Consider the following 54,938-nt stretch of genomic DNA (forward strand, 5'->3'; position numbering starts at 1 on the left):
CCAGACCCACTTTCAACGCCACCCACCGGACCAACCGGGATGCTCATGCAACCCCAGGACACCGGACTGATCAAGTACCGGAGTTCCTTACATGACTCAGTCGGCGGCCCAGCGCTGATGCGATTCCCACGCGGCCTGTTTGGTGGTGCCGAGAGCGGCGCCGATCCGGGTCCAGGAGGCGCCGGCGGCACGAGCGGAGCGGATCATGGTCTGCCGCCCGTACCCGGCTTTCCGGATGATCACCTCACTGAGCGCGAGCATCTCGAGCATCTCGTCGGCGGAGAGCGCTGGTTCCTCGTCCGGGTCCATGGCGGCCAGGGCGTCGCGCATCCGGAGGATGTCGTAACGGTTCGTCGCCGTGGTGAGCGTGTGCCGCTGCTCCAACTCGTCCGGAGTGCTCATGTCGAGCAGCATTCCGTCAGGCTTTCCTGACGTCAACACGCCTTGACGACGGGCCGTAAATTTGTCTCACTTTGCCGCCTAAATCACCCGCAAAGCCGCTAATTCTTCAGGAGCGTGCCTGATGCGACGCTCAACCGTTCGGCCAGGATTTGCCCGAGCGTCGACACGACCCGCCGATGAACGCTCCCTGTCGCACAACTGGTGTGGCACCATCATGTGACCCCCACCTGATGCAGTCTTCGATAACGAGGAGCGAGCTATGTCCGCAAGGAAGCTGGGTCGCCTAGCCGGCTTGGTTTTCGTGCTAGTGGTGGCCTTCGGCGGGGCGAGTGTTGGGGCATTCACCGCAGACGAGGCCGCAGCTGCCGCGGTGCTGAACACGACGAACTTCGAGTGGAATTGATTTTCACTTCGTACTGAATCGTCGTCCTGAAGCGCTGGGCTGCCCGCACCGGCCGGAGAGGGGGGCTTGATGGCCACGCGCCCTCCGGCCAGACGGGCCAGTTCGCAGCGCGCGTGGTTGATCACCTACCCGCTCGCCCTGTTCGCCATGGTTTGCCTGGCCGTCTTCTGGATCGCCGAGCCCGACTGGTACCAGGAATGGCCCAAGGGCCTGCTCTTCTTCGTGGCCTATCTCGTCGCCTATCGCGACGTCTTCAACATCGTCATCTGGCGTAGCGCGTTCACCGTCGCGGTGACCGATGTCCCGCTGGTCCTCGCCCTGTTCTATCTGCCGCCGGTGATGGTGATCCTGGTGGTCGGCGGCGCCATTCTGGTCCAGCAGCTCTGGTCCCACGCACAGCCGGCCAAGATGGCGTTCAACACCGCCAAGTCGGCGGCCGGTAACTCGGCCGCGCTGCTGTTGATCGCGGCTCTGCCGGCGATCCGGGGCGCCGGGCCGGGCACGTGGGCCATCCTGGCGGTCGCCGCGGTCACCGTCGGACTGGTCGAGCTACTCAGCCTGGCCGGCGTGCTGAGCCTGGTCCAGGGCCTGCGAACCGGCCGGGACGCGTTGCGGGCCGGCCTGTCGGCGCTGATCGTGACCGGCATCAACGTCGTGGTCGGCCTGGTCTTCCTGGTGACCCTGGAGGCCGAGCCGTGGACTGCGATCCTGCTGGCCATCCTGGTCGCGGCCCTGGTAATGGTCCTCCGGTCGTATGCGGAGTTCTTCCGCCGCCACAAGACCCTCGCTGACGTCTACGAACTCACCCAGGCGGTGCGCGACGAGAGCGGCCGCAGCGGCCTGCCGGACGTGCTGCTCGGCCGGGTGCGCTCGCTCATGCAGTCGGAGTACGCGACGCTCTGGCTGGCCCCGCTGGACAGGCATCCCGAGGTGCTGCTCACCGCACGGGTCGAGCACAAGGGTCTCCTCGACATCTCGCCGATCCCGGAGGAGGTCCGCGACCACGCTGTGCAGACGCAGGCCGCCACCGCGGTGGGCAGCCGCTTCGCCGGGTCCGAGGATCTGCGTTCCGGCCTGCGGGCGGTCAAGGTCAAGGACGTGATCGTCGTCCCGTTGCGCTCCGGCCAGACGACGATCGGCACCCTGGAGGTGGCCAACCGCCTCGGCGACAACCGCACCTTCCGCGAGGCCGACGTGCAGGTGCTGGAGACGATCGCCGCGCACGCCGCGGTCGCGGTGGAGAATTCGCGGCTGGTCGACCGGCTGCGCTACGACGCGTACCACGACCGGCTGACCGGCCTGCCGAACCGCCGCCGGGTGATCGACGCGCTCGCCGAGGCGATCACGGTCCGGGCCGAGGACGAGGTCGTCGCGATCATGCTGTTCGACGTCGACGGCCAGCGGAACGTCAACGAGTCGATGGGCCACGCGGCAGGCGACAAGCTGCTGGTCGAGACGGCCGACCGGATCCGCGGCATAGCCGACCCGGGCGCGCTGGTCGGCCGGATCGGCGGTGACGAGTTCGTGGTCACTCTGCGGGCGCCGAGCATCGACGCGACGATCGAGATAGCCACCCGGATGCGGGAGCGGCTGCGCGGCCCGATGGCGGTCGGCTCGCTCACCCTGGATGTGAACACGGCGGTCGGCGTCTCGGTCTACCCCGACCACGGCAGCGATCCGGAGTCCCTGCTCCAGCGGGCCGAGCTGGCCGCCAACGCCGCCAAGGTCCTGCCGTACGGCGTGCAGCCCTTCCATCCGGCCCTGGAGTCCCGTGCGGTCCGCCGGCTGGGCATCGCCGCCGACCTGCGCCGGGCTCTCGACAACGACCAGCTGGAGGTCTACTTCCAGCCGAAGGTGACGCTCGCCGACCGGCACGTGGTGGGCGTCGAGTGCCTGGCCCGCTGGGTGCACCCGGCGCACGGCGAGGTCGCCCCGGAGGACTTCGTGGCGGTCGCCGAGCACACCGGCCAACTGGCCCGGCTCACCGAGTCGGTGCTGGTGGCCGGGTTGCGCCGGTGCCGGGCGTGGGCCGACGCGGAGCGCCCGTTCGCGATCGCGGTGAACCTGTCGGCCCGCATCCTGCTCGACTCCCGGTTCCCGGAGCTGGTCCGGGAGCTGCTGGAGGAGCACGGGGTGGACCCGGGGCTGGTCACCTTCGAGATCTCCGAGCCGGGCATGCTCAGCGACATCGAGCGGGTCCTGCCGTCCCTCTACCGGTTGCGCGATCTGGGTGTCCGGCTGAGTGTCGACGACTTCGGCACCGGCGCCTCCTCGCTGGCCTATCTGCGGCAGTGGCCGGTGCACGAGGTGAAGATCGACGACAGTTTCGTGCAGGGGATGGCGACCGACTCCGGTGATCTCGCGATCGTCCGGGCGGTGATCGGGCTCTCCCGCGAGTTCGGTCTCACCGTGGTGGCCGAGGGCGTGGAGAGCGAGCTCACCCTGGAGTTGCTGGAGGAAATGGGCTGCGAGATCGGCCAGGGATATCTGTTCAGCCGACCGTTGCCATTCGAGCGACTGGAGGCCTGGCTGAATGCCCAGACCGAGCCCGAGTCCACTCCCACCGGAGAGGTCAGAAGGCTCCGAGCCGTGATCTGACCAGGTATTTCATGGGAAGGGGGGTACTGATTTCACCCCCACTCCCAGGCCGTGTAGTCTTACCCATGCAGCAAGCGAGAGATCGCGAGCGGCAAGCCCCCTTAGCTCAGTCGGCAGAGCGTCTCCATGGTAAGGAGAAGGTCTACGGTTCGATTCCGTAAGGGGGCTCTACCGGGTTCGTTCCGCCTTGCCTGGCGCTGGACATGTGAGCCTGGCTCGGCGGTGTAGCTCAGATGGCAGAGCAAGCGGCTCATAATCGCTGTGTCGCCGGTTCAAGTCCGGCCACCGCTACTTTCCTGTGGAACCCCAACCTGGGGCACCACTTTGCGAAGCGGCGGACCGAGCGTCTACGCTGGTTCGTCGTCAGTAAGTAAACCGTTAGCAGGAAGGCACCCCGCCGTGGCCAAGGCGACCGACGTCCGTCCGAAGATCACCCTGGCGTGCACGGAGTGCAAGGACCGGAACTACATCACCAAGAAGAACCGGCGCAACGACCCCGACCGGGTTGAGCTGAAGAAGTTCTGCCCCCGCGACGGGAAGCACACCCTGCACCGCGAGACTCGCTGAGCACTCGCAGCCAACAGCTTCTCTCTACGCCGTTCAGACCAAGGTCTGGGCGGCGTAGAGCTGTTTCTGCACCCCGGACGATATTTCTGCACTCATAGTGCTATTTCTCGGCCGGGTGGGGCGGGTAGTTTGTGGACATGCCTCTGGACCAATCCTTCGTGGGCCGCAGCTGGCCGCCCACCGAGCCCTATCTGGTCGGCCGCGAGAAGATCCGGGAGTTCGCGCGCGCGATCGGCGCCACCGACGCGGAGTATCACGATCCCGAGGCGGCCCGTGCGCTCGGCTACGCCGATGTGGTGGCCCCGCCCACCTTCCCGGTCGCGATCACGATGCCGGCCAGCCGTGAGGTCGTCGCCGACCCCGCGCTGGGCGTCGACTACAGCCGGGTCGTCCACGGCGACCAGCGGTTCCTGTACACCCGTCCGGTCGTCGCCGGTGACGCCCTGGTCTGCGTCAACACGGTCGAGGAGATCCTCAGCCGGGGTGGGCACGAGTTCCTCACCACCCGCACCGACGTGACAACCGAGGCCGGCGAGCCGGTCGTGACCGTCTGGTCGAAACTCGTGGTGCGGGGAGAGGACTGATGACCACAGGAGAGCTGGCGCCGCAGACCTTCCGGATCACCCGGGCCGATCTGATCCGCTACGCGGGCGCCTCGGGCGACTTCAACACCATCCACTGGAGTGACCGGATCGCCACCGGAGTGGGACTGCCCGGCGTCATCGCGCACGGCATGTTCACGATGGCTCTGGTGGGTCGCGCGGTCACCACGTGGGCCGGCGCCGCGGACGCGGTTGTCGAGTTCAGCGTGCGTTTCAGCCGGCCCGTTCCGGTGCCCGACACCGACGAGGGGACCGAGGTCGTCGTGTCCGCTGCGGTGAAGGAGGTCACCGAGGAGGGACACACTCGGCTGAGCCTGACTGCGACGTGCAACGGGGACAAGGTACTGTCCATGGCACAGGCGCTCATCAGGAAGCGGTAGCCCGGGTTTCGATTAAGCCGGGCGTACCCGTACACTGGTGCGCCGTGGGGTTCTGAAGTCGCAAGACGACAGGTCCCGCAAAGGGGTGTAGCTCAATTGGCAGAGCAGCGGTCTCCAAAACCGCAGGCTGCAGGTTCAAGTCCTGTCACCCCTGCGCAATCCTCCTGACGTGCCCGCCCGGTGCGCGGTCCGCACTGCTTCCGCGTCCGGTCGGGTTCTGAAGGATCATCCAGAACCACCGACGACGGAAGTAGGGCGAAGTGGCCGAGAAGGACCGCCCCGGTGACGACGTCCCCGGCGACGACGAGGTTTTCGCCGACGCCGTCGACGGTGACGTGCCGGATGACGACGCGCTGGTGACCAGTGGCGCCGGCGGTACCGCTGTCGCCGAGCGTACGAAGGACGAGAGCCCCAAGGCCAAGAGGTCCGGCCGTGGCCCGCTCGGCCGGGTCGGTGGTTTCTTCCGCGAGGTCACGAGCGAGCTCCGTAAGGTCATCTGGCCGACTCGCAAGGAGCTTCTGACCTACACCGGCGTGGTGATCGTCTTCGTGGTGATCATGACCGCCCTGGTGGCCGGTCTGGACTACGGGTTCGGTAAGGCGATCCTCTGGGCGCTGGGCTGATCCGCGACAGCGGAGCCCGGCCCCGAACCGTAGAGACTTATCTGGAAGTGAGCGAGCGTGCCTGAGTACGACGACGAGACCACTGACGAGCAGTCGTCGCTGGACATCGACGAGTCGGTGGAGACGGCCGACGAGTCTGCCGTGGCCCAGGCGCCCGAGGTCGACGAGGACTACGACCCGGTCAAGGAGCTGCGGCAGAAGCTGCGGTACGCCCCCGGCGACTGGTACGTGGTGCACTCCTACGCCGGTTACGAGAACAAGGTCAAGACCAACCTCGAGACCCGGATCACGAGCCTCGACATGGAGGACTTCATCTTCCAGGTCGAGGTGCCGACCCGCGAAGAGGTCGAGGTCAAGAACGGCAAGCGCAACCAGGTGCAGGCCAAGGTCTTCCCCGGCTACATCCTGGTCCGGATGGACCTGACGCCGGAGTCGTACTCCTGCGTGCGCAACACCCCTGGCGTGACCGGCTTCGTGGGCGCCACCGACCGGGTCGACCGGCCGGCGCCGCTCTCCCTCGACGAGGTGCTGAAGTGGCTGGCCCCGGCCGTCCAGGCCGAGGAGAAGAAGGCGAAGCCCGAGGTCAAGGTGCTCGACTTCGAGGTGGGCGACTCGGTCACCGTCACCGACGGCGCGTTCGCGTCGCTGCCGGCCTCGATCAGCGAGATCAACGCCGACCAGCAGAAGCTCAAGGTCCTGGTGTCGATCTTCGGCCGGGAGACCCCGGTCGAGCTGAACTTCAACCAGGTCACCAAGATCTGATCGCCGGATCCCCGGCGATGTCAGTGGGAGGGGCCACCGTCGCGTGGCCCCGCCAACAACCACAGGAGTAATCAGTAATGGCACAGCGCAGCAAGGCCTACCGGGCCGCCGCGGAGAAGATCGACTCCAACAAGCTCTACGAGCCGAAGGACGCGATCGCCCTCGCCAAGGAGACCAGCCCGAGCAAGTTCGACGCCACCGTCGAGGTCGCCATGCGCCTCGGTGTCGACCCGCGTAAGGCCGACCAGATGGTCCGTGGCACCGTCAACCTGCCGCACGGCACCGGCAAGACCGCCCGCGTCATCGTGTTCGCCCAGGGCGCGAAGGCCGAGGAGGCCGTCGCGGCCGGCGCCGACGAGGTCGGCACCGACGAGCTCGTCGCCCGGATCCAGGGTGGCTGGCTGGACTTCGACGCCGCGATCGCGACGCCGGACCAGATGGCCAAGATCGGCCGGATCGCCCGCATCCTCGGCCCGCGTGGCCTGATGCCGAACCCGAAGACCGGCACCGTCACCGTCGACGTGACCAAGGCCGTCAACGAGATCAAGGGCGGCAAGATCACCTTCCGGGTGGACAAGCACTCGAACCTGCACCTGATCATCGGCAAGGCGTCCTTCTCGCCGGAGCAGCTGATCGACAACTACGCCGCGGTCCTCGACGAGGTCCTGCGTTCGAAGCCGTCCGCGGCCAAGGGCAAGTACCTGAAGAAGGTCACCATCGCCACCACGATGGGCCCCGGCGTCCAGGTCGACCCGAACGTGCAGAAGAACCTGCAGGGCGACCCCAACGCCTGACATACCGCTTCACGCCGAGCCCCCGGGATTCCCCGGGGGCTCGGCGCTTTTCCGGGCCTGCGTCCGGGGCACGGTCTGTGGCAGGCTGTCGGCCGTGCGTTTCGACGATGTCTGGTTCCGGTACGCCCGCCGCGCCCCGTGGACACTGCACGAGGTCGGCGCCACCATCGACCCGGGCCGGACGATCGTGGTCCTCGGCCGCAACGGAGCCGGCAAGTCCACGCTGCTCCAGCTGGCGGCCGGTGTGCTGCGCCCGACCCGCGGCGTGGTCCGCGACCGGCCGGCCGTCGTCGGCTGGGTCCCGGAGCGTTTCCCGGCCACCCAGCCGTTCACCACGTTCGGCTACCTGAGCGCGATGGCCGAGATCCGGGGCCTGCCGTCGGCCACCGCCGACCCCTGGATCGAGCGCCTGGGGCTCACCCCGCACGCCGACACCCCGCTCGCCGAACTGTCCAAGGGCACCGCGCAGAAGGTCGGCCTCGCCCAGGCGCTGCTCACCCCACCCGGCCTGCTGGTCCTGGACGAGCCCTGGGAAGGCCTGGACGCGCCCTCCCGCGAGCTGATCCCGCAGATCGTCGCCGAGGTCACCGCGGCCGGCGGCACGGTCCTGGTCAGCGATCACCGCGGCGAGATCGCCAACCTGCCGGACGCCCTGCACTGGACGATCGCCGACGGCACGCTGCACGTCGAACCGGCCCCGCCCGCGGCCGACGAGGTGGTGATCGAGGTCGCGGTTCCGCGACCGGACGCGGCCGCCGCGGTGGACCGGCTTCGTGCGGCCGGTCACCGTGTCCTGGGGGTCCGGGAGATCTCTCCAGCAGCGGTACGCCCAGAGCACCCCACAATCGTGTCGGAGCAGACGGGGGAGCAGTGGTGATCGCGCTCACCCGGATGCGGCTGAACGGGTTCGTGCACGGCGGCCGGGCCACCGCACCCCTGATCACCGTGCTGGCCGTCCTGTTCATCCTGTACAGCGGCGGCCCGTCGTCGGCCTCGGCTGCCTACAGCTACTCCGCCGCCTGCCTGTTCCCGATCCTGGCCTGGCTCGCCAAGCTGGTGCTGGACACCGAGCCGGACGCCCAGCGCCGACTGGCCCGCCTGGCTGTCGGCCCGGTCCGGGAGGCCACTGCCGGCCTGCTCGCCGCCGTGATCCTGTGCGCCGGCGTGTGCGTGCTGGGGATGTTGGCGCCGCTGCCGTTCCGTGCTGTCCGGGGCCCTGAGCCGGGCTCGCTGGAGCCGAGCCTGCCCGCGGGTGTGCTGCTCGGTGTTCTCGCGCACGTCCTGGCCGTGGCCGCCGCGGTGACGCTGGGCGCGCTGGCCAGCCGCGCGGTCACCCGCCGGATCCTGCCGGGCGTGGCGATCCTGGTGAGCGGCTCGATCCTGACCGTCGTGCTCGGTCTGAGCGACTCGATCGCCCCGTGGCTGGCGCCACCCGTGATGGCGACGTCACGAGCGCTGAGCGGGCGTGTCGCCCCGTCCGCGGTGGACCTGACCGTCCTGATCGCCTGGGCGGCACTGTGGTGCACCGTGGTCCTGTCCCTCTACGCCCGCTTGCGCCGCGACCGCTCCTGACCGACGCGAACGGGCGGGACGGGGTCGATTTGGTTTTCGGCGGCGGGTCCGCGTACTCTCACATCTTGAAGTTCCACCCATAGACCGCTGGTCGCCGCAACGACCGTCATCACGACGGACGTCGCGGCCGAAGGTCCCGCTGAAAGCGGGCGACCCGTGCAGGGGAGAACGGTTCGTGATCGTCGGCCGCGCCCGTGCGCGTGTGTTCGAGTCCGCCCCGTGCCCTTGCGCCGGGGCGTTTGCTTTTTCTTGCGGACCCTCTCGACCAGTGGCTGAAGCACTGAGAGAGGAGGGACATGGCGGACAAGCCGGTCCGGGCCGACAAGGCTTCGGCCGTCCTGGAGCTCACGGATCACTTCCGTGAGTCGGCGGCCACCGTGTTGACCGAATACCGCGGTCTCACCGTGAAGGAGCTCACCGAGCTCCGTCGCTCGCTGGGCAGCGAGGCCAAGTACGCGGTCGCGAAGAACACGCTCGCGAAGCGTGCGGCGGCTGACGCGGGCATCGAGGGCCTCGATGACGCTCTGTTCACCGGTCCTACCGCGCTCGCCTTCGTGCGGGGCGACGTGGTCGAGGCGGCCAAGGGCCTTCGTGCCTTCGCCAAGGCCCACCCCGTTCTGGTCATCAAGGGCGGTGTCTTCGAGGGCAAGGCTCTCACGGCGGAGGAGGTCAACAAGCTTGCTGACCTCGAGTCCCGTGAGGTGCTGCTGGCCAAGCTGGCCGGCGCCATGAAGGCGAACCTCAGCAAGGCCGCTGCCACGTTCCAGGCGCCCCTCACCAAGACGGTGCGCACGGTCGAGGCTCTGCGGGCGCAGCGCGAGCAGGCCGGTTCTGCCGAGGCCTGAGGCCTCGCACGAACCGTTAAACGTCAAAGTACTTAGGAAAGGTTGCCTCACATGGCGAAGATCAGCACCGAAGACCTGCTCGAGGCCTTCAAGGAGATGACCCTCATCGAGCTCTCCGAGTTCGTGAAGCAGTTCGAGGACGTCTTCGACGTCAAGGCTGCCGCCCCGGTCGCCATCGCCGGCCCGGCCGGCCCGGCCGCGACCGAAGAGGTCGTCGAGAAGGACTCGTTCGACGTCGTGCTCGAGGGCGACGGTGGCAAGAAGATCCAGGTCATCAAGGTCGTGCGTGAGCTGACCGGCCTGGGCCTCAAGGAGGCCAAGGACGCCGTCGAGTCCGCCCCCAAGGCGATCCTCGAGGGTGTCAACAAGGAGAAGGCCGAGGCCGCCAAGGCCAAGCTCGAGGGCGAGGGCGCGAAGGTCACCCTCAAGTGATCTAACGCTCCACAGCGTTCTGCTTCGATGGCGGGGATCCGTAACGGATCCCCGCCGTTGTCGTTCCCACTGTGATTCGGGCTGCTCAGAGCCGCCCTTCGGCGGCGCCGTCGACCCCGGCGGCAAAGACTGCCAAAGCTCGCAAATCATGCGCTAAGGTCCGTTTGGTGTGCCGGGCGGATGACCGCGACCGTCCGACCCGCGGCACAGCCCTTGACTGTGTGTCGGCGGGCAGGCACGCTGACATCAGCAAGTTTCCGCGCTTGCGACAGCCGCCCTATGGGTAACGGGGGTTTACCACCGATACCCGTCGGACCGGCACCAGAGGAGATTGCCGCGTTTCTTGAGCGGCCCCGTCACGGCACTGACCGCGGATGCGCAGGTCAGCGGCGATGGGGACACGTTCCGCAGGCAACCTCGGGTGTGGGGCTGGACAGCGGTTAGCCGAGCGGCTACACTGCTAGTTTGCGCTGCCTTCTGCCTTGCCTTCGACTGAGATATCCATGTGGATAACTCTCTTGGGGGCTCATTGGAGTGCACGCAGACCAGTTGCACCAGCAACTCAGCCGCATAGCAGCACCGGTCCTCGGAAGGACGCATCTTGGCAGCTTCCCGCCCTGCGAAGACCAGCCGTACGTCGAGCGCTTACGCACCCCGCCGGGTCTCTTTCGGCCGGATCACCGAGCAGCTAGAGGTCCCCAACCTCCTCGCCCTCCAGACGGAGTCGTTCGACTGGCTGGTCGGCAACGAGGCTTGGCAGGCCCGGACGACGGACGACCCGCACGCCCACTCGGGCCTCGCAGAGATCCTCGAAGAGATCAGTCCCATTGAGGACTTCTCCGGCACCATGTCGCTGTCCTTCTCATCTCCGCGCTTCGACGAGGTCAAGGCCTCGATCGAGGAGTGCAAGGAGAAGGACCTGACCTACTGTGCCCCGCTGTTCGTGACCGCGGAGTTCACCAACAACACCACTGGCGAGATCAAGAGCCAGACCGTGTTCATGGGTGACTTCCCGATGATGACCCCCAAGGGGACGTTCGTCATCAACGGCACCGAGCGGGTCGTGGTGAGTCAGCTCGTCCGTTCGCCGGGCGTGTACTTCACCAAGGAGCCGGACAAGACCTCCGACCGCGACCTCACCAGCGTCAAGGTCATCCCGAGCCGGGGTGCCTGGCTGGAGTTCGACATCGACAAGCGCGACACCGTCGGTGTCCGCATCGACCGTAAGCGCCGGCAGGCCGTCACCGTCCTGCTGAAGGCGATCGGCTGGTCCGCCGACCAGATCCGTGAGCGGTTCGGCTGGTCCGAGCTCCTCATGACGACGCTGGAGAAGGACCACATCGCGGGGCAGGACGAGGCCCTGTTGGACATCTACCGCAAGCTGCGTCCTGGCGAGCCGCCGACGCGCGAGAACGCCCAGACCCTGCTCGACAACCTCTTCTTCAACCCGAAGAGGTACGACGTCGCCAAGGTCGGCCGTTACAAGTTCAACAAGAAGCTCGAGATCGACGTCCCGATCGTCCGGGGCACGCTCTCCGAGGAAGACATCGTCAAGACCGTGGAATACCTCTGCCGGCTGCACGCCGGTGAGGACGGTTACGAAGCGGACGACATCGACCACTTCGGCAACCGGCGTCTGCGTACGGTCGGCGAGCTCATCCAGAACCAGGTCCGCGTGGGCCTCTCCCGGATGGAGCGCGTCGTCCGCGAGCGGATGACCACCCAGGACGTCGAGGCGATCACCCCGCAGACCCTGATCAACATCCGGCCCGTCGTGGCCGCGATCAAGGAGTTCTTCGGCACCTCGCAGCTGTCGCAGTTCATGGACCAGACCAACCCGCTCGCGGGTCTGACCCACCGCCGCCGTCTGTCGGCGCTGGGTCCCGGTGGTCTGAGCCGTGAGCGGGCCGGCTTCGAGGTTCGCGACGTGCACCCGTCCCACTACGGCCGGATGTGCCCGATCGAGACGCCCGAAGGCCCGAACATCGGTCTGATCGGTGCTCTCTCGACGTTCGCGCGGGTCAACCCGTTCGGCTTCATCGAGACGCCGTACCGGAAGGTCGACGACGGCGTCGTCAGCGACGAGGTGCACTACCTCACCGCTGACGAGGAGGACCGTTTCATCAAGGCCCAGGCGAACGCCGTGCTGTCCAGCGACGGCACCTTCGCCGAGGACCGCGTCCTGGTCCGCCGTAAGGGCGGTGAGGTCGACTACGTGCCCGGCACCGAGGTCGACTACATGGACGTCTCGCCGCGACAGATGACCTCGGTCGCGACCGCGATGATCCCCTTCCTCGAGCACGACGACGCCAACCGTGCCCTCATGGGCGCGAACATGCAGCGTCAGGCCGTTCCGCTGGTCAAGGCCGAGTCGCCGCTCGTCGGCACCGGCATGGAGTACCGCGCCGCGGTCGACGCCGGTGACGTGGTCGTCGCCGAGGTCGGTGGCGTGGTCGAGGACCTGTGCGCCGACTACGTGACGGTGCACCAGGACGACGGTCACCGCCGTACCTACCTGCTGCACAAGTTCCGCCGCTCGAACGCCGGCTCCTGCGTCAACCAGAAGCCGATCGTGTTCGAGGGTGACCGGGTCGAGGCCGGCCAGGTCATCGCCGACGGTCCCTGCACCGACGAGGGCGAGATGGCCCTCGGCCGCAACCTCCTGGTCGCGTTCATGTGCTGGGAAGGCCACAACTACGAGGACGCGATCATCCTGTCGCAGCGCCTCGTGCAGCAGGACGTCCTCACCTCGATCCACATCGAGGAGCACGAGGTCGACGCCCGTGACACCAAGCTCGGCCCGGAAGAGATCACCCGCGACATCCCGAACGTCAGCGAAGAGATGCTGGCCGACCTGGACGAGCGCGGCATCATCCGGATCGGCGCCGAGGTCGTCCCCGGCGACATCCTGGTCGGCAAGGTCACGCCCAAGGGCGAGACCGAGCTGACCCCGGAGGAGCGCCTGCTCCGCGCGATCTTCGGTGAGAAGGCCCGGGAGGTCCGGGACACCTCGCTGAAGGTTCCGCACGGCGAGACCGGCACCGTCATCGGTGTCCGGACGTTCTCCCGCGAGGACGGCGACGAGCTGCCCCCCGGCGTGAACGAGCTGGTCCGGGTCTACGTCGCCCAGAAGCGGAAGATCCAGGACGGTGACAAGCTCGCCGGCCGCCACGGCAACAAGGGCGTCATCTCCAAGATCCTGCCGGTCGAGGACATGCCGTTCCTGGAGGACGGCACCCCGGTCGACATCGTGCTCAACCCGCTCGGTGTGCCCTCGCGTATGAACATCGGCCAGGTTCTGGAGACCCACCTCGGGTGGATCGCCAAGACCGGCTGGGAGGTCGAGGGCGAGGACGAGGACTGGAAGCGCCAGCTCCGGTCGATCGAGGCCCACGAGTCCCCCGCCGACAGCAACGTCGCGACCCCGGTCTTCGACGGCGCCCAGGAGGAGGAGATCAAGGGTCTGCTCGAGTCGACGCTGGTCAACCGCGACGGTAAGCGGCTGGTCAACGGCGACGGCAAGGCGCAGCTGTTCGACGGTCGCTCCGGTGAGCCGCTGCCGGACCCGATCTCGGTCGGCTACGTCTACATCCTCAAGCTGAACCACCTGGTCGACGACAAGATCCACGCTCGGTCGACCGGCCCGTACTCGATGATCACGCAGCAGCCGCTGGGTGGTAAGGCGCAGTTCGGTGGCCAGCGGTTCGGCGAGATGGAGTGCTGGGCCATGCAGGCCTACGGGGCGGCTTATGCCCTGCAGGAGCTGCTCACCATCAAGTCCGACGACGTCCTCGGCCGAGTGAAGGTCTACGAGGCCATCGTCAAGGGCGAGAACATCCCGGAGCCGGGAATCCCGGAGTCGTTCAAGGTGCTTCTCAAGGAGCTCCAGTCGCTGTGCCTGAACGTCGAGGTGCTGTCCAGCGACGGTGTGGCGCTCGAGATGCGTGAGACCGACGACGAGGTCTTCCGGGCCGCGGAGGAACTCGGTATCGACCTGTCGCGTCGCCCGAACGAGGGCGTCAGCAGCGTCGAGGAGATCTGACGGAAGGCGGCCCCGGGTTCGTATGAGCCAGGGGCCGCCACCCGCCGGCCTTGAATTCACCCGAGCAACGAAACACGAGGGATAGTCCAAGTGCTCGACGTCAACTTCTTCGACGAGTTGCGCATCGGCCTTGCTACCGCTGACGACATCCGGCAGTGGTCGCACGGCGAGGTCAAGAAGCCCGAGACGATCAACTACCGCACCCTCAAGCCCGAGAAGGACGGACTCTTCTGCGAGAAGATCTTCGGTCCGCAGCGGGACTGGGAGTGCTACTGCGGTAAGTACAAGCGGGTCCGGTTCAAGGGCATCATCTGTGAGCGCTGCGGCGTCGAGGTGACCCGTTCCAAGGTCCGCCGTGAGCGCATGGGTCACATCGAGCTGGCCGCCTCGGTGACCCACATCTGGTACTTCAAGGGTGTCCCGAGTCGTCTCGGCTACCTGCTGGACCTGGCGCCCAAGGACCTCGAGAAGATCATTTACTTCGCCTCGTACGTGGTCACGAGCGTTGACGCCGAGTCGCGTCACCGTGACATGTCCACCATCGAGAACGAGATCTTCGCCGAGAAGCGCCAGTCCGAGAACGGCCGTGACTCGGAGATCGAGAAGCGGGCCGCCAAGCTGGAGCAGGACCTGGCCGAGCTCGAGGCCGAGGGTGCCAAGGCCGACGTGCGCCGCAAGGTCAAGGAAGCCGGCGAGCGCGAGATGCGCCAGATCCGGGACAAGGCCCAGCGCGAGATCGACCGCCTCGACGAGGTGCTCGACACCTTCCGCAAGCTCGACTCCAAGCAGCTGGTCACCGACGAGCTGCTCTACCGCGAGCTGCGCGACCGCTTCGGTGAGTACTTCACCGGTGGCATGGGCGCCGAGGCCATCAAGGCCCTGCTCGAGAACATGGACCTGGACGCCGAGGCGGAGAACCTCCGGGAGATCATCCGCACCGGTAAGGGTCAGCGGAAGATCCGGGCGCTCAAGCGGCTCAAGGTCGTCGCGGCGTTCCTGAACACCCGCAACTCGCCGCTCGGCATGGTCCTGGACTGCGTTCCGGTCATCCCGCCGGACCTGCGCCCGATGGTGCAGCTCGACGGTGGCCGTTTCGCGACCTCCGACCTGAACGACCTGTACCGCCGGGTCATCAACCGGAACAACCGCCTCAAGCGACTGATCGACCTCGGCGCGCCCGAGATCATCGTCAACAACGAGAAGCGGATGCTCCAGGAGGCCGTCGACGCGCTGTTCGACAACGGCCGTCGTGGCCGGCCGGTCACCGGTCCGGGTAACCGCCCGCTGAAGTCGCTCTCCGACATGCTCAAGGGCAAGCAGGGCCGGTTCCGTCAGAACCTGCTCGGCAAGCGGGTCGACTACTCCGGTCGTTCCGTCATCGTCGTCGGCCCCCGGCTCAAGCTGCACCAGTGCGGCCTGCCGAAGCAGATGGCGCTGGAGCTGTTCAAGCCGTTCGTGATGAAGCGCCTGGTCGACCTGAACCACGCGCAGAACATCAAGTCCGCCAAGCGGATGGTCGAGCGGCAGCGCCCGGTCGTGTGGGACGTCCTCGAAGAGGTCATCTCCGAGCACCCGGTTCTGCTGAACCGTGCGCCGACCCTGCACCGCCTCGGCATCCAGGCCTTCGAGCCGCAGCTGGTCGAGGGCAAGGCCATCCAGATCCACCCGCTCGTCTGCACCGCGTTCAACGCGGACTTCGACGGTGACCAGATGGCGGTCCACGTGCCGCTGTCGGCCGAGGCTCAGGCCGAGGCCCGGATCCTGATGCTGTCGTCGAACAACATCCTCAAGCCGGCCGACGGCAAGCCGGTCACCATGCCCACCCAGGACATGGTCATCGGTCTGTACCACCTGACCCACCAGACGGCGGGCGCCAAGGGCGAAGGCCGGGTGTTCAGCTCGGACGCCGAGGCCCGGATGGCGTTCGACAACGGTGAGCTGCACCTCCAGGCGTCCATCAAGGTTCGCCTCCGTGAGGTCATCGGCGTGGACAACGGCGCCAAGGGCGAGACCTGGGTCGCGCCCGAGGACTGGGTGGAGGGCGACCAGGTTCTGGTCGAGACCACCCTGGGCCGGGTCATCTTCAACGAGACGCTGCCCCCGGGGTACCGGTTCGTCAACTACGAGATCCGTAAGGGTCAGCTGTCGGCGATCGTCAACGACCTCGCCGAGCGCTTCCCCAAGGTCGCCCTGGCCGCGACCCTGGACGCGCTCAAGGAGGCCGGCTTCCACTGGGCCACCTGGTCCGGTGTGACGATCGGCATGGGCGACGTCATCGGTCCTCCGCGCAAGCCGGAGATCCTCCAGCGTTACCAGGGGGAGGCGGACCAGATCGACAAGCAGTACCAGCGCGGTCTGATCACCTCCGAGGAGCGCCGTAGCGAGCTCATCGACATCTGGACCAAGGCGACCAACGAGATCTCCAAGGAGATGGAGACCGCGCTGCCGCAGGAGAACCCGCTCTGGGTCATGATCAACTCCGGCGCCCGCGGTAACCTCCTCCAGCTCCGGCAGATCGCCGCGATCCGTGGTCTGGTGGCCAACCCCAAGGGCGAGATCATCCCGCGGCCGATCACCTCGTCGTACCGTGAGGGTCTGACCGTTCTGGAGTACTTCATCTCCACGCACGGCGCCCGTAAGGGTCTGGCCGACACCGCGCTGCGTACCGCCGACTCGGGTTACCTGACCCGTCGTCTGGTGGACGTCTCGCAGGACGTCATCATCCGCGAAGAGGACTGCGGCACCGAGCGCGCGATCCCGATGCAGGTGGGCGAGCGCGAGGCGGACGGCAAGCTGGTCGTCCACGTGCACGCCGAGACCGGTGTGCACGCACGGACGCTGGCCGACAACATCACCGACTCGGCCGGCAACCTGGTTGTGGCCCGTGGTGACGACCTCAACTCGATCCTGGTCGACAAGCTGGTCGCCGCGGGTGTCGAGAACGTGCGGGTCCGCAGCGTGCTCACCTGTGAGTCGAAGCTGGGCGTCTGCGCGGCCTGCTACGGCCGCTCGCTGCCGACCGGCAAGTCGGTCGACATCGGTGAGGCCGTCGGCATCATCGCGGCCCAGTCCATCGGTGAGCCCGGCACGCAGCTGACGATGCGTACCTTCCACACCGGTGGTGTCGCGGGTGAGGACATCACCCAGGGTCTGCCGCGTGTGCAGGAGATCTTCGAGGCCCGTGTGCCCAAGGGCAAGGCGCCCATCGCCGACACCCCGGGACGCGTGCGGATCGAGGACGGCGAGCGTTCTCGCAAGATCATCGTGGTGCCGGACGACGGCAGCGAGGAGATCGTGTACGACAAGATCTCCAAGCGCGTCAAGCTGCGCATCCCGGACGGCGGCCACGTCGGCGTCGGCGAGAAGCTCACCGAGGGCACCATCGACCCGCACGAGCTGCTGCGCATCATGGGCCCGCGCGCGGTCCAGGTCCACCTGACCAGTGAGGTCCAGGAGGTCTACCGCTCGCAGGGTGTGCTCATCCACGACAAGCACATCGAGATCATCATCCGCCAGATGCTCAAGCGGGTCACGGTCATCGATTCCGGCGCGACCGAGTTCCTTCCGGGAATCCTGGTCGACCGGGCGCTCTTCGAGTCGGAGAACCGCCGGCTCGTGGGCGAGGGTGGCGAGCCCGCCGCCGGTCGTCCGGTGCTGATGGGTATCACCAAGGCCTCGCTGGCGACCGACTCCTGGCTGTCGGCGGCCTCCTTCCAGGAGACCACCCGGGTGCTCACCGACGCTGCGATCAACTCGCGCAGCGACTCGCTGGTGGGCCTCAAGGAGAACGTCATCATCGGTAAGCTCATCCCGGCCGGTACCGGTATCTCCAAGTACCGGAACATCCGGGTCGAGCCGACCGAGGAGGCCAAGGCCAAGGTGTACTCGATGACCGGGTACCCGGAGACCGACTACGGCTTCGGGCCGGCCAGCGGGCAGGCTGTGCCGCTGGACGACTTCGACTTCGGGTCGTACCGCTAAGGATCTCCACATGGGGCGGTCGCGCATGGCGCGGCCGCCCCATGGGCGTTCCTAAGATGGGTTGGTGACTCTTCCCGTCGTACCCACGCGCCACCCGATGGACCCGGAGCCGGTGCCGTCGACGAAGGCCCGGGCCGTCTTCGCGCTCGGCCTGGTGGGTCTGCTCACCGGCCCGCTCGTGGGCGGGGTGATCCCGGCCACCATGGCGCTGCTGCTGGCCCGCCAGTCGGCCCGGCAGGCCTATGCGGCGGGCGGCTATCTGACCGGCTCGGCGTGGATCCGCCGCGGGCAGCGGCTGGCCTGGGGTGGCCTGGTGCTGGCGCTCACCGCGCTGGTGGTGCTCCTGATCGCCGGGCTGCTCCACCTGGCCGCGGCGCCGACCGGGCAGGACTTCGCACCCGGCACCGACTGAAACGGGCTCCACAGCCGCACAGGGTGGGCTGCCGGAGTGCCCGTACGGGTGACATGCTTTCGATATGACGTATCCACCGGGCCCGCCGTACCAGCCGTCGTTCGGCCCGCCGCCGCCGTCGCCGTACAGTGCGCCGCCCGCGCCGTATGCGTCGCCCTACGGCTACGTGCAGCCGCCACCGCCCGCCGCGACCTCGTGGCAGCCGGAGCGGGTGGATCAGGTGACCGGCACCGGGTTCGGTCTGGTGCATCTCCAGGTGCCGCCGATCACCTCGGGTGCGGCGATCGGGTCGCTGGTGGCCGGCATCGGTGCGATCCTGGTCTCGTTCGCGGTGCTCTGCTTCGGGCTGACCGGGGCGGAGGAGGGCTGGGGCGGTTGGACCGGCGGGGCGTTCACGCTGCTCAGCGTGATGGCCTGTGCGGGCGCGGTGACTCTCGGTGTGGTGGCCCGCCGGCAGATCGGCAGGCCACTGGTGCCGGGCCGGGTCCGGTTCACCGGGCGTGGGCTGAGCACGGCCGGGATCGTGTGCGGGATCACCGGCGCCGCACTGTCCGTGCTGGCGCTCGGGCTGGGCCTGGCCGTGCAGTTGTCATAGGTGCTCAACGCCGTTGTGACAGTGCGGAAAGCGCAGATCCGGCACCGCAGGGATGGCACGCAGGAGTACCCGGTACACTGGTATACGGAGATGTCCATCGTGGGAGCCTGGGCTCATTTTGACCTGGGTGCGCAGGGTGGGTAGTCTTTCCCCTCGTGCCCGGGCTCGCCCGGGCAACTCGTGCGTGCACCCGTTTCGGAACGTGCGACGGGTTACAGCACCACGACGGACAGGGCTCATGAAGGGCTCTGTTCACACAGACAACATCCGGGGCGCGTGAACCTTTCACGCGCGACGGAACCGTGAGCCGGACGACACGCCCGACCGCGGGTGCGGGACACTCCCCACCGGGGAGGGGCCGGCACACAGAGGCAGAAATACACGGTGCGGCCGTATTACAGGAAGCGGCCGAAGGGAGCGGAGAAACCCGGTGCCCACGATCCAGCAGCTGGTCCGCAAGGGCCGCCAGGCGAAGACGAGCAAGACGAAGACGCCGGCGCTGAAGGGAAGTCCTCAGCGGCGCGGCGTGTGCACGCGCGTGTACACCACTACCCCCAAGAAGCCGAACTCTGCGCTGCGCAAGGTCGCTCGTGTGAAGCTCAGCAGCCAGATCGAGGTGACGGCGTACATCCCGGGCGTCGGCCACAACCTGCAGGAGCACTCGATCGTGCTCGTGCGTGGCGGTCGTGTGAAGGACCTTCCGGGCGTCCGCTACAAGATCGTTCGTGGTTCGCTGGACACCCAGGGCGTCCGGAACCGCAAGCAGGCCCGCAGCCGTTACGGCGCGAAGAAGGAGAAGAGCTGACATGCCGCGTAAGGGACCCGCTCCGCGCCACCCTGTGGTCGCAGACCCGGTGTACAACTCCCCGCTGGTAACGCAGCTGGTCAACAAGATCCTGGTCGGCGGCAAGCGTCAGCTCGCCGAGCGCATCGTGTACGGAGCCCTGGAAGGCGCCCGCGAGAAGAGCGGCACCGACCCCGTGGTGATCCTCAAGCGCGCGATGGACAACGTCAAGCCGACCCTCGAGGTCCGCAGCCGCCGCGTCGGTGGCGCGACCTACCAGGTTCCGGTCGAGGTTCGTACCCCGCGCCAGACCACTCTCGGTCTGCGCTGGCTGGTCCAGTACTCCAAGGCCCGCCGCGAGAAGACCATGATCGAGCGCCTCCAGAACGAGCTGCTCGACGCCAGCAACGGCCTCGGCGCCGCGGTCAAGCGTCGCGAGGACACTCACAAGATGGCGGAGTCCAACAAGGCCTTCGCGCACTACCGCTGGTAAGACCCTGCTGCGGGCCCGGCATCCGCCGGGCCACGGCAGTCGTACCGGTCCACGAGACGACGACGAAGAAAAGTAGGGATGGAAGTGGCCGCCGCAGACGCGCTCGCCAAGGTACGCAACATCGGCATCATGGCGCACATCGACGCTGGTAAGACCACGACGACCGAGCGAATCCTGTTCTACACCGGCATCACGTACAAGATCGGTGAGGTCCACGAGGGCGCCGCCGTCATGGACTGGATGGAGCAGGAGCAGGAGCGCGGTATCACCATCACTTCCGCCGCCACCAAGTGCGAGTGGAAGGGTCACACGATCCAGATCATCGACACGCCCGGCCACGTCGACTTCACGGTCGAGGTCGAGCGGTCGCTGCGCGTGCTCGACGGCGCGGTGGCGGTCTACGACGGCGTCGCCGGCGTGGAGCCCCAGACCGAGAACGTCTGGCGTCAGGCGGACAAGTACAACGTCCCCCGGATGTGCTTCGTCAACAAGCTGGACCGGACCGGCGCGGACTTCTTCCGCTGCGTGCAGATGATGATCGACCGGCTCAACGCGACTCCGCTGGTCCTGCAGATCCCGATCGGGCTCGAGGGCGACCACATCGGTGTCGTCGACCTGATCGAGAATCGCGCGCTCACCTGGCGTGGGGAGACCCAGAAGGGTGAGGACTACGCCATCGAGGAGATCCCGGCCGACCTCGTCGACCAGGCCGCCGAGTGGCGCGAGAAGCTCATCGAGACCCTCGCGGACGTCGACGACGCCGTGATGGAGAAGTACCTCGAAGGCGAAGAGGTTTCGGTCGAGGAGATCAAGGCCGCCATCCGGCGCGCCACGATCGCCAGCAAGGCCAACCCGGTCCTCTGTGGCTCGGCGTTCAAGAACAAGGGTGTGCAGCCGATGCTGGACGCCGTTGTCGAGTTCCTGCCGTCGCCGCTGGACATCCCGGCCATCGAGGGCACCGCGACGGACGGCGAGACGCCGATCCTGCGCAAGCCGTCGAACGAGGAGCCCTTCTCGGCGCTGGCCTTCAAGATCCAGACCGACAAGCACCTCGGCAAGCTCACGTACGTCCGGGTCTACTCCGGAACGCTCGAGACCGGTACTCAGGTGATCAACTCCACCAAGGACCGGAAAGAGCGGATCGGCAAGATCTACCAGATGCACGCGAACAAGCGTGAGGAGCGTTCGACCGCGCAGGCCGGCGACATCATCGCCGTCCAGGGTCTGAAGCAGACCACCACCGGTGACACGCTCAGCGACCCGGCCAAGCCGGTCATCCTGGAGTCGATGACCTTCCCGGAGCCGGTCATCCAGGTCGCCATCGAGCCGAAGACCAAGTCGGACCAGGAGAAGCTGGGCACCGCGATCCAGCGTCTGGCCGAGGAGGACCCGACCTTCCGCGTCTTCAACGACGAGGAGACCGGGCAGACCATCATCGCCGGCATGGGCGAGCTCCACCTCGACATCCTCGTCGACCGCATGCGGCGCGAGTTCAGCGTCGAGGCGAACATCGGTAAGCCGCAGGTGGCGTACCGCGAGACGATCCGCGGCACCGTGGAGAAGCTCGACTACGTGCACAAGAAGCAGACCGGTGGCTCCGGCCAGTACGCGAAGGTCATCGTCAAGGTCGAGCCCCTGGGCCTCGAGGCTGACGGCCCGACCTACGAGTTCGTCAACGCCGTCACCGGTGGCCGTATCCCCAAGGAGTTCATCCCCTCGGTGGACGCGGGCGCGCAGGACTCCCTGCAGTACGGCGTCCTCGCCGGCTACCCGCTGGTGGGTGTCAAGTTCACGCTGCTGGACGGTCAGTACCACGAGGTCGACTCGTCCGAGATGGCGTTCAAGATCGCCGGCTCGATGGCGATGAAGGAAGCGGCCCGCAAGGCCGACCCGGCTCTCCTCGAGCCGATGATGGCCGTTGAGGTCACCACCCCTGAGGACAACATGGGTGACGTCATCGGCGACCTCAACTCCCGCCGCGGCATGATCCAGTCGATGGAGGAGCGCCACGGCGCCCGCGTCGTCAAGGCTCTGGTGCCGCTGTCGGAGATGTTCGGCTACGTCGGCGACCTGCGGTCGAAGACTGCGGGCCGGGCGAGCTACAGCATGCTGTTCGACTCCTACGCCGAGGTTCCTCAGAACGTGGCTAAGGAGATCATCGCTAAGGCCACCGGCGCCTGATGCGGTGAGGCACGTGCGGCCTGTCGAGGGCCGCACGTGCACTAGCAGTCGACAGAGTCCTGAGCGCCTTATCGGCGTGCCGGGCGAAAAGAATTGATCCAGTCCACAGGAGGACACCAGTGGCGAAGGCGAAGTTCGAGCGGACTAAGCCGCACGTCAACATCGGCACCATTGGTCACATCGACCACGGTAAGACGACGCTGACTGCGGCCATCACGAAGGTCCTGCACGACGAGTTCCCGGACCTGAACCCGTACACCCCGTTCGACGAGATCGACAAGGCGCCGGAGGAGAAGGCCCGCGGCATCACGATCTCGATCGCGCACGTCGAGTACCAGACCGCGGCGCGTCACTACGCGCACGTGGACTGCCCCGGCCACGCCGACTACATCAAGAACATGATCACCGGTGCCGCGCAGATGGACGGCGCGATCCTGGTGGTCGCCGCGACCGACGGCCCGATGCCGCAGACCAAGGAGCACGTGCTCCTGGCCCGCCAGGTCGGCGTTCCGTACATCGTCGTCGCCCTGAACAAGAGCGACATGGTCGAGGACGAGGAGCTCCTGGAGCTCGTCGAGCTCGAGGTTCGCGAGCTGCTCAGCACCTACGAGTTCCCGGGCGACGACCTGCCGGTCGTGCGCGTCTCGGCGCTCAAGGCCCTCGAGGGTGACCCCGAGTGGACCGGCAAGCTCCTCGAGCTGATGAACGCGGTCGACACCGCGATCCCGCAGCCCGAGCGTGAGACCGAGAAGCCGTTCCTCATGCCGATCGAGGACGTGTTCACGATCACCGGTCGTGGCACCGTCGTCACCGGCCGGGCCGAGCGTGGCATCCTCAAGCCGAACGAGGAGGTCGAGATCGTCGGCATCCGCGAGAAGTCGACCAAGACCGTCTGCACCGGCATCGAGATGTTCCGCAAGCTGCTCGACGAGGCCCGCGCGGGTGAGAACGTCGGTCTGCTGCTCCGCGGCATCAAGCGCGAGGACGTCGAGCGCGGCATGGTCGTCGTGAAGCCCGGCACCTCTACTCCGCACACGGAGTTCGAGGGCCAGGTCTACATCCTCTCGAAGGAGGAGGGTGGCCGGCACACGCCGTTCTTCCAGAACTACCGGCCGCAGTTCTACTTCCGTACCACGGACGTCACCGGCGTCGTCACGCTGCCCGAGGGCACCGAGATGGTCATGCCCGGCGACTCCACCTCCATGTCCGTGAAGCTGATCCAGCCGATCGCCATGGACCAGGGTCTGAAGTTCGCGATCCGTGAGGGTGGCCGCACCGTCGGCGCCGGAACGGTCACGAAGATCACCAAGTAATTGAGGGTTTCGGCCCTCAGGTGACCCCGATTAGCAATGTCGGATTCAATCCGGCATACTAGTCAGGTTGCGTCCGCGCGGGGTGGGTAGCCGCTTTATGGTTGCCCACCCTCGCCGGGTGTCCGGGTGTGTTCTGTTTGCCGCCCGACACCACAGATCCCCGTGATCGACTGGAGTGCCTAGCACTCTGCCCGGGCTCCATCGGCCCAGGGGCGCGACACGCCCGACCGCGGGGGTCGGACAACGCAGGATCAACGGTCCTGCGGGCATGCGGAGGTACCGCTTCCGCACGTAGCGGCATCGAGAGAAGGAAACAGAAGCCACCATGGCGGGACAGAAGATCCGCATCCGGCTCAAGGCCTATGACCACGAGGTCGTCGACTCCTCGGCGCGGAAGATCGTCGAGACGGTGACGCGTACCGGGGCGCAGGTCGCGGGCCCGGTGCCGCTGCCCACGGAGATCAACCGTTTCTGCGTGATCCGTTCGCCGCACAAGTACAAGGACTCGCGCGAGCACTTCGAGATGCGCACGCACAAGCGTCTGATCGACATCATCGACCCGACCCCGAAGACGGTCGACTCGCTCATGCGTCTCGACCTTCCGGCTGGCGTCGACATCGAGATCAAGCTGTAGGGACCGGACAATGGACAGGCAAGTTAAGGGGATCCTGGGCGCCAAGCTCGGCATGACCCAGGTCTGGGACAACAACAAGGTCGTCCCGGTAACCGTGGTGCAGGCCGGCCCTTGCGTCGTGACCCAGGTCCGTACCGATGAGAAGGACGGCTACGCGGCTGTCCAGCTGGCGTACGGCGCCATCGACCCGCGGAAGGTGAACAAGCCGGAGAGCGGCCAGTTCGCCAAGGCCGGCGTTTCGCCGCGCCGCCACATCGTCGAGCTGCGCACCGTGGACGCGAGCGAGTACGAGCTCGGCCAGGAAGTCACCGTCGAGGCGTTCGCGGCCGGTCAGCCGGTCGACGTCACCGGTAAGACCAAGGGCAAGGGCTACGCCGGTGTCATGAAGCGTCACGGCTTCCACGGCCTGCGCGCGAGCCACGGTGTCGAGCGCAAGCACCGCTCGCCCGGCTCGATCGGCGCCTGCGCGACCCCCGGTCGCGTCTTCAAGGGCGTCAAGATGGCCGGTCGCATGGGTGGCAAGCGCTTCACCGTGCAGAACCTGGTGATCCAGGCGGTCGACACCGAGCGCAACCTGATCCTGGTCCGCGGCGCGGTGCCCGGTCCCAAGGGCGCGCTGATCCTGGTCCGCACCGCCGCGAAGAAGACCGCGAAGGGTGGTGCCAAGTGAGCTCGGTTGACGTGATCAACGCCGAGGGCGCCAAGGCCGGCTCTGTCGACCTGCCCGCGAACGTCTTCGACGTTCAGGCGAACATCCCGCTGATGCACCAGGTCGTCGTGGCGCAGCTGGCCGCGGCCCGTCAGGGCACGCACAAGGCCAAGACGCGCGGCGAGGTCGCCGGCGGCGGCAAGAAGCCGTACAAGCAGAAGGGCACCGGTCGCGCCCGTCAGGGCTCGATCCGCGCGCCGCAGTTCACCGGCGGTGGCGTCGTGCACGGTCCCGTGCCGCGCGACTACAGCCAGCGGACCCCCAAGAAGATGAAGGCCGCCGCTCTGCGTGGGGCCCTCTCCGACCGGGCTCGTGACGGCCGTCTCTACGTGGTCGAGTCCTTCGTCTCCGGCGAGAAGCCGTCGACCAAGGCCGCTGTCGCGACGCTGCGGAAGGTCGCCCAGACCACCAAGGTCCTGGTCGTTCTGGACAGCCAGGACGAGCTGAACTGGGTGTCGCTGCGCAACGAGCCGTCCGTGCACCTCATCGAGGCCGGCCAGCTCAACACCTACGACGTGCTGGTCGCCGACGAGGTGGTCTTCACGAAGGTCGCGCTCGACGAGTTCCTGGGCGGGTCCGAGAAGTCCGAGGAGGGCGACAAGTGAGCACGATCGCCGACCCGCGCGACATCATCTTCGCGCCGGTGGTCTCCGAGAAGAGCTACAGCGTTCTCGACCAGAACTGGTACACGTTCGAGGTCCGTCCGGACGCGAACAAGACCCAGATCAAGATCGCGATCCAGCAGATCTTCAACGTCCGCGTGCTGACCGTGAACACGGCGAACCGCGAGGGCAAGCGCAAGCGCACCAAGACCGGTTGGGGTCAGCGCAAGGCGACCAAGCGCGCGATGGTGAAGCTGGCTGACGGTGACCGTATCGAGGCCTTCGGCGGCCCGGTCAGCTAAGGGGTTTGTGAATCATGGCAATCCGTAAGTACAAGCCGACCACTCCGGGCCGTCGTGGCTCGAGCGTCGCCGACTTCGCCGAGATCACTCGGTCGACGCCGGAGAAGTCGCTGCTGGTCCCGCTGCCCAAGAAGGGCGGCCGCAACGTCCACGGCCGGATCACCACCCGGCACCAGGGCGGTGGCCACAAGCGGCAGTACCGCCTGATCGACTTCAAGCGGAACGACAAGGACGGCGTGCCGGCCAAGGTCGCTCACATCGAGTACGACCCCAACCGCACCTCCCGCATCGCGCTGCTGCACTACGCCGATGGTGAGAAGCGCTACATCCTGGCGCCGAAGGACCTGAAGCAGGGCGACCGCGTCGAGTCCGGCGTGGGCGCGGACATCAAGCCGGGCAACAACCTGCCCCTGCGCAACATCCCGGTCGGTACGACGATCCACGGTGTGGAGCTTCGTCCCGGCGGTGGAGCCAAGCTGGCCCGCTCGGCCGGCGTCGGCATCCAGCTGCTCGGCCGTGAAGGCGCCTACGCCACGCTGCGTATGCCGTCCGGTGAGATCCGTCGTGTCGACATCCGTTGTCGCGCCACGGTCGGCGAGATCGGCAACGCCGAGCAGTCGAACATCAACTGGGGTAAGGCCGGCCGTATGCGGTGGAAGGGCAAGCGCCCGACCGTCCGTGGTGTCGCCATGAACCCTGTCGACCACCCGCACGGTGGTGGTGAGGGTAAGACCTCCGGTGGTCGTCACCCGGTCAACCCGGCTGGTAAGCCGGAGGGCCGTACCCGCCGCAAGGGCCAGGAGAGCGACAAGCTGATCGTTCGCCGCCGCTACGCCACCCGCAAGCGCGGGTAACGGGAGTTAAAAGATGCCTCGCAGCCTGAAGAAGGGCCCGTTCGTCGACGACCACCTGCTCAAGAAGGTGGAAGTCCAGAACGAGAAGAACTCGAAGAACGTCATCAAGACCTGGTCGCGGCGTTCGACCATCATCCCCGACATGCTCGGGCACACGATCGCTGTGCACGACGGACGTAAGCACGTCCCGGTGTTCATCAGTGAGGCGATGGTCGGGCACAAGCTCGGCGAGTTCGCTCTGACCCGTACGTTCAAGGGTCACGAGAAGGACGACCGCAAGAGCCGTCGTCGCTAAGCAGATTCACGGATTAGAGGATTTAGGAGCTACAGCGATGCCAGTTAAAGGCGACGCTCCGGTGCTTCCGGGCGCGCGGGCGGTTGCGCGGCACGTGCGCATCTCGCCGAACAAGGCGCGCCGGGTGATCAACCTCGTTCGTGGTCTGCCCGCGAAGGAGGCGCTGGTCGTCCTGCAGTTCGCGCCGCAGGCCGCCAGCGAGCAGGTCTACAAGGTGCTTGCCAGCGCCATTGCGAACGCTGAGAACAACGAGCGGCTCGACCCCGATGCCCTGCTCGTGAGCGAGGCGTTCGTGGACGAGGGCCCGACCCTCAAGCGTTTCCGTCCGCGGGCCCAGGGCCGTGCGTACCGGATCCGCAAGCGCACGAGCCACATCACTATCGCGGTCGAGGCGGTCCAGACGGCCCGCCCGGCGAAGAAGGCCACCGCCAAGAAGGCGGCGCCGAAGGCCGAGTCCCAGAGCACGGAGGGTGCCGAGTAATGGGTCAGAAGGTTCACCCCACCGGGTTCCGTCTCGGCATCTCCACCGACTGGCGGAGCCGTTGGTTCGCCGACAAGCTTTACAAGGACTACATCGGCGAGGACGTCAAGATCCGCCGCATGATGTCCAAGGGCCTCGAGCGTGCCGGCATCTCCAAGGTCGACATCGAGCGGACCCGCGACCGGGTTCGGGTCGACATCCACACCGCCCGGCCGGGCATTGTCATCGGCCGTAAGGGTGCGGAGGCCGACCGGATCCGCGGCGAGCTCGAGAAGCTCACCGGCAAGCAGGTCCAGCTGAACATCCTCGAGGTGAAGAGCCCCGAGTCGGATGCTCAGCTCGTGGCCCAGGGCGTCGCCGAGCAGCTGTCCTCCCGGGTCAGCTTCCGCCGCGCGATGCGCAAGGCCATGCAGTCGGCCATGAAGAACCCGATCTGCAAGGGCATCCGGGTGCAGGTCTCCGGCCGTCTCGGCGGCGCGGAGATGAGCCGCACGGAGTTCTACCGTGAGGGTCGCGTTCCGCTGCACACCCTGCGGGCCAACATCGAGTACGGCTTCTTCGAGGCCCGTACCACGTTCGGCCGCATCGGCGTGAAGGTCTGGATCTACAAGGGCGACGCCGTTCCGGGTCGCGAGGCCGTCGCTGAGGCGCCCGCGCGTCCGCGCCGGGACCGGGCTGACCGTCCCGAGCGTCCGCGTCGTGGCCGTTCCGGCTCGTCCGGCACGACCGCGGGCGGCACCGAGGCCGGCCGGGCCGCTCAGGCCGCGGCGACCGCCGATGACACCGCCGCGGCTCCGGCTGCGGCTGAAACGCAGCAGGAGGGCTGACCTGTGCTGATGCCCCGTAAGCCCCCAAAGGGCTTCCGTAAGCCGCACCACCCGGACCGCAGTGGCGCGTCCAAGGGTGGCAACCGGGTCGTCTTCGGTGAGTTCGGTATCCAGGCTCTCGAGCCGGCGTACGTGACCAACCGGCAGATCGAGTCGGCGCGTATCGCCATGACCCGTCACATCAAGCGTGGCGGCAAGGTCTGGATCTCGATCTTCCCGGACCAGGCTCTGACCAAGAAGCCGGCCGAGACCCGCATGGGTTCCGGTAAGGGTTCTCCGGAGTGGTGGGTGGCGAACGTCAAGCCGGGACGCATCCTCTTCGAGATGTCGTTCCCGAACGAGACGGTCGCGCGTGAGGCGATGCGCCGCGCGATCCACAAGCTCCCGATGAAGTGCCGCATCGTGACGCGCGAAGTGGGTGAAAGCTGATGGCAGCGGGCGTTAAGGCCGCCGAGCTCCGCGAGCTTCCTGAAGAGGAACTGGTCGCGAAGCTCCGGGAGGCCAAGGCGGAGCTGTTCAACCTTCGTGTGCAGCGCGCGACCGGGCAGCTCGACAATCACCGTCGGCTCCAGGTCGTCCGCAAGGACATCGCGAAGATCTACACGATCATGCGTGAGCGGGAGCTCGGTCTCTCGATCGCGCCGGACGAGGTGACGGCATGAGTGAGAACACCACCGCTCCGCGCGCTCAGCGCAAGGTGCGTGACGGTCTCGTGGTCAGCGACAAGATGGACAAGACCGTCGTTGTCGAGGTCGAGGACCGGGTCAAGCACGCCCTGTACGGCAAGGTCATCCGCCGTACGCGGAAGCTGAAGGTGCACGACGAGCAGAATGCTGCGGGCGTCGGCGACCGGGTCTCGATCATGGAGACTCGTCCGCTCTCCGCCACCAAGCGGTGGCGCATCGTGGAGATCCTCGAAAAGGCCAAGTGAGTGCGCTGGGCCGGCTCCGGCCGGCCCAGTGGACCATCGTTCCGCCAAGCTTCGGGCCCGTGGCCCGGAGAACTGGCAGACATAGGAGACAGACGTGATCCAGCAGGAGTCGCGACTGCGCGTCGCCGACAACACGGGTGCCCGGGAGATCCTGTGCATCCGGGTGCTCGGTGGCTCCGGTCGCCGTTACGCGAGCATCGGCGACGTCATCGTGGCCACGGTCAAGGACGCCATTCCCGGTGCCGGTGTGAAGAAGGGTGACGTCGTCAAGGCGGTCGTCGTCCGCACCAGCAAGGAGCGGCGCCGTCCGGACGGCTCGTACATCCGTTTCGACGAGAACGCCGCCGTCATCATCAAGGACGGCGGGGACCCCCGCGGTACCCGCATCTTCGGCCCGGTCGGGCGCGAGCTGCGCGACAAGCGGTTCATGAAGATCATCAGCCTGGCGCCGGAGGTGCTCTGACCGTGAAGATCAAGAAGGGCGACACGGTCGTCGTCATCGCCGGTAAGGACAAGGGCGCCAAGGGCAAGGTCATCGCGGCCTACCCGGCGCGGGACAAGGTCCTGGTCGAGGGCGTCAACCGGATCAAGAAGCACGAGCGCATCCGTACGAACCAGCGCGGTTCGAAGACCGGTGGCATCGTGACTCAGGAAGCCGCCATCCACATCTCGAACGTGCAGGTGCTGGACCAGGACGGTAAGCCGACTCGCATCGGTTACAAGATTGACGAGAACGGCAACAAGGTCCGGATCGCGCGTACGACCGGTAAGGAACTCTGATGACTGCCGCTACCGAGCAGAAGGCGCTGCCGCGTCTCAAGCAGAAGTACCGCTCTGAGGTCGTGCCGGCCATCCAGGAGCAGTTCAAGTACGGCAACCCGATGCAGACGCCCGGTCTTGTCAAGATCGTCGTCAACATGGGTGTCGGCGAGGCTGCCCGCGATGCCAAGCTGATCGACGGCGCGGTCCGTGACCTGACCACCATCACCGGTCAGAAGCCGCTGGTTCGCCGGGCGACCAAGTCCATCGCGCAGTTCAAGCTGCGTGAGGGCATGCCGATCGGCGCGAAGGTCACCCTCCGCGGCGACCGGATGTGGGAGTTCCTGGACCGGCTGCTGTCCATCTCGCTGCCGCGTATCCGCGACTTCCGCGGTCTCGACGGCCGGAAGCTGGACGGCCACGGGAACTACACCTTCGGTCTGACCGAGCAGTCGGTGTTCCACGAGATCGACCAGGACAAGATCGATCGGCCGCGGGGCATGGACATCACCGTGGTCACCACCGCGTCGACCGACGACGAGGGCCGGGCGCTGCTCAAGCTCCTGGGCTTCCCGTTCAAGGAGAACTGAGTATGGCTAAGAAGGCGCTGATCCTGAAGGCTGCCGCGAAGCCGAAGTTCGCCGTGCGTGCCTACACCCGCTGCCAGAAGTGCGGGCGTCCGCACTCGGTCTACCGCAAGTTCGGCCTCTGCCGGGTTTGCGTGCGGGACATGGCCCACCGTGGTGAGCTTCCCGGCGTGTCCAAGGCCTCCTGGTAACTTTCCGTCCTCTGGCCCGCCCACTGCGGCGGGCCAACAGGCGGACCTTAATGTAATGCCGCTTCGCCGTAGGCCTGAGTCCTGCTCGGGAACCCCGGCGAGAAAGGTTGACGAATACCCATGACGATGACGGACCCGATCGCAGACATGCTCACGCGTCTGCGTAACGCCAACCAGGCGTACCACGACAAGGTGACGATGCCCTACTCGAAGATCAAGGCGAACATCGCCGAGGTCCTCAAGGCCGAGGGTTACATCGCCGCGTGGACGTCTGAGGAGCCCGAGGAGGGCGCGGTCGGCAAGCGTCTGGTCGTTGAGCTCAAGTACGGCCAGAACCGCGAGCGCAGCCTCGCCGGCATCAAGCGCGTCTCGAAGCCGGGCCTGCGGGTTTACGCCAAGTCCGACGAGCTGCCGCGCGTGCTCGGCGGTCTCGGTGTCGCGATCATTTCGACGTCCCAGGGACTGCTGACCGACAAGCAGGCCCGCAAGCGGAGCGTTGGCGGGGAAGTCCTCGCCTTCGTCTGGTAACTGGAGACTTAGACATGTCGCGAATCGGACGTAAGTCGATCCCGGTCCCGGCCGGCGTCGACGTCACCATCACGGGCCAGACCGTCAAGGTCAAGGGCCCCAAGGGCGAGCTCTCGCACGTCGTCGCTGAGCCGATCACGGTCGCTCAGGACGGTGGCGAGCTGGTCGTCAACCGGCCCAACGACGAGCGCAAGGCCAAGGAACTGCACGGCCTCTCGCGGACCCTGGTCGCCAACATGATCGTCGGCGTCACCGAGGGCTACAAGAAGGTGCTGGAGATCAACGGCACCGGTTACCGCGTCACCGCGAAGGGCAAGGACCTGGAGTTCGCTCTGGGCTTCTCGCACCCGGTGCTCGTGGTTCCCCCGGCCGGCATCACCTTCTCGGTCGAGAAGCCGACCCAGTTCACTGTCACCGGTATCGACAAGCAGCTGGTGGGTGAGGTCTCCGCGAACATTCGCAAGATCCGCCCGCCGGAGCCCTACAAGGGCAAGGGTGTCAAGTACCAGGGTGAGGTCATCCGCCGCAAGGCTGGAAAGGCAGGTAAGAAGTGACCGCCACGCTGCTCAAGCGCCGCAACGGCGGCGGGGTTGCCGCCAAGCGTGCCGTCGGCAAGGCGCGTCGGCACTTCCGGGTCCGCAAGAACGTCCGTGGTACGGCCGAGCGTCCCCGCCTGGTCGTCACGCGGTCCGCGCGGCACATCACCGCGCAGATCATCGACGACCTCAAGGGCCACACGCTGGCTTCGGCCTCGACGCTGGACACCTCGATCCGGGGTGCCGAGGGCGACAAGACCGCGCTGTCCGGCAAGGTCGGCGCCCTGGTCGCCGAGCGTGCCAAGGCCGCGGGGATTTCCAAGGTCGTCTTCGACCGGGGTGGCAACAAGTACGCGGGGCGGATCGCCGCGCTTGCGGACGCCGCTCGCGAAGCCGGACTCGAGTTCTAGGAGGAATTGACCAATGCCTGGTCAGCAGCGCCGAGGCGGCGGGTCCGGCGGTAACACCGAGGGTGGCAACCGCCGGGACAACCGCCGCGAGGGCGGCCGCGGCAACGCGCCCGTCGAGAAGACCCCGCACCTCGAGCGGGTCGTCGCGATCAACCGTGTCGCCAAGGTCGTCAAGGGTGGTCGTCGCTTCAGCTTCACCGCCCTGGTCATCGTCGGCGACGGCGACGGCACCGTCGGTATCGGCTACGGAAAGGCCAAGGAGGTGCCCGCGGCGATCGCCAAGGGCGTCGAGGAGGCCAAGAAGCACTTCTTCAAGGTTCCGCGGATCGGCGCGACCATCCCGCACCCCATCACGGGTGAGGCGGCGGCCGGTGTCGTTCTGCTGAAGCCGGCGTCCGCCGGTACCGGCGTCATCGCCGGTGGCCCGGTGCGTGCCGTTCTGGAGTGCGCCGGCATCCACGACATCCTGTCGAAGAGCCTCGGCTCCTCGAACCCGATCAACATCGTGCACGCGACCGTGGCCGCTCTGAAGGGCCTCGAGTCGCCGGAGATGGTCGCGAAGCGTCGTGGCCTTCCGGTCGAGGATGTGGCGCCGGCCGCCATGCTGGCAGCGCGCGCGGAAGCGGCGGTGCACTGATGGCACGCTTGAAGGTCACCCAGATCCGGTCCGGGATCGGCCGTAAGCAGAACCAGCGGGACTCCCTGCGGTCGCTCGGCCTGAAGCGGATCAACGATGTGGTGGTCAAGGAGGACCGTCCCGAGATTCGGGGCATGATCTTCGCGGTGAACCACCTCGTCACTGTCGAGGAGGTCGAGTAATGGCGATCAAGGTTCACCACCTGCGCCCGGCGCCCGGTGCGAAGACCGCCAAGACCCGCGTGGGTCGTGGTGAGGGTTCCAAGGGCAAGACCGCCGGTCGCGGTACCAAGGGCACTGGTGCCCGTAAGAACACCCCGGCGTCGTTCGAGGGTGGGCAGATGCCCATCCACATGCGCCTGCCGAAGGTGAAGGGTCTGGGCAACCGGCCCCGCAACAAGGTCGTCTTCCAGGTCGTGAACCTGGACCGGCTCGCCGAGCTGTTCCCCAACGGCGGCTCGATCGGTCCGGCGGAGCTGGTTCAGGCCGGCGCCGTCCGCAAGGGCCAGCCGGTCAAGGTGCTGGGCTCGGGCGAGCTGGGCGGCGTTTCGCTGACCATCTCGGCTCACGCGTTCAGCGAGTCGGCCAAGGAGAAGATCGCGGCTGCGGGTGGCTCCGTCACCGAGCTGTAAGCACACCGCTGTGCGGCCACCTGGTGGCTGACGAGCGTCACAGAATGCCCGCAGGACACACGTCCTGCGGGCATTCTGCTGTCCGCGGCCGGGGGACGCGGCCCGAAACATCTTCGTCGAACCGGCTGAAACGGGCGTGAAATGTTTCGTCCGTGCGTTGTGGACAATAGGAAAACCGCCGCTCAGGGCGCTATTTAATATTCCGGCCAATAATGATGTGCGCTGGTCACAATTCCGGGAATGCATTCCGTCACTTTGTTGATGTTGGCTGTTGCTCCTGTGAACGGTCGCTGATACATTCCCATGAGCCTATTCGCACGGGGCGTTTAGGTTGGTTAAGGAGGATCACAAATGAAGCGTGTATTCGGCGCGGTGATCATCGGTGCGGCTATGACGGCCGGCGCCCTGACGGTGGCGTCTCCGGCTCTCGCCGCGGAATGCAATCCCTCTGTTTCGGCGCCGAGCAAGAGCGGCTCGACGATCTCCGGCTCGGTGAGCCGGCCGAACTGTGGCACCGGGTCCGGCAGCCTGAACATCCAGCGTTCCCGCTGGTTCGGCTGGGAGACCGTGGCCACCAAGAAGGTCACTGGCAGCAGCAGCATCTCGTACAACTGCGCCGGGACCGGCACGCACGAGTTCCGGGTGATGTACCAGGACGCCTCCGGTGGTGGCGTCACGCGCGTGCGTACCAGCTCGGGCAAGAACTACAGCTGCTGATTCGACGTAATCGCCAGGCCGCCCATGTTTCGTGGTCGAGGGCCTGAAAGCAGGATTTCCGGAAGTCACTGATCGGCGATGTCGGCATGTTGACACGACGTTGTATCGTCGGCCGGTTCGGCGACTTGTCGCGCAATCTCCTCGGGTCTCCTCACTGATTTCGTGAGGAGTGAACTCGACTGTTTCGTGCTGCCCTGAATAGGTTCGGGGCGGCGCAAACGGGCGGTTCTGTCGGCTGGCGCCGGAAGGGCGCAGGCATCCCTATGTCTCACGGTTCTCGGTGACCGTGGCCATGTGGGGTGTCTGCGCCCTTTTTTCGTCGGCCCTCCCGAGGGGCCACCGCTCGCCGCGCCGGACGCGCCGACCGGGTCGCCAACAGACTTAAGATATCGAATGTCATCACATTCTTCGCCAAAGGGACCTGCGGCAACGACTTCGGGTGCTTCGCCGGGCCGTCGCCAGGGCGTCCCGGGCCCTGTCCGGTCGGCATAAGCTGGGCCCAGCGTGCGCGCACCCGGTCCGGCCGTCGCGTGACGGTGCCTGTCGATGCCTCATCCGCGTAGCATCTGGTCAACTGAATCTAGCGATGGCAGTGTCCTGGGGGGCGGCACAACTCCAGCGGCTGATACAGTGCTCGGCTGGCGGCCAAATCGGGCTGTCCGGTATTTGGTGCCCTTGTTCCGGGCGCGGGGCCGCCGCGGTCTGACTCGGCAAGCATGCAGGAGGATCAGTTGTTGTCCGCCTTCACGAGTGCGCTTCGGACGCCTGACCTGCGGAAGAAGCTGCTCTTTACGGTAGCGATCGTTGGCATCTACCGTCTCGGTGCCACATTGCCCAGCCCCGGGGTGTCCTACGCCAACGTCCGGGCTTGTCTCGAAGTCGCCAAGTCCGACACGAGCGGCATTCTGAATCTCCTGAACCTCTTCTCCGGCGGCGCATTGTTGCAGCTGTCGGTCTTCGCGCTGGGCATCATGCCCTACATCACCGCGTCGATCATCCTGCAGCTGCTGACCGTGGTCATCCCGCGTCTGGAGCAGCTCCGCAAGGAGGGCCAGAGCGGCCAGGCGAAGATCACGCAGTACACCCGGTACCTGACGCTCGGTCTGGCGGTTCTCCAGGCCTCGGCGTTCGTGGCGCTCGCCCGGACCGGGCAGCTGTTCAACGGACTGTGCGACCAGGACGACCCGACCTTCCAGATCATCCCCGAGGGCACCGGCATCCCGATGTGGCTCACGCTGAGCATCCTCGTGATGACGATGACCGCCGGCACCGGCATGGTCATGTGGCTCGGCGAGCTGATCACCGACCGGGGTGTCGGCAACGGCATGTCCGTCCTGATCTTCACCTCGATCGCGGCCCGCCTGCCCGGTGAGGGCTGGAGCATCAAGGAGTCGACGAGCACCGGGAAATTCTTCCTGGTCATCGGCCTCGTCGTGGTCATCATCGCGCTGGTGGTCTTCATCGAGCAGGCGCAGCGCCGGATCCCGGTCCAGTACGCGAAGCGCATGATCGGCCGGCGGATGTACGGCGGCACCTCCACCTACATCCCGCTGAAGGTGAACCAGGCGGGTGTCGTCCCGGTCATCTTCGCGTCCTCGCTGCTCTACCTGCCGCAGCTGTACCTACAGTTCTTCGACAAGAACAACCTCAAGCCGTACCAGGTCTGGATCCAGAACCACCTGGCCGACCCGGTCAGCCCCCTGTACATCGGCGTGATGTTCCTGCTGATCATCTTCTTCACGTACTTCTACGTGTCGATCACGTTCAACCCGACCGAGGTCGCGGAGAACATGAAGAAGTACGGTGGGTTCGTGCCGGGTATCCGCCCGGGCAAGCCGACCGCCGACTACCTGGACTTCATCCTCAGCCGAATCACCCTGCCGGGCGCCCTGTACCTTGGCTTGATCTCGGTTCTGCCCAACTTCTTCTTCATCTGGCTGAATCAGTCGCAGTACCAGAACTTCCCGTTCGGTGGTACCGCAGTGCTGATCATGGTGGGTGTGGGTCTGGAGACTGTGAAGCAGATCGAGAGCCAACTCATGCAGCGGAACTACGAAGGGTTCCTCCGGTAGTGGGTACGCAGGGCCGGGGGGCTCTGGCGTCGACGGTGGGCGTGGTTCTTCCTGACCGAAGCGAGGCGATGTAGGTGCGGCTGGTACTGGTGGGCCCTCCGGGGGCCGGCAAGGGGACCCAGGCTGAGTTCATCGCCGCCCATCTCGCCGTACCGAAGATCTCGACCGGGGACATCTTCCGGGCGAACGTGTCGCAGGGGACGCCGCTGGGCGTCGAAGCCAAGCGCTACATGGACGCCGGGCAGCTGGTCCCGGACGAGGTCACCATCAACATGGTCCGCGACCGGCTCGCCGAGCCGGACGCCGGCGACGGCTTCCTGCTGGACGGCTTCCCGCGGACCGTGCCGCAGGCGTCGGCCCTGGACAAGCTGCTGGCCGACCTGGGCACCGCGCTGGATCTGGTGATGGAGCTCGTGGTCGACGACGACGAGGTCATCCGCCGGCTGTCCGGCCGTCGGACCTGTCGTGGTTGCGGAAAGATCTGGCACGTCGAGTTCGACCCGACGAGCAAGGAGAACATCTGCGACCGCTGTGGCAGCGAGCTGTTCCAGCGCGACGACGACAAGGCCGAGACCATCGGTAACCGTCTCGTCGAGTACGCGGACAAGACCGCGCCCCTGGTCGACTTCTACGGCGCTCAGGGCAAGCTGGTGGGCATCGACGCCACCGGCCCGGTGGAGGACGTCACCGTCCGCGCCATCGACGCCCTGCGGTCGTACGGCGGCTGATCCCGCCCCCAAGTAGTCGGACCGCCGCCGCCCCGGGTGCCTCCCGGGGCGGCGGCGGCATGTTGAGACCCAGAGAGTTAGGCTCACCGCCATGCGCCGCCAAGAGCTGAACATCCAGCTGAAGACTCCCGAGCAGATCGAGTTGATGCGGGCGGCCGGCCTGGTCGTCGCGGCGGCGCTGGATGCGATGCGCGCGGCGGTCGCCCCCGGCGTCTCCACAGCGGATCTGGACGCGATCGCCGAGAAGGTGATCCGTGACGCGGGCGCCGTGCCGTCCTTCAAGGGCTACCACGGCTTCCCGGCCTCGATCTGCGCCTCGGTGAACGAGCAGGTCGTGCACGGCATCCCGAGCGCCGAGCAGGTGCTGCGCGAGGGCGACCTGATCTCGCTGGACTGTGGCGCGATCCTGGACGGCTGGCACGGCGACTCGGCGATCACCGTCGGCGTGGGCGCTACCGACCCGGCGCTGCTGCGGATGGCCGAGGTGGCCGAGGACGCGATGTGGGCCGGGATCGCGGCGGCGGCCCGGGGCATCCTCAACGGGCGAGGCAAGCAGACCGACATCTCGTTCAACATCGAGCGGTCGATCCGCAAGGCCGGGCGGTACGGGATCGTGGACGGCTACGGCGGCCACGGCATCGGCACGGAGATGCACCAGGACCCGCACATCCTCAACCACGGCAAGCCGGGCCGCGGGATCAAGCTCCAGCCGGGTCTGGCCCTGGCCATCGAGCCGATGATCACGATGGGCTCACCGCGGACCGCGGAGCTGGAGGACGGCTGGACCGTGGTGACCCGGGACAACTCGTTCGCGGCGCACGTCGAGCACACGATGGCGCTGCTGGAAGACGGGGTGTGGGTGACCACCGCGCCGGATGGCGGCCGGGCCCGTCTGGGTGAGCTGGTCACGGCTCGTCAGCCATAGGCGTCGATGGCGTTGTCCTGCCATGCTGAGACGCATGGTGCACGAGGGGATGCGGGCTGGCGACGGTGACCGCGAGAAGGTTGCCGAGCAGCTGAAGCAGGCGCTGGACCAGGGCCGGCTGGACCTGAGCGAGTATGACGAGCGCGTGCAGAAGGCGTATTCGGCGAAGACCTACGGCGACCTGGAGGGTCTGCTCGCTGACCTGCCCGGCACGGTCCCGGTGGAGAAGGCCCAGGTGGAGCCGCGCCGGAGTGCCGCAGCGCCGGAGTCAGGCGACCACCGCCGGCCGGGCCGGTCGCCGTTCCCGGGGATTCTCGGGGTCTTCCTGGTCTGCGTCGTGGTGTGGGCGATGAGCAGCCTCGGCTCGGGGGAGTGGCACTACTTCTGGCCGGGCTGGGTGTTGATCCCCGTGGTGTTCGGACTTGTGGCGCACTTCAGAGACCGGGGCAATCGAGGCCACTGAGACGGATATGGTCGAGTTGTCCGGTCAGAACACGCCCGACAGCGGGTTACGGAACCCTCGGTTTGGCGTCGCTGTTACGGGCGCGTAGACTGGCTCGCTGGCGCGTAGCGTCCACTCCTTCATGTCCTCAAGCGCTTCGAGGACCGGTGGGAGCCGCGGCTGGTTCGGGCCCCATCGTGGGCTCGGATGTGACGTTGCGCAAGCCTGCCCCAAGAACCCGATGTCAGGTAGCGGAGGACATGCCAAAGAAAGACGGAGCCATCGAGATCGAAGGCCGTGTGATCGAGCCCCTACCGAACGCTATGTTCCGGGTGGAGCTCGCCAATGGTCACAGGGTCCTGGCACACATCTCCGGGAAGATGCGTCAGCACTACATCCGCATCCTTCCCGAGGACAGGGTCGTCGTCGAGCTCTCGCCGTACGACCTGACCCGTGGGCGAATCGTCTACCGCTACAAGTAAGCGGGTCGCGGGGAAACACCAATCCCGTCTGACTGAGAGTTAAGGCAAACCGTGAAGGTCAAGCCGAGCGTCAAGCGGATCTGCAACAACTGCCGGGTCATCCGGCGGCACGGCCGGGTCATGGTCATCTGCTCGACCGACCCGCGCCACAAGCAGCGTCAGGGCTGAGCCCCGCGCAGCTGGATCCGCACCACTGAACAAGCTCGTCCCGGCCGTGGGCAACCGCGGCTGTACCCCCGGTCGGAGGCCGGGGCCCGCCAGCAGGCGGGAGGGGACGGGCACAGACCTCCGGGATCACGAACGAGGAGTACCGCCAGTAATGGCTCGTCTCGTCGGCGTCGATCTCCCCCGCGAGAAGCGGTTGGAGATCGCGCTCACCTACATCTACGGCATCGGGCGTACCCGTGCCGTGGAGACACTGACTGCTACCGCGATTGACCTGAACAAGCGCGCCAAGGACCTCACGGAAGAGGAGCTGGTTCAGCTCCGCGACTACATCGAGGCCAACTTCAAGGTTGAGGGCGACCTGCGCCGCGAGGTCGCTGCGGACATCCGCCGCAAGGTTGAGATCGGTTGCTACGCCGGTATCCGCCACCGCAAGGGCCTGCCCGTGCGTGGACAGCGGACCCGGACCAACGCGCGTACCCGCAAGGGTCCGAAGCGGACGGTCGCCGGTAAGAAGAAGCCCGGTCGGAAGTAATAGGAGCGCACTGACTTATGCCACCGAAGGCACGCGCTGGGGCCGCAGTAAAGAAGGTCCGGCGCAAGGAACGCAAGAACGTCGCCCATGGGCAGGCGCACATCAAGAGCACCTTCAACAACACCATCGTGTCGATCACCGACCCGACCGGTGCGGTCATCTCCTGGGCCTCGTCCGGCCAGGTGGGCTTCAAGGGCTCCCGCAAGTCGACCCCGTTCGCCGCGCAGCTCGCTGCCGAGGCGGCCGCCCGTCGTGCCATGGAGCACGGCATGCGCAAGGTCGACGTGTTCGTCAAGGGTCCGGGCTCCGGCCGGGAGACCGCCATCCGTTCGCTGCAGGCCGCCGGCCTCGAGGTCGGGCAGATCTCCGACGTCACGCCGCAGCCGCACAACGGTTGCCGCCCGCCGAAGCGTCGCCGGGTCTGAGGGGGATACAGAGATGGCTCGTTACACAGGTGCGGACTGCAAGCGCTGCCGCCGCGAGAAGATGAAGCTGTTCCTCAAGGGCAGCAAGTGCGATGGGCCGAAGTGCCCGTTCGAGTCGCGTCCCTTCCCGCCCGGCCAGCACGGCCGTGGCCGGACCAAGGAGACCGAGTACCTGCTCCAGCACCGCGAGAAGCAGAAGGCCCGTCGCGTGTACGGCGTGCTCGAGAAGCAGTTCCGCGGTTACTACGAGGAGGCTGTCACCAAGCCCGGCAAGACCGGTGAGGTGCTGCTGCAGATCCTCGAGTCGCGTCTCGACAACGTCGTCTACCGGGCCGGCTACGCCGCGTCCCGTGACGCCGCCCGCCAGCTGGTCAAGCACGGCCACTTCCTGGTGAACGGCGTCAAGGTCGACATCCCGTCGTACCGCGTCCGGGACAAGGACATCGTCACGCTCCGGGAGAAGTCGAAGGAGCTCACGCCCTTCGTCGTCGCCCAGGCCCAGGCCGGCTCCAAGCCGGTTCCGGCGTGGCTGGAGCCGATCCCCAGCGAGATGAAGATCCTGATCCACTCGCTCCCGGCCCGCGCTGTCATCGACACGCAGGTCCAGGAGCAGCTGATCGTCGAGCTTTACAGCAAGTAGCAACGCGGGCGAAGCCCTCCGTGTTGCCCGAGAAGACAGCACCGACTCCGTCGGTTCCTGGCCCTTCCGGGGGGAATACGGGGGGCGGAGCCCCTTGTATGGCCATCAAATAGCGGGTGGCCCGACAGAAAGAAGAACAGCGTGCTCATCAGCCAGCGGCCGACCCTCTCGGAGGAGTCGCTCAGCGAGACCCGGTCCCGGTTCACCATCGAACCGCTGGAGCCGGGCTTCGGCTACACCCTCGGTAACTCCCTTCGGCGGACCCTGCTGTCGTCCATCCCGGGCGCGGCGGTCACCAGCATCAAGATCGACGGCGTGCTGCACGAGTTCACCACGATCCCCGGTGTCAAGGAGGACGTGGTCGAGCTCGTCATGAACGTCAAGGAGCTCACCGTCAGCTCCGAGCACGATGAGCCGGTCAGCATGTACCTGCGTAAGCAGGGCCCGGGCGACGTCACCGCCGGTGACATCCAGCCCCCGGCCGGTGTGTCCGTGCACAACCCCGATCTGAAGCTGGCGACCCTGAACAGCAAGGGCCGGCTGGACATGGAGCTGACCGTCGAGCGCGGTCGTGGCTACGTCACCGCGGCGCAGAACAAGAACGCCGGCGCCGAGATCGGCCGTATCCCGGTCGACTCGATCTACTCGCCGGTGCTCAAGGTCACGTACCGCGTCGAGGCCACCCGTGTCGAGCAGCGCACCGACTTCGACCGCCTGATCATCGACGTCGAGTCGAAGGCGTCGATCTCCCCCCGGACCGCGCTGGCCTCGGCCGGCTCGACCCTCGTGGAACTCTTCGGCCTCTGCCGTGAGCTCGACGAGACCGCCGAGGGCATCGACATCGGCCCGTCGCCGCAGGACGCGCAGCTCGCTGCCGACCTGGCCCTGCCGATCGAGGAGCTGGACCTCACCGTTCGGTCGTACAACTGCCTCAAGCGCGAGGGCATCAACAGCGTGGGCGAGTTGATAGGGCGTACGGAGGCTGACCTTCTGGACATCCGGAACTTCGGCCAGAAGTCGATCGACGAGGTCAAGATGAAGCTCGCCGGGATGGGCCTGGGCCTGAAGGACAGCGCGCCGTCCTTCGACCCCGCGCACGTGGTCGACTCGTTCGGCGACGTGGACTACGACACCGACGACTACCGCGAGACCGAGCAGCTCTAAGAGCTCGGCTGCGCCCCATTTCAAGGAGCAATTGAAATGCCCACGCCCACCAAGGGTGCCCGCCTCGGCGGCAGCCCGGCCCACGAGAAGCTCATCCTGGCCAACCTGGCCACCGAGCTCTTCCGGCACGGGAAGATCAAGACCACCGAGTCGAAGGCCAGGCGGCTCCGCCCGCTGGCTGAGCAGCTGGTCACGAAGGCCAAGCGCGGCGACCTGCACGCCCGTCGCCGGGTGCTGGCCACCGTGAAGGACAAGGACGTCGTGTACGCCCTGTTCGAGCAGATCGCTCCGCGGTACGCCAACCGCCCCGGTGGGTACACCCGGATCACCAAGATCGGCCCGCGCAAGGGTGACGCCGCTCCGATGGCCGTCATCGAGCTGGTCGAGGAGCTCCAGGTCGCGGCCAGCACCGGCCCGTCCAAGGAGGCCCGTAAGGCCGCCGCGCAGCAGGCCAAGGTCGAGGCCCTCGCCCCCGAGGACGAGACCCCGGTCGCTGCCGCCAAGGCCGACGACGACCAGGACGCCGAGGCGCCGGTGAGCGCTTCCGGCGACAAGGCCGAGGGCGACGACACCGACAAGGCCTGATCCGCACGGATCGGATCGAACACGGGCGAGGCCCGGCATCCTTCGGGGTGCCGGGCCTCGGCCATACCTGGAGAGAGCATGGACACCATTCGGCTTCGACTCGACGTGTCATATGACGGCGGCGACTTCTCCGGCTGGGCGGCTCAGCCGGGACGCCGTACCGTCGCCGGGGTCTTGATCGAGGCTTTTGCTCGTTTGATCGGAGCGGAGACGCCGCTCGGGCTGACCGTCGCCGGGCGAACCGACGCCGGAGTGCATGCCACCGGGCAGGTCTGTCACGTCGATCTGCCGGTGGAACGCTGGACCGAACTGGAGGGCTCGCTGCTGCGGCGGCTCGACGCGGTGCTGCCGGCGGATGCCCGGGTGCGGGCGATCGTGCCGGTGCCGGACACGTTCGACGCGCGGTTCTCGGCGACCTTCCGGCGGTACGAGTACCGCGTCACCGACACACCATGGGGGCCGGAGCCGCTGCGCCGGCACGACACGCTGGGCTGGATGCGTCCGCTCGACCTGGACCGGCTGAACGCCGCCGCGGCCGGGCTGGTGGGGGAGCACGACTTCGCGGCGTTCTGTAAGCGCAAGGAGCACGCCACCACGATCCGGGCGATCAACCGGCTGGACTGGCGACGGGAGCCGGACGGGGTCTGTGTGGCGACCGTGCAGGCGGACGCGTTCTGTCAGGCCATGGTGCGCAGCCTGGTCGGGGCGATGCTCACCGTCGGTGACGGCCGGCGGGAGCCGGAGTGGCCGGCCAAGCTGCTGACCATGCGTGAGCGGTCCAGCGAGGTGATGGTCGCGGCCGCACACGGGCTCACCCTGGTCGCGGTCGGTTACCCAGGTGAGGCCGAGTACGCGGCCCGTGCCGAGGCCACCAGGCGCCTGCGCGCCTGAACGGGGCTAGGACGCTCGGCGGATCAGGACCGTGTCGTGCAGGTGGGTGTCGAGGATGTCGTGGGCCAGCTGGGCCACCTGCGGGGCGTCCGGTGCGACCAGCTCGCCCGACGGGCCGGTGATCACGCAGTACATGACGTAGTGGCCGCGGGTGCGCCACAGGACCGGGGTGCCCGGCCCGGTCGCCGCGCCGGACATCTCCGCGAAACTGCCGTCACCCGTCTCCACCAGGTAGCGGACCTGATCACCGACGGCCATCGCGCTCGTCGTGTCGGGCAGGTTCAGCATGCCGGCGGTGATCCGGTAGTCGGCGTACGGAACCGTGAGAGCGGCCCGGACCGCCTGCGAGCACCCGTACCGCTGAAGGGTCGTGCGTAGGGCGCCGCCGGCCGCAAGGGTGCAGTCGGCGGTGAGGTCGGACCGGGTGACGCCGAAGGCGGTGATGCCGGCCGGGAAGACCTCGTCGGCGCGCAGCGGCGCCGGATCGACCTCGCGCGTCGCGATTCGCGCGTCGACCTCGGCCGAGGCGAGCTGAGCCGGGCGCCGGCGATCGTCGGCGACGATGAGGACACCCAGCATCACCACGATGCCGAGCACGATCAGGCCGGCCAGGCCACGAGTGAACAGATGGGTGGTCAGCGGCTCGCGCCGCAGGTGGCGCCGGGACCGGCGGCGATGCTGGCCACGGGCGGGAAGTCGAATCGGGAGGGACAGACCGCCCGCCGGTGCGGCGCGGTGGGCGGAGCGCGTCGGGGTGACGTACCGCATGGGCTCAAGCTAGGCGCGCACGCTGATCTATGAACGCACACGGTGTCCGCCACCCCGGCGAGGCGCTCGTCACCCCGCGGCGCGACACTTGTCGGGTGACCGCCGACCACTACTTCACCGCCGATCCCGACGCGCCGATGCGGCGTGGCGAGATCGAGTTCACCGTTGCCGGCCGCGACTACCGGCTGGCCGTGGCCTCCGGGGTCTTCTCGGCCGGCCGTCTCGACCCGGGCACCGCCGTGCTGCTGCGCAAGGCCGGGCTGCCCGACTCACGCGCCGAGGGCGTCTTCCTCGACCTTGGGTGTGGGTATGGCCCGATCGCAGCTGTGCTGGCCAGTGAGGCCCCCCAGGTGACCGTCTACGCGGTCGACGTCAACTCCCGGGCCCGTGATCTGGCCGTGGAAAATGCCGGCCGCCTCGGCCTCGGTGAGCGGGTGCTGGTCCGGGCGCCCGACGAGGTGCCGGATGATGTGACGTTCACGGAGATCTGGAGCAACCCGCCCACCCACATCGGCAAGGCCGAGCTGCACAACCTGCTGGAGCGCTGGCTGCCCCGGCTGGCACCGGGCGGTGTGGCCTGGCTGGTGATCAACCGGAACCTCGGTGGTGACTCGCTGCACACGTGGCTGGTCGGCCTGGGCTGGACCGTGGAGAGAACGGCCAGTCAGAAGGGGTTCCGGGTGTTGCGGGTCAGCGGAAAATCGGCTGACTGAACCGGTACTGACAGGGAGGATGCCGCCATGGGTTACGTGGATGTCGCCGGCGCCGGTTTTGTGCTCCCGGACGGGCGGGAGTTGTTCGCCGACGTGTCGTTCCGGGTCGGCGAGGGGCAGAAGGTCGCACTCGTCGGTCCCAACGGGGCGGGCAAGACCACGCTCATGCGCATGGTGGCCGGTGACATACCGACCCAGAGCGGGACCATCGCGCGGGCCGGTGGGCTCGGGGTGATGCGCCAGTTCATCGGGATGATCGGCGACGACCGTACGCTCGAGGATCTTGCGTTGTCGCTCGTCTCACCCGGACTGCGCGAAGCCGGCGAACGGCTGCGGGTGGCTGCCGCGGCGCTCGGCGAGACCGAGAAGAGCCAGATCGCGTACGCCAACGCGCTCGCCCACTGGGGTGAGGTCGGTGGTTACGACGCCGAGGTGCTCTTCGACACGGTGACAGTCGCCATCCTCGGCAAGCCGTGGGAGGAGGCGCGGTCCCGCATCGTGCGGACCCTGTCCGGCGGCGAGCAGAAACGGTTCGCCCTCGACCTGCTGCTGCGCGGCAACGACGAGGTGCTGCTGCTCGACGAGCCGGACAACTTCCTCGACGTGCCCGCCAAACGCTGGCTCGAGCAACGGATGCGCGAGTCGAACAAGTCGATCCTCTACGTCTCGCACGACCGGGAGCTGCTGGCCGAGACCGCGAGCCGGGTCGTCGCCGTCGAGGGCGGCAGCGCCTGGACCCATCCGGGCGGGTTCGCCTCCTGGCACGAGGCCCGGATGAACCGGCACGAGCGCATGGAGGAACTGCGCCGCCGCTGGGACGAGGAGCACGAGAAGATCAAGGAACTGGTCTTCATGCTCAAGAACAAGGCCGCCTACAACGACGGCCTGGCGTCCCGATATCAGGCTGCGCAGACCCGGCTCCGCAAGTTCGAGGAGGCCGGCCCGCCGCCGCTGCCGCCGAAGGACCAGGCCGTCAAGATGAACCTGCGTGGCGGCCGCACCGGCAAACGCGCGGTCATTTGTGAGCAGCTCGAACTCGAGAACCTGACGTTCCCGTTCGACCTGGAGATCTGGTACGGCGACCGGGTGGCCGTGCTCGGCGCGAACGGCACCGGGAAGTCGCACTTCCTGCGCCTGCTCGCGGCCGGCGGCACCGATCCCGACCAGGAGCACAAACCGGTCGACGGGGCGCCGCTCGCGCACGTCTCGCACGACGGCAAGGCCCGCCTCGGGGCGAGGGTCCGGCCCGGCCACTTCTCGCAGACCCACGACCGGCCGGAACTCGTCGAGAAGACCCTCGTCGAGATCCTCTGGCGCGGTGACGAGCACCGGTCCGGACAGGACCGGGCCGGGGCCATGAAACATCTCAACCGGTACGAGCTGGCCGCCCAGGGGGACCAGCGGTTCGGCACCCTCTCCGGTGGGCAGCAGGCCCGGTTCCTGGTGCTGCTGCTCGAACTGTCCGGGGCGACCGTGCTGCTCCTCGACGAGCCGACCGACAACCTCGACCTCGCCTCCGCCGAAGCACTGGAGGAAGGGTTGAAGGCGTTCGACGGCACGGTGATCGCGGTCACCCACGACAGGTGGTTCACCAGGTCTTTCGATCGCTTCGTGCTGTTCAGAGGGGACGGCGAAGTGGTCGAGGTGCCCGAGCCGGTCTGGGACGTCCGCTAGTTTTCTCGTCACGGACCGGTTATGGTCCGGTTACAACAACCCACGGGAGTCCGGGCACCGGGCTGAGAGGGGGGCTGATGCGGCCCCCGACCGTCGAACCTGATCCGGGTCATGCCGGCGCAGGGAGGAGTGCTTCATGGGCACATCGTTTCCCCGTATCCACGTCATAACCGACGACATCGACGTCGTTCGCGGTGTGGCCGGGCTTCCCGACGTGGCTGTCCAGATCAGAGTCAAGAGCAACGACGCTTCGGCGTACGCGTTGACCTGCGCCGCAATCGCAGTGTGCCGGCCGGCCGGCACGATCGTGCTGGTGAACGACCGGGTCGGGGTGGCGCTCGCGGCCGGGGCCGACGGGGTGCACCTCGGGGCCGAGGATCTGCCGGTGTCCGCTGGCCGCCGGATTCTTGGGCCGTCCGCGATCGTCGGCGCCACCTGTCGTGATCCGCTTGCGGCGCGGTCCGCGGTCGACGCCGGGGCCAGTTACCTCGGTGTCGGGCCGACCTTCCACACGTCCACCAAGGACGGACTGCCACCACCACTCGGGCCGGCCGCGATCGCGGCCGTCGCCGACGCGGTGCCGGGCACTCCGGTTCTGGCGATCGGCGGTATCACCGCGGAACGGGTGCCGCTGCTCGCGGTGCACGGGGTCGCGGCTGTCTCCGCCTTCGCGGCGGATCCGAAGGGAGCGGTCGCGGAATTCCTGGCGGTCCTGCCATGACCGGCACTGCCATGACCCGCGTCGCTCTTGTCGGTGGGGGCATCATCGGGCTCTCCATCGCTGCCGAACTGCTGGAACGTGGCGCTGACGTCACGGTCTACGATTCGGCACCCGACGGGTCGGACGGGGCCTGGCATGTCGCGGCCGGGATGCTCGCGCCCGGCGGGGAGTCGGCTTTCGAATATCCGCATCTCACCCGGCTGCTGGAAGCCGGACACGAGTTGTGGCCCTCGTTCGCGGCCGGTCTCGGCGACGTCGGCTACGACCGGGCGGGGACGCTTTCGCTGGCGCTGACGGCGGATGACGCGGCCGAGGCGGCACGGGAGTGGAAGCACCAGAAGCTGACCTCGCTGACCGGGTCCCAGGTGCGTGATCTCGAGCCGGCGATCTCGCCTCGGGTCCGGGCGGGGGCGTACGCGGCGGCCGAGCACCAGGTCGATCCGCGCAAGGTCGTCGCCGTCTTGCGGGCTCGGTTGGCGGGCCGGATCACCCAGCGCCAGGTGACAGAGCTGTCCGAGGTGGACGCCGACGTGATCATCGTCGCTGCCGGTTCTCGGACCGCGGCGCTCACCGGGTTGCCGATCCGGCCGGTCAAAGGCCAGGTCCTCCGCCTGCGCGGCGAACCCGGCCTGCTCAAGCACGTGATCGACGGCGCCGCCGACGGACGGCACGTCTACCTGGTCCCGCGCGCCGACGGCGAGGTCGTGGTCGGCGCCACCCAGGAGGAACGCGCCGACCGGATGCCCACCGCCGGCGGCGTGCACGACCTGCTGCGCGCCGCCCTCGACCTGGTGCCCGGCCTGGCCGAACACGAACTCGCCGAGGTCACCGTCGGGCACCGGCCGGGCACTCCGGACAACGCGCCGATCCTCGGGTTCCTCGACGACGACCGCCGGGTGGTCGTGGCGGCCGGTCACTTCCGCAACGGCATCCTGCTCGCCCCGATCACCGCACGACTCATCGCCGACCTGGTGCTCACCGGCTCGGCCGATCCGATTCTCGACGCGTTCGGTCCCGGGAGGTTCCGATGAAGCTGACGATCAACGGCCAGGCCCAGAGCCGGCCCGGCACCTGCTCGGTCGCGACCCTGGTCGCCGAGATCATCGCCGCCCAGCGTGGGGTGGCGGTCGCGGTCAACGGCACCGTCGTGCCGCGTTCGACCTGGTCGGAGGTGGACCTCGTGGACGGCGACCGGATCGAGGTCCTCACCGCCGCGCAGGGAGGCTGACGTGACGTTCCTTCCGGAGAACGGGCTGATCCTCGGCACCGGCGGGGCGAACAGCCTCACCGCGCTGGAGGAGGCCATCGCCGCGTCCGAGTCGACCCTGGTCACGGTGGCGCTGCGGCGGGTGGACGCGGCCGGCCCGGGACTGCTGCCGATGCTGGACCGGCTCGGCGTGCGGGTGCTGCCGAACACGGCCGGCTGCTACACCGCCGGTGATGCGGTCAAGACCGCACAGATGGCGCGGGAAGCCTTCGAGACGGATCTGATCAAACTCGAGGTCATCGGGGACGAACGCACACTGCTGCCGGACGGGATCGAACTCCTGCGAGCGGCCGAGACACTCGTCGCTGACGGGTTCACCGTGCTGCCGTACACCAGCGATGATCCGATCCTGGCCCGCCGTCTCGCTGACGCCGGCTGTGCCGCGGTGATGCCGGCCGGGTCGCCGATCGGTTCCGGCCTGGGGATCTCCAATCCGCACCACATCGAGTTGATCGTGCAGGGCGTCGACGTTCCGGTGGTGCTCGACGCCGGCATCGGCACCGCCTCGGACGCGGCGCTCGCCATGGAACTCGGGTGTGACGCGGTTCTCATCGCCAGCGCGATCACCCGGGCCGACGATCCGGTGGCGATGGCCACGGCGATGCGGCATGCGGTCACAGCCGGCCGGCTCGCCCGCTCCGCCGGGCGCATCCCACGGCGATTCCACGCGGTCGCGTCCACCGCCGACGACGGCCTCGCGCAATGGTGACCCCGGGCGGACTCGTTGTGCTCACCGATCGGCGGTCCGCTTCCGGTTCGCTGATCGAGGTGGTCCGGGCGGCGGTCCGCGGCGGCGCCGCGTGGGTCATTCTGCGTGAGAGGGATCTTTCGTACGGCGACCGCGCGGCCCTGGCCACGAAGCTCCGGTCGGTCGTCCCGGCGAATCGGTTGATCATCGCGGGGCCGGATCCGCTCGGTGGGGCCGCCGTGCACCTGTCCGGTTCTGATCCACTCCCGTCCGGGGTCTCGCTGATCGGGCGTTCGTGGCACGGCACGGAGGATCTGTCGGGTGTGGACTACGTGACGGTGTCGCCGATCCACCCGACCTCGTCGAAACCGGGGTACGGGCCCGCGCTCGGGGCCACGGGGGCCGCCGAACTGCGCGCGCCCGTGCCCTGGCTGGCGCTCGGTGGCATCGAGACCTCTGAGCAGGCGGCGGAGTGCGTGGCGGCCGGCGCGGCCGGGATCGCGGTGATGGGCGCGGTGATGCGTTCCCCCGATCCCGAACGCACCGCCCGCGAACTGTCAACGGCGTCGGTGGGCGCCATGTCGGGTGCCGGGGGTGGGTGGTGACTCCTCCGGTCGTGTTGACGATCGCCGGGTCGGACTCCGGTGGGGGTGCCGGGATCCAGGCGGATCTGAAGACGTTCGCCGCGCTCGGTGCCTTCGGGACCTCGGTACTCACCGCCATCACGGCGCAGAACACGCTCGGGGTCACCGCAATCCACCCGGTGCCCGTCGACGTCGTGGCGGCTCAGCTCGACGCCGTGCTGTCGGATCTGCCGGTGGCCGCGGTCAAGGTCGGGATGATCTCGGATCCGGCCGTGGCCAAGTTGATCGCGTCGCGTGTGGACGATCTGCCCAACCTCGTCGTCGACCCGGTTCTGGTGGCCACCGCGGGCAGCCGGCTGGGGGAGGCTGCGGTTGTCGGGGTGCTTACGGCGTACCCCTGCGTGTTGACTCCGAACCGGCACGAAGCCGGCGCCCTCCTGGGGCGGCGAGTGGAGACCACCGAGGAGATGATCTCGGCGGCGGCCGAGCTCGCGGCCCTCGGGCCGCGCGCCGTCGTGGTGACCGGAAGTGAGCTGGCGCTCGACGTCCTGCATGTCGCGGGAGAGACGACGCTGCTGCGCGGTGAGCCGGTCGTGACCGGAAACAACCATGGTTCGGGTTGCACGTTCTCGTCGGCGATCGCGGTGCGGCTGGCCGCCGGCGACGCGGTGCCGGACGCGGTCGCGGCGGCCAAGGACTACGTGAACCGGGGTCTGCGCGGCGGCAGCTCGTGGCGGCTCGGAGCCGGGCCGGGCCCACTGGACCACTTCGGGTGGTCCATCTAGATCTCCGGCGGTACGGCCGGTGGTCCAACACTGCCGTTCGCTGCCGGTTTTATCCAAATTTGGGGAGGAATGGTCATGCGTCGCAAGGTCTACGTGGAAGGTCCCCGCCCGGACATCCGGGTGCCGTTCACCGAGGTCGTGCTGACCGGCGACAACCCGCCGGTGCGGCTCTACGACACGTCCGGTCCCGGCAGTGAACCCTCGGCCGGGCTGCCGCCGCTGCGGAAACCGTGGCAGACCGGACGAACCCAGCTCGCCTCCGCGCGCGCCGGGATCATCACGCCGGAGATGGAATACGTCGCCGTCCGCGAAGGCGTCCCGGCCTCGCTCGTGCGCGACGAGATCGCCGCCGGACGGGCGGTGCTGCCCGCCAACATCAACCACCCCGAGTCCGAGCCGATGATCATCGGTTCGCGGTTCCTGGTGAAGGTCAACGCCAACATCGGCACGTCGGCGGTCACCTCGTCGATCGACGAAGAGGTCGAAAAACTCACCTGGGCCACCCAATGGGGCGCCGACACCGTGATGGACCTGTCCACCGGGCAACACATTCACGAGACCCGCGAGGCGATCGTACGGAACTCGCCCGTCCCGATCGGCACGGTGCCGCTCTACCAGGCGCTCGAAAAGGTCAAAGGCGACCCGCTCAAGCTGTCCTGGGAGGTCTTCCGGGAGACCGTCATCGAACAGGCTGAGCAGGGCGTCGACTACATGACGATCCACGCCGGCGTGCTCCTGGCCTACGTGCCGATGGCCGCTGAACGGGTCACCGGGATCGTCTCCCGAGGCGGGTCGATCATGGCGGCCTGGTGCCTCGCCGAACACCGGGAGAACTTCCTCTACACCCACTTCCGGGAACTCTGCGAGATCTTCCGGGAGTACGACATCACGTTCTCCCTCGGCGACGGGCTGCGACCCGGGTCGATCGCCGACGCCAACGACGAAGCCCAGTTCGCTGAGCTGCGCACCCTCGGCGAACTCACCCACATCGCCTGGGAGTACGACGTCCAGGTCATGGTCGAAGGGCCCGGGCACGTGCCCATGCACAAGATCAAGGAGAACGTGGACCTCCAGGTCGAGCTGTGCGGCGGGGCGCCGTTCTACACCCTCGGGCCGCTGGCCACCGACATCGCGCCCGCCTACGACCACATCACCTCGGCCATCGGGGCGGCCATGATCGGATGGTTCGGGACGGCGATGCTCTGCTACGTCACACCCAAGGAACACCTCGGGCTGCCCAACAAAGAGGACGTCAAGGCCGGGATGATCGCCTACAAGATCGCGGCGCATGCGGCGGACATCGCCAAGGGGCATCCTGGGGCTCAAGAGTGGGATGACGCGCTGTCCCGGGCCCGGTTCGACTTCCGGTGGGAGGACCAGTTCGAGCTGGCGCTGGATCCGGAGACCGCTCGGTCGTACCACGATGAGACGTTGCCTGCGGCGCCGGCCAAGACCGCGCACTTCTGCTCCATGTGCGGGCCCAAGTTCTGCTCCATGAAGATCAGCCATGAGATTCGGGCGGCCGGGATGAAAGCCAAGTCGACCGAGTTCGTGGATGCGGGTGGGCGGGTCTATCTGCCGGTCACTCCCACCGCTTAGAGCGGGCTGTTCGGCGGTTGCGCGGATCTTGCACGTCTTTGCGCGCCTGAGTGGATCTTGCAAGCTGGTACCAGTTCTGGCGGGTATCGGCTTGCAAGGTCGGGCCTCCGAGCGGATCTTGCACAAATCTCCATGCCCGGGAGTCTTCTGCGCAGCCACCTCACCGCGAGAATGACAGCCCTCAGGCGGGTGACGCCTCCTCGGCCGCAACATCCCTGCCGACGACGGCCCTGCCGTCTCCGCCAGCAACGCCTCGCCGCCTCCGCCTCACCGCCCGCGGATCTTGCACGACTTTTCATGCTCGCGCCGATCTTGCAGCTCTTTCCATGCCCCGACGGGAAGAAAGCTGCAAGGTCTCCCCAGCGCAGTAGACCTTGCACGACAGACCACACCCAGACGTGAAGAATCTTGCAAGATCGCTGCCAGCGAGGAGAACCGTGCAAGATCTACACGGCTGGCCGAGGCTGAAGCCTCTGCGAATGCGACATTTCCGACATCGAGCCGGTGCCCCAGTCGCCAGTGTGACCGGCGCGATAGCCCGAAGGCTCGGCGGGAGAACATCGCACAGCAGAGGGATTGACTCCGGAAGCGGCGAGAGCCCAGAAGAAGCTTCCCGGGCGGAACTGGCTGGCAAGGTCGTGGAGACCGGGAGGATCGTGCAAGATCCACCGGGTCAGGGCTCCGGCTCGTCATCGAGCTCTGGCGGGCTCGGGATGCGCTTCGCTGCCGGCAGGAAGTCGTAGATGGGTTCATGCACCGGTTCCGGCTTCGCCCTGGGTGCCGGCTCCGGGGTGGTGATCGGGCGGTTGCGGTCGGCCAGATCGGTCATGGCCTCGCGGGCCTCATGGGCCGGGGCATCGGAACCGACTGCGGTCGGCTGCCCGGGGAGGGGCTCCTCCGCCTCGGTGGGCCGGTCCGCGACGGGCGGTTCGTCCATCGCCGGCTTCGGGGAGCGGCGCGAGCGGCCCTTTCGGCGACCGGTTCGCTGCTGACTCCGTGAAGGCGGAGAATCCGTCTCCGGTGCTGTGCGGGCTTCTTCCTGGGCAGTTTCGGTGGTATCCGTCGGTTCCGGCTGGATCGCTTCCCCGACGGGTTCGGGTCCGGGGATTTCGAGATCCGTCGGCCCGGCCGACTCGGGTGCGGTGCCCTTCGATTCGATCGTTGACCGGTCGGTTTCGGTGGCGTGGCTCGCAGGTTCTGCCGTGTCCGTCTCTGTGTCCGTGTCCGGGTTGCTCGAGTTCGGTTCCGGTTCGCTGGCGGCCTCCATCGCCTGAGCGGGCGATGACTCCGATTCGGCGGCGGGCTCGTCCGGGTCGGTTGGCGCTTCCTTCGTTTCAGTCGCAGCCCGGTCCTGGTCGGCGCTTAGTGCGTCAGGCTCGGCCCCGACTTGGCTCTGGTCGGCGGTGAGTACGTCAGTTACGGCCGTAGCCTGGTCTTGTGAGGCGGTGAGTGCGTCAGGCTCGGGCTCGACCTGGTTCTGTTCGGCGGCAGGTGCGTCAGCGGCGGCCGCGACCTGGTCGTGTTCGGTGCGGAGTGCATCCGGTTCGATTGCGAGCGCTTCCGCCTGGGCGGGCGATGTCTGCTCGGGTGTGAGCGTCTCCAGTTCGGTAGCGGCCTCCGCTGGGCCCTGACCGAACTGATCAAGATCGGACGTCGATTCTGGCTGCGCCTTCGGTTCAGAATCCGGGGCCGGGCTGGTGCCGGATTCGTCAGCGATCGACCTGGTCGCGTCCTGCGGGTCGGAGGCTTCGGCTGTCGGAACCTGCTCCGCCGTCGCCACAACGGCCTCCGCGGGAACGTCCGTCGCGGAACTGTCGGCGGGTACATCCGGCTGGCTTGCTTCAGGTCCACCGGCGATATCGGTGTGGCGGCCTGGCTCATCGGAGGAGACTCCGACCTCGGGCGAGACCGCTGCGGCCGCCTCGGAAACGGGAGTGCCAGCGGCTTTCGCCTGTGCCCGAGTGCGTTTTGCGGGGGCCTTTGCTGCCGCGCGTTTGGCGGGTGTCGCTTTCGTGGCAGTCGTCTTCGCGGCGGCCTTGGCGGCTGCGGTGCGAGACGTGCGTTTCCGGGGTGCCGTCACCTTTGCCGGGGCGTCTTCGGGCGGCGCGGGTTCTTCGCCCTCCGGCTGGTCGTCCTGTAGCTCCGGCGGTGTTTCGGGGGCCGGGGGCAGTTGCAGGACCGGCACGGCTCCGGGTTCCGCAGCGACCCGTCCCGAAGGCGACGCGGCGGCTGGCTGCCTCTCGACCTTCGCCGGGATGGCCGGGGCAGGGGCCGGTTCGATCCGATACCGGTAGAGGATGCCCTCGTCCCGAACCACGAAGTCGTCAGCACCATCCGGCCGAGTCCAGGTGAGGATCATCTGTCCGTATTTCTCGGCCAGCTTCACCAGAGCCGGAAAGGCATCGACCACGACGATTGGCTTTCCTGGCGGACTCGCCATTGGCTCGACAGGAACAAGCAAGTGAGGGTAGCGACGCTCGATCTGTGTGCGGGTCCGCAGGGGGACGTGCCGTAGAGCCATCATCGCGACGATTGCAGCGCCGAGAATCGCGCCGAGTAGCAAGTAGACCGCATATCGGCGGGCTGCCAAAGCGCTGATAATTTCGTAGCCGAACGCGCCGATCTGGCGATCGCGGATCGAAGTTGTGGCGGAGGTACTGGATTTATCGACTG

At 67.5% G+C, this 54,938-nt stretch carries 65 protein-coding genes, 3 tRNA genes and 1 riboswitch (1 of these 69 running past the window's edge); of the genes, 65 read left to right on the plus strand and 3 right to left on the minus strand.

Annotated elements, in window-relative coordinates; all coding sequences use genetic code 11:
- Positions 1-96: 96 nt before the first annotated feature.
- Entirely contained in the window at positions 97-402 is a 306-nt protein-coding gene (locus AB0E94_RS19970) for a hypothetical protein (RefSeq protein WP_360328228.1), read from the minus strand.
- 472 nt (positions 403-874) lie between these two features.
- Here AB0E94_RS19970 and AB0E94_RS19975 point away from each other — a divergent pair, with 472 nt between their 5' ends.
- The 56 genes from AB0E94_RS19975 to truA all read left to right on the plus strand — a co-directional run bounded on the left by AB0E94_RS19975 (position 875) and on the right by truA (position 43,466).
- On the plus strand, positions 875-3,403 hold the full coding sequence (locus tag AB0E94_RS19975; protein WP_360328230.1) for a bifunctional diguanylate cyclase/phosphodiesterase: 2,529 nt from the start codon (positions 875-877) through the stop codon (positions 3,401-3,403).
- Positions 3,404-3,498: 95 nt separating this feature from the next.
- Positions 3,499-3,571: transfer RNA gene (locus AB0E94_RS19980), tRNA-Thr, on the plus strand.
- A 50-nt stretch (positions 3,572-3,621) separates the two neighbouring features.
- Positions 3,622-3,694 (plus strand) — tRNA-Met (locus AB0E94_RS19985).
- Between the two features lie 108 nt (positions 3,695-3,802).
- Positions 3,803-3,970, plus strand: coding sequence for a 50S ribosomal protein L33 (rpmG, locus tag AB0E94_RS19990; RefSeq protein WP_014687739.1), 168 nt, complete (start codon positions 3,803-3,805; stop codon positions 3,968-3,970).
- A 137-nt stretch (positions 3,971-4,107) separates the two neighbouring features.
- Entirely contained in the window at positions 4,108-4,554 is a 447-nt protein-coding gene (locus AB0E94_RS19995; RefSeq protein WP_317788734.1) for a MaoC family dehydratase N-terminal domain-containing protein, read from the plus strand.
- Complete coding sequence (locus tag AB0E94_RS20000; protein WP_360328232.1) at positions 4,554-4,952, plus strand: MaoC/PaaZ C-terminal domain-containing protein; 399 nt, start codon at positions 4,554-4,556, stop codon at positions 4,950-4,952. Before AB0E94_RS19995 ends, AB0E94_RS20000 begins: the two co-directional genes overlap by 1 nt.
- A gap of 81 nt (positions 4,953-5,033) precedes the next feature.
- Positions 5,034-5,106 (plus strand) — tRNA-Trp (locus tag AB0E94_RS20005).
- A gap of 106 nt (positions 5,107-5,212) precedes the next feature.
- A complete protein-coding gene (gene secE, locus AB0E94_RS20010; protein WP_360328234.1) occupies positions 5,213-5,575 on the plus strand; it encodes a preprotein translocase subunit SecE in 363 nt (120 codons plus the stop codon).
- Between the two features lie 57 nt (positions 5,576-5,632).
- Entirely contained in the window at positions 5,633-6,337 is a 705-nt protein-coding gene (nusG, locus tag AB0E94_RS20015; protein WP_317788731.1) for a transcription termination/antitermination protein NusG, read from the plus strand.
- A gap of 77 nt (positions 6,338-6,414) precedes the next feature.
- A complete protein-coding gene (gene rplA, locus AB0E94_RS20020; RefSeq protein WP_360328236.1) occupies positions 6,415-7,131 on the plus strand; it encodes a 50S ribosomal protein L1 in 717 nt (238 codons plus the stop codon).
- 94 nt (positions 7,132-7,225) lie between these two features.
- Positions 7,226-8,008: an ATP-binding cassette domain-containing protein gene (locus AB0E94_RS20025; RefSeq protein WP_360328238.1), complete on the plus strand. Its 783-nt coding sequence runs from the start codon at positions 7,226-7,228 to the stop codon at positions 8,006-8,008.
- The gene (locus tag AB0E94_RS20030) at positions 8,005-8,703 is read left to right on the plus strand and encodes a hypothetical protein (protein WP_360328240.1); all 699 of its coding nucleotides are present in this window, start codon (positions 8,005-8,007) and stop codon (positions 8,701-8,703) included. Before AB0E94_RS20025 ends, AB0E94_RS20030 begins: the two co-directional genes overlap by 4 nt.
- 296 nt (positions 8,704-8,999) lie before the next feature.
- The gene (rplJ, locus tag AB0E94_RS20035; protein WP_360328242.1) at positions 9,000-9,548 is read left to right on the plus strand and encodes a 50S ribosomal protein L10; all 549 of its coding nucleotides are present in this window, start codon (positions 9,000-9,002) and stop codon (positions 9,546-9,548) included.
- Between the two features lie 51 nt (positions 9,549-9,599).
- On the plus strand, positions 9,600-9,980 hold the full coding sequence (gene rplL, locus AB0E94_RS20040) for a 50S ribosomal protein L7/L12 (protein ID WP_360328244.1): 381 nt from the start codon (positions 9,600-9,602) through the stop codon (positions 9,978-9,980).
- 601 nt (positions 9,981-10,581) lie between these two features.
- A complete protein-coding gene (locus AB0E94_RS20045; protein WP_360328246.1) occupies positions 10,582-14,022 on the plus strand; it encodes a DNA-directed RNA polymerase subunit beta in 3,441 nt (1,146 codons plus the stop codon).
- Positions 14,023-14,112: 90 nt separating this feature from the next.
- Positions 14,113-18,003, plus strand: a complete 3,891-nt coding sequence (locus AB0E94_RS20050) for a DNA-directed RNA polymerase subunit beta' (RefSeq protein ID WP_360328248.1) — start codon at positions 14,113-14,115, stop codon at positions 18,001-18,003.
- Positions 18,004-18,100: 97 nt separating this feature from the next.
- On the plus strand, positions 18,101-18,415 hold the full coding sequence (locus AB0E94_RS20055; RefSeq protein ID WP_360328460.1) for a hypothetical protein: 315 nt from the start codon (positions 18,101-18,103) through the stop codon (positions 18,413-18,415).
- Positions 18,416-18,479: 64 nt separating this feature from the next.
- Positions 18,480-19,010, plus strand: a complete 531-nt coding sequence (locus AB0E94_RS20060) for a hypothetical protein (protein WP_360328249.1) — start codon at positions 18,480-18,482, stop codon at positions 19,008-19,010.
- A gap of 430 nt (positions 19,011-19,440) precedes the next feature.
- Positions 19,441-19,815, plus strand: coding sequence for a 30S ribosomal protein S12 (gene rpsL / locus AB0E94_RS20065; protein ID WP_014440718.1), 375 nt, complete (start codon positions 19,441-19,443; stop codon positions 19,813-19,815).
- Between the two features lies 1 nt (position 19,816).
- The gene (gene rpsG, locus AB0E94_RS20070) at positions 19,817-20,287 is read left to right on the plus strand and encodes a 30S ribosomal protein S7 (protein ID WP_097322781.1); all 471 of its coding nucleotides are present in this window, start codon (positions 19,817-19,819) and stop codon (positions 20,285-20,287) included.
- An 84-nt stretch (positions 20,288-20,371) separates the two neighbouring features.
- Positions 20,372-22,468, plus strand: coding sequence for an elongation factor G (gene fusA, locus AB0E94_RS20075; RefSeq protein ID WP_360328251.1), 2,097 nt, complete (start codon positions 20,372-20,374; stop codon positions 22,466-22,468).
- Positions 22,469-22,587: 119 nt separating this feature from the next.
- Positions 22,588-23,781 carry an elongation factor Tu gene (gene tuf, locus AB0E94_RS20080; RefSeq protein WP_106315560.1) on the plus strand — a complete coding sequence of 398 codons (1,194 nt, stop codon included), beginning with the start codon at positions 22,588-22,590 and terminating at the stop codon, positions 23,779-23,781.
- 325 nt (positions 23,782-24,106) lie between these two features.
- Complete coding sequence (gene rpsJ, locus AB0E94_RS20085; RefSeq protein WP_007073037.1) at positions 24,107-24,415, plus strand: 30S ribosomal protein S10; 309 nt, start codon at positions 24,107-24,109, stop codon at positions 24,413-24,415.
- A 10-nt stretch (positions 24,416-24,425) separates the two neighbouring features.
- A complete protein-coding gene (gene rplC / locus AB0E94_RS20090; protein ID WP_360328253.1) occupies positions 24,426-25,085 on the plus strand; it encodes a 50S ribosomal protein L3 in 660 nt (219 codons plus the stop codon).
- Complete coding sequence (gene rplD / locus AB0E94_RS20095; RefSeq protein ID WP_360328255.1) at positions 25,082-25,729, plus strand: 50S ribosomal protein L4; 648 nt, start codon at positions 25,082-25,084, stop codon at positions 25,727-25,729. The genes rplC and rplD overlap by 4 nt, the downstream gene beginning before the upstream one ends.
- A complete protein-coding gene (gene rplW / locus AB0E94_RS20100) occupies positions 25,726-26,028 on the plus strand; it encodes a 50S ribosomal protein L23 (protein ID WP_360328257.1) in 303 nt (100 codons plus the stop codon). The genes rplD and rplW overlap by 4 nt, the downstream gene beginning before the upstream one ends.
- A gap of 14 nt (positions 26,029-26,042) precedes the next feature.
- Positions 26,043-26,882 (plus strand): 50S ribosomal protein L2, encoded by an 840-nt coding sequence (gene rplB / locus AB0E94_RS20105; protein ID WP_317788697.1) that lies wholly within the window; start codon positions 26,043-26,045, stop codon positions 26,880-26,882.
- 13 nt (positions 26,883-26,895) lie between these two features.
- Complete coding sequence (gene rpsS / locus AB0E94_RS20110) at positions 26,896-27,177, plus strand: 30S ribosomal protein S19 (protein ID WP_067696121.1); 282 nt, start codon at positions 26,896-26,898, stop codon at positions 27,175-27,177.
- Positions 27,178-27,214: 37 nt separating this feature from the next.
- Entirely contained in the window at positions 27,215-27,658 is a 444-nt protein-coding gene (rplV, locus tag AB0E94_RS20115) for a 50S ribosomal protein L22 (protein WP_317788695.1), read from the plus strand.
- Positions 27,658-28,485: a 30S ribosomal protein S3 gene (gene rpsC / locus AB0E94_RS20120; RefSeq protein WP_360328260.1), complete on the plus strand. Its 828-nt coding sequence runs from the start codon at positions 27,658-27,660 to the stop codon at positions 28,483-28,485. Before rplV ends, rpsC begins: the two co-directional genes overlap by 1 nt.
- A 3-nt stretch (positions 28,486-28,488) precedes the next feature.
- Positions 28,489-28,914, plus strand: coding sequence for a 50S ribosomal protein L16 (rplP, locus tag AB0E94_RS20125; RefSeq protein ID WP_014440729.1), 426 nt, complete (start codon positions 28,489-28,491; stop codon positions 28,912-28,914).
- A complete protein-coding gene (rpmC, locus tag AB0E94_RS20130) occupies positions 28,914-29,147 on the plus strand; it encodes a 50S ribosomal protein L29 (protein WP_360328262.1) in 234 nt (77 codons plus the stop codon). The genes rplP and rpmC overlap by 1 nt, the downstream gene beginning before the upstream one ends.
- Positions 29,144-29,416, plus strand: a complete 273-nt coding sequence (gene rpsQ / locus AB0E94_RS20135) for a 30S ribosomal protein S17 (RefSeq protein WP_092548791.1) — start codon at positions 29,144-29,146, stop codon at positions 29,414-29,416. Before rpmC ends, rpsQ begins: the two co-directional genes overlap by 4 nt.
- A 94-nt stretch (positions 29,417-29,510) precedes the next feature.
- Positions 29,511-29,879, plus strand: coding sequence for a 50S ribosomal protein L14 (gene rplN, locus AB0E94_RS20140; protein ID WP_093618755.1), 369 nt, complete (start codon positions 29,511-29,513; stop codon positions 29,877-29,879).
- Positions 29,876-30,196 (plus strand): 50S ribosomal protein L24, encoded by a 321-nt coding sequence (rplX, locus tag AB0E94_RS20145; RefSeq protein ID WP_317797252.1) that lies wholly within the window; start codon positions 29,876-29,878, stop codon positions 30,194-30,196. The genes rplN and rplX overlap by 4 nt, the downstream gene beginning before the upstream one ends.
- Positions 30,196-30,765 carry a 50S ribosomal protein L5 gene (gene rplE / locus AB0E94_RS20150; RefSeq protein ID WP_360328264.1) on the plus strand — a complete coding sequence of 190 codons (570 nt, stop codon included), beginning with the start codon at positions 30,196-30,198 and terminating at the stop codon, positions 30,763-30,765. Before rplX ends, rplE begins: the two co-directional genes overlap by 1 nt.
- A gap of 2 nt (positions 30,766-30,767) precedes the next feature.
- Positions 30,768-30,953 (plus strand): type Z 30S ribosomal protein S14, encoded by a 186-nt coding sequence (locus AB0E94_RS20155; RefSeq protein ID WP_020513598.1) that lies wholly within the window; start codon positions 30,768-30,770, stop codon positions 30,951-30,953.
- A gap of 120 nt (positions 30,954-31,073) precedes the next feature.
- On the plus strand, positions 31,074-31,481 hold the full coding sequence (gene rpsH, locus AB0E94_RS20160) for a 30S ribosomal protein S8 (RefSeq protein ID WP_093618752.1): 408 nt from the start codon (positions 31,074-31,076) through the stop codon (positions 31,479-31,481).
- A gap of 14 nt (positions 31,482-31,495) precedes the next feature.
- On the plus strand, positions 31,496-32,035 hold the full coding sequence (gene rplF / locus AB0E94_RS20165) for a 50S ribosomal protein L6 (RefSeq protein WP_360328266.1): 540 nt from the start codon (positions 31,496-31,498) through the stop codon (positions 32,033-32,035).
- Positions 32,036-32,043: 8 nt separating this feature from the next.
- On the plus strand, positions 32,044-32,427 hold the full coding sequence (gene rplR / locus AB0E94_RS20170) for a 50S ribosomal protein L18 (protein WP_360328461.1): 384 nt from the start codon (positions 32,044-32,046) through the stop codon (positions 32,425-32,427).
- A 13-nt stretch (positions 32,428-32,440) separates the two neighbouring features.
- Complete coding sequence (gene rpsE, locus AB0E94_RS20175) at positions 32,441-33,064, plus strand: 30S ribosomal protein S5 (RefSeq protein ID WP_106315548.1); 624 nt, start codon at positions 32,441-32,443, stop codon at positions 33,062-33,064.
- Positions 33,064-33,246 (plus strand): 50S ribosomal protein L30, encoded by a 183-nt coding sequence (gene rpmD, locus AB0E94_RS20180; protein WP_043531070.1) that lies wholly within the window; start codon positions 33,064-33,066, stop codon positions 33,244-33,246. Before rpsE ends, rpmD begins: the two co-directional genes overlap by 1 nt.
- Positions 33,246-33,695 (plus strand): 50S ribosomal protein L15, encoded by a 450-nt coding sequence (gene rplO, locus AB0E94_RS20185; protein WP_360328268.1) that lies wholly within the window; start codon positions 33,246-33,248, stop codon positions 33,693-33,695. The genes rpmD and rplO overlap by 1 nt, the downstream gene beginning before the upstream one ends.
- A 351-nt stretch (positions 33,696-34,046) precedes the next feature.
- Complete coding sequence (locus tag AB0E94_RS20190; protein WP_360328270.1) at positions 34,047-34,412, plus strand: hypothetical protein; 366 nt, start codon at positions 34,047-34,049, stop codon at positions 34,410-34,412.
- Positions 34,413-35,143: 731 nt separating this feature from the next.
- Positions 35,144-36,484 (plus strand): preprotein translocase subunit SecY, encoded by a 1,341-nt coding sequence (secY, locus tag AB0E94_RS20195; RefSeq protein WP_360328462.1) that lies wholly within the window; start codon positions 35,144-35,146, stop codon positions 36,482-36,484.
- Between the two features lie 74 nt (positions 36,485-36,558).
- On the plus strand, positions 36,559-37,212 hold the full coding sequence (locus AB0E94_RS20200) for an adenylate kinase (protein ID WP_317788683.1): 654 nt from the start codon (positions 36,559-36,561) through the stop codon (positions 37,210-37,212).
- Between the two features lie 91 nt (positions 37,213-37,303).
- The gene (gene map / locus AB0E94_RS20205; protein ID WP_360328272.1) at positions 37,304-38,137 is read left to right on the plus strand and encodes a type I methionyl aminopeptidase; all 834 of its coding nucleotides are present in this window, start codon (positions 37,304-37,306) and stop codon (positions 38,135-38,137) included.
- A 34-nt stretch (positions 38,138-38,171) separates the two neighbouring features.
- Positions 38,172-38,600, plus strand: a complete 429-nt coding sequence (locus AB0E94_RS20210; protein ID WP_360328274.1) for a DUF1707 domain-containing protein — start codon at positions 38,172-38,174, stop codon at positions 38,598-38,600.
- A 239-nt stretch (positions 38,601-38,839) separates the two neighbouring features.
- Positions 38,840-39,061, plus strand: a complete 222-nt coding sequence (gene infA / locus AB0E94_RS20215) for a translation initiation factor IF-1 (RefSeq protein WP_018347787.1) — start codon at positions 38,840-38,842, stop codon at positions 39,059-39,061.
- Positions 39,062-39,112: 51 nt separating this feature from the next.
- Positions 39,113-39,229 carry a 50S ribosomal protein L36 gene (gene rpmJ, locus AB0E94_RS20220; protein WP_014440745.1) on the plus strand — a complete coding sequence of 39 codons (117 nt, stop codon included), beginning with the start codon at positions 39,113-39,115 and terminating at the stop codon, positions 39,227-39,229.
- Between the two features lie 151 nt (positions 39,230-39,380).
- Positions 39,381-39,761 (plus strand): 30S ribosomal protein S13, encoded by a 381-nt coding sequence (gene rpsM, locus AB0E94_RS20225; RefSeq protein WP_317788680.1) that lies wholly within the window; start codon positions 39,381-39,383, stop codon positions 39,759-39,761.
- A 17-nt stretch (positions 39,762-39,778) separates the two neighbouring features.
- Complete coding sequence (gene rpsK, locus AB0E94_RS20230; RefSeq protein ID WP_014440747.1) at positions 39,779-40,186, plus strand: 30S ribosomal protein S11; 408 nt, start codon at positions 39,779-39,781, stop codon at positions 40,184-40,186.
- A gap of 13 nt (positions 40,187-40,199) precedes the next feature.
- Positions 40,200-40,826: a 30S ribosomal protein S4 gene (gene rpsD, locus AB0E94_RS20235; protein WP_093618744.1), complete on the plus strand. Its 627-nt coding sequence runs from the start codon at positions 40,200-40,202 to the stop codon at positions 40,824-40,826.
- A gap of 141 nt (positions 40,827-40,967) precedes the next feature.
- Entirely contained in the window at positions 40,968-41,990 is a 1,023-nt protein-coding gene (locus tag AB0E94_RS20240; RefSeq protein WP_093618743.1) for a DNA-directed RNA polymerase subunit alpha, read from the plus strand.
- A 36-nt stretch (positions 41,991-42,026) separates the two neighbouring features.
- Positions 42,027-42,575, plus strand: coding sequence for a 50S ribosomal protein L17 (gene rplQ / locus AB0E94_RS20245; protein WP_360328276.1), 549 nt, complete (start codon positions 42,027-42,029; stop codon positions 42,573-42,575).
- 78 nt (positions 42,576-42,653) lie between these two features.
- On the plus strand, positions 42,654-43,466 hold the full coding sequence (gene truA, locus AB0E94_RS20250) for a tRNA pseudouridine(38-40) synthase TruA (protein WP_360328278.1): 813 nt from the start codon (positions 42,654-42,656) through the stop codon (positions 43,464-43,466).
- A gap of 6 nt (positions 43,467-43,472) precedes the next feature.
- Here truA and AB0E94_RS20255 read toward each other — a convergent pair whose 3' ends face one another.
- Positions 43,473-44,234 carry a hypothetical protein gene (locus tag AB0E94_RS20255; RefSeq protein ID WP_360328280.1) on the minus strand — a complete coding sequence of 254 codons (762 nt, stop codon included), beginning with the start codon at positions 44,232-44,234 and terminating at the stop codon, positions 43,473-43,475.
- A 95-nt stretch (positions 44,235-44,329) separates the two neighbouring features.
- Here AB0E94_RS20255 and AB0E94_RS20260 point away from each other — a divergent pair, with 95 nt between their 5' ends.
- The 9 genes from AB0E94_RS20260 to thiC all read left to right on the plus strand — a co-directional run bounded on the left by AB0E94_RS20260 (position 44,330) and on the right by thiC (position 52,265).
- On the plus strand, positions 44,330-44,947 hold the full coding sequence (locus tag AB0E94_RS20260) for a methyltransferase (protein ID WP_360328282.1): 618 nt from the start codon (positions 44,330-44,332) through the stop codon (positions 44,945-44,947).
- A 27-nt stretch (positions 44,948-44,974) separates the two neighbouring features.
- Positions 44,975-46,621 (plus strand): ATP-binding cassette domain-containing protein, encoded by a 1,647-nt coding sequence (locus AB0E94_RS20265; RefSeq protein WP_360328284.1) that lies wholly within the window; start codon positions 44,975-44,977, stop codon positions 46,619-46,621.
- Between the two features lie 32 nt (positions 46,622-46,653).
- Positions 46,654-46,764, plus strand: a riboswitch (TPP riboswitch).
- Positions 46,758-47,342, plus strand: coding sequence for a thiamine phosphate synthase (locus tag AB0E94_RS20270; RefSeq protein ID WP_360328286.1), 585 nt, complete (start codon positions 46,758-46,760; stop codon positions 47,340-47,342). It overlaps the preceding riboswitch by 7 nt.
- On the plus strand, positions 47,339-48,373 hold the full coding sequence (thiO, locus tag AB0E94_RS20275; RefSeq protein WP_360328288.1) for a glycine oxidase ThiO: 1,035 nt from the start codon (positions 47,339-47,341) through the stop codon (positions 48,371-48,373). The genes AB0E94_RS20270 and thiO overlap by 4 nt, the downstream gene beginning before the upstream one ends.
- Positions 48,370-48,570 carry a sulfur carrier protein ThiS gene (gene thiS / locus AB0E94_RS20280; RefSeq protein WP_360328290.1) on the plus strand — a complete coding sequence of 67 codons (201 nt, stop codon included), beginning with the start codon at positions 48,370-48,372 and terminating at the stop codon, positions 48,568-48,570. Before thiO ends, thiS begins: the two co-directional genes overlap by 4 nt.
- Before the next feature lies 1 nt (position 48,571).
- Positions 48,572-49,318, plus strand: a complete 747-nt coding sequence (locus tag AB0E94_RS20285) for a thiazole synthase (RefSeq protein ID WP_360328292.1) — start codon at positions 48,572-48,574, stop codon at positions 49,316-49,318.
- A gap of 17 nt (positions 49,319-49,335) precedes the next feature.
- Entirely contained in the window at positions 49,336-49,902 is a 567-nt protein-coding gene (locus AB0E94_RS20290; protein WP_360328294.1) for a thiamine phosphate synthase, read from the plus strand.
- Positions 49,899-50,666 carry a bifunctional hydroxymethylpyrimidine kinase/phosphomethylpyrimidine kinase gene (gene thiD, locus AB0E94_RS20295; RefSeq protein ID WP_360328296.1) on the plus strand — a complete coding sequence of 256 codons (768 nt, stop codon included), beginning with the start codon at positions 49,899-49,901 and terminating at the stop codon, positions 50,664-50,666. Before AB0E94_RS20290 ends, thiD begins: the two co-directional genes overlap by 4 nt.
- Before the next feature lie 69 nt (positions 50,667-50,735).
- Positions 50,736-52,265 carry a phosphomethylpyrimidine synthase ThiC gene (gene thiC / locus AB0E94_RS20300; protein WP_360328298.1) on the plus strand — a complete coding sequence of 510 codons (1,530 nt, stop codon included), beginning with the start codon at positions 50,736-50,738 and terminating at the stop codon, positions 52,263-52,265.
- 673 nt (positions 52,266-52,938) lie between these two features.
- Here the strand turns inward: thiC and AB0E94_RS20305 are convergent.
- Positions 52,939-54,938: the 3' portion of a S24 family peptidase gene (locus tag AB0E94_RS20305; RefSeq protein ID WP_360328300.1), read on the minus strand. 1,084 nt of this gene lie beyond the right edge of the window; the window shows 2,000 of its 3,084 coding nt (coding positions 1,085-3,084); its start codon lies beyond the right edge, outside the window; its stop codon occupies positions 52,939-52,941.

The sequence above is a fragment of the Actinoplanes sp. NPDC026670 genome (assembly GCF_040638175.1).
Classification (GTDB): Bacteria; Actinomycetota; Actinomycetes; order Mycobacteriales; family Micromonosporaceae; genus Actinoplanes.

What these genes read in the sequence shown, in the direction of transcription:
- AB0E94_RS20270 (WP_360328286.1), top strand. Translation starts at nt 46,758, where the DNA reads ATGGGCACATCGTTTCCCCGTATCCACGTCATAACCGACGACATCGAC.
- rpmC (WP_360328262.1), top strand. Translation starts at nt 28,914, where the DNA reads ATGGCAGCGGGCGTTAAGGCCGCCGAGCTCCGCGAGCTTCCTGAAGAG.
- rpsS (WP_067696121.1), top strand. Translation starts at nt 26,896, where the DNA reads ATGCCTCGCAGCCTGAAGAAGGGCCCGTTCGTCGACGACCACCTGCTC.
- rpsQ (WP_092548791.1), top strand. Translation starts at nt 29,144, where the DNA reads ATGAGTGAGAACACCACCGCTCCGCGCGCTCAGCGCAAGGTGCGTGAC.
- AB0E94_RS20060 (WP_360328249.1), top strand. Translation starts at nt 18,480, where the DNA reads ATGACGTATCCACCGGGCCCGCCGTACCAGCCGTCGTTCGGCCCGCCG.
- rpmD (WP_043531070.1), top strand. Translation starts at nt 33,064, where the DNA reads ATGGCACGCTTGAAGGTCACCCAGATCCGGTCCGGGATCGGCCGTAAG.
- rplV (WP_317788695.1), top strand. Translation starts at nt 27,215, where the DNA reads ATGCCAGTTAAAGGCGACGCTCCGGTGCTTCCGGGCGCGCGGGCGGTT.
- rplL (WP_360328244.1), top strand. Translation starts at nt 9,600, where the DNA reads ATGGCGAAGATCAGCACCGAAGACCTGCTCGAGGCCTTCAAGGAGATG.
- thiO (WP_360328288.1), top strand. Translation starts at nt 47,339, where the DNA reads ATGACCGGCACTGCCATGACCCGCGTCGCTCTTGTCGGTGGGGGCATC.
- AB0E94_RS20265 (WP_360328284.1), top strand. Translation starts at nt 44,975, where the DNA reads ATGGGTTACGTGGATGTCGCCGGCGCCGGTTTTGTGCTCCCGGACGGG.
- rplJ (WP_360328242.1), top strand. Translation starts at nt 9,000, where the DNA reads ATGGCGGACAAGCCGGTCCGGGCCGACAAGGCTTCGGCCGTCCTGGAG.
- rpsC (WP_360328260.1), top strand. Translation starts at nt 27,658, where the DNA reads ATGGGTCAGAAGGTTCACCCCACCGGGTTCCGTCTCGGCATCTCCACC.
- map (WP_360328272.1), top strand. Translation starts at nt 37,304, where the DNA reads ATGCGCCGCCAAGAGCTGAACATCCAGCTGAAGACTCCCGAGCAGATC.
- AB0E94_RS19995 (WP_317788734.1), top strand. Translation starts at nt 4,108, where the DNA reads ATGCCTCTGGACCAATCCTTCGTGGGCCGCAGCTGGCCGCCCACCGAG.
- rpsD (WP_093618744.1), top strand. Translation starts at nt 40,200, where the DNA reads ATGGCTCGTTACACAGGTGCGGACTGCAAGCGCTGCCGCCGCGAGAAG.
- rpsM (WP_317788680.1), top strand. Translation starts at nt 39,381, where the DNA reads ATGGCTCGTCTCGTCGGCGTCGATCTCCCCCGCGAGAAGCGGTTGGAG.
- rpsE (WP_106315548.1), top strand. Translation starts at nt 32,441, where the DNA reads ATGCCTGGTCAGCAGCGCCGAGGCGGCGGGTCCGGCGGTAACACCGAG.
- AB0E94_RS20210 (WP_360328274.1), top strand. Translation starts at nt 38,172, where the DNA reads ATGGTGCACGAGGGGATGCGGGCTGGCGACGGTGACCGCGAGAAGGTT.
- AB0E94_RS20055 (WP_360328460.1), top strand. Translation starts at nt 18,101, where the DNA reads ATGGACCCGGAGCCGGTGCCGTCGACGAAGGCCCGGGCCGTCTTCGCG.
- AB0E94_RS19975 (WP_360328230.1), top strand. Translation starts at nt 875, where the DNA reads ATGGCCACGCGCCCTCCGGCCAGACGGGCCAGTTCGCAGCGCGCGTGG.
- rplC (WP_360328253.1), top strand. Translation starts at nt 24,426, where the DNA reads ATGGACAGGCAAGTTAAGGGGATCCTGGGCGCCAAGCTCGGCATGACC.
- rplF (WP_360328266.1), top strand. Translation starts at nt 31,496, where the DNA reads ATGTCGCGAATCGGACGTAAGTCGATCCCGGTCCCGGCCGGCGTCGAC.
- rplE (WP_360328264.1), top strand. Translation starts at nt 30,196, where the DNA reads ATGACTGCCGCTACCGAGCAGAAGGCGCTGCCGCGTCTCAAGCAGAAG.
- infA (WP_018347787.1), top strand. Translation starts at nt 38,840, where the DNA reads ATGCCAAAGAAAGACGGAGCCATCGAGATCGAAGGCCGTGTGATCGAG.
- rpsJ (WP_007073037.1), top strand. Translation starts at nt 24,107, where the DNA reads ATGGCGGGACAGAAGATCCGCATCCGGCTCAAGGCCTATGACCACGAG.
- truA (WP_360328278.1), top strand. Translation starts at nt 42,654, where the DNA reads ATGGACACCATTCGGCTTCGACTCGACGTGTCATATGACGGCGGCGAC.
- thiC (WP_360328298.1), top strand. Translation starts at nt 50,736, where the DNA reads ATGGTCATGCGTCGCAAGGTCTACGTGGAAGGTCCCCGCCCGGACATC.
- AB0E94_RS20190 (WP_360328270.1), top strand. Translation starts at nt 34,047, where the DNA reads ATGAAGCGTGTATTCGGCGCGGTGATCATCGGTGCGGCTATGACGGCC.
- rpsK (WP_014440747.1), top strand. Translation starts at nt 39,779, where the DNA reads ATGCCACCGAAGGCACGCGCTGGGGCCGCAGTAAAGAAGGTCCGGCGC.
- rplO (WP_360328268.1), top strand. Translation starts at nt 33,246, where the DNA reads ATGGCGATCAAGGTTCACCACCTGCGCCCGGCGCCCGGTGCGAAGACC.
- AB0E94_RS20255 (WP_360328280.1), bottom strand. Translation starts at nt 44,234, where the DNA reads ATGCGGTACGTCACCCCGACGCGCTCCGCCCACCGCGCCGCACCGGCG.
- AB0E94_RS19970 (WP_360328228.1), bottom strand. Translation starts at nt 402, where the DNA reads ATGAGCACTCCGGACGAGTTGGAGCAGCGGCACACGCTCACCACGGCG.
- rplB (WP_317788697.1), top strand. Translation starts at nt 26,043, where the DNA reads ATGGCAATCCGTAAGTACAAGCCGACCACTCCGGGCCGTCGTGGCTCG.
- rpsH (WP_093618752.1), top strand. Translation starts at nt 31,074, where the DNA reads ATGACGATGACGGACCCGATCGCAGACATGCTCACGCGTCTGCGTAAC.
- thiS (WP_360328290.1), top strand. Translation starts at nt 48,370, where the DNA reads ATGAAGCTGACGATCAACGGCCAGGCCCAGAGCCGGCCCGGCACCTGC.
- AB0E94_RS20000 (WP_360328232.1), top strand. Translation starts at nt 4,554, where the DNA reads ATGACCACAGGAGAGCTGGCGCCGCAGACCTTCCGGATCACCCGGGCC.
- AB0E94_RS20155 (WP_020513598.1), top strand. Translation starts at nt 30,768, where the DNA reads ATGGCTAAGAAGGCGCTGATCCTGAAGGCTGCCGCGAAGCCGAAGTTC.
- rplQ (WP_360328276.1), top strand. Translation starts at nt 42,027, where the DNA reads ATGCCCACGCCCACCAAGGGTGCCCGCCTCGGCGGCAGCCCGGCCCAC.
- rplA (WP_360328236.1), top strand. Translation starts at nt 6,415, where the DNA reads ATGGCACAGCGCAGCAAGGCCTACCGGGCCGCCGCGGAGAAGATCGAC.
- rpsG (WP_097322781.1), top strand. Translation starts at nt 19,817, where the DNA reads ATGCCGCGTAAGGGACCCGCTCCGCGCCACCCTGTGGTCGCAGACCCG.